The sequence below is a fragment of the Chryseobacterium sp. YIM B08800 genome (genome assembly GCF_026163565.1).
GTDB lineage: Bacteria > Bacteroidota > Bacteroidia > Flavobacteriales > Weeksellaceae > Chryseobacterium.
Map to the genome: position 1 here is coordinate 1 of NZ_JAPDKN010000033.1, position 57,671 is coordinate 57,671.

At 33.5% G+C, this 57,671-nt stretch carries 49 protein-coding genes (1 of these 49 running past the window's edge); 25 read left to right on the forward strand and 24 right to left on the reverse strand.

Annotated features, from left to right (window positions below):
* The first annotated feature begins 110 nt into the window (after positions 1-110).
* The 3 genes from OEW74_RS13145 to OEW74_RS13155 all read left to right on the forward strand — a co-directional run bounded on the left by OEW74_RS13145 (position 111) and on the right by OEW74_RS13155 (position 3,573).
* On the forward strand, positions 111-1,652 hold the full coding sequence (locus OEW74_RS13145; protein WP_265428909.1) for a glycine--tRNA ligase: 1,542 nt from the start codon (positions 111-113) through the stop codon (positions 1,650-1,652).
* Positions 1,653-1,733: 81 nt separating this feature from the next.
* Positions 1,734-2,867, forward strand: a complete 1,134-nt coding sequence (locus OEW74_RS13150) for a serine hydrolase domain-containing protein (RefSeq protein WP_265428910.1) — start codon at positions 1,734-1,736, stop codon at positions 2,865-2,867.
* A 91-nt stretch (positions 2,868-2,958) separates the two neighbouring features.
* On the forward strand, positions 2,959-3,573 hold the full coding sequence (locus tag OEW74_RS13155) for a YdeI/OmpD-associated family protein (protein WP_265428911.1): 615 nt from the start codon (positions 2,959-2,961) through the stop codon (positions 3,571-3,573).
* 90 nt (positions 3,574-3,663) lie between these two features.
* On the opposite strand, the gene OEW74_RS13160 is transcribed toward OEW74_RS13155, so the two are convergent.
* A complete protein-coding gene (locus OEW74_RS13160; protein ID WP_265428912.1) occupies positions 3,664-4,989 on the reverse strand; it encodes a Y-family DNA polymerase in 1,326 nt (441 codons plus the stop codon).
* Positions 4,990-5,200: 211 nt separating this feature from the next.
* Here OEW74_RS13160 and OEW74_RS13165 point away from each other — a divergent pair, with 211 nt between their 5' ends.
* From OEW74_RS13165 to OEW74_RS13230, 14 genes are all read left to right on the forward strand, one after another.
* Positions 5,201-5,701 (forward strand): M15 family metallopeptidase, encoded by a 501-nt coding sequence (locus OEW74_RS13165; protein WP_265428913.1) that lies wholly within the window; start codon positions 5,201-5,203, stop codon positions 5,699-5,701.
* 83 nt (positions 5,702-5,784) lie between these two features.
* The gene (locus OEW74_RS13170) at positions 5,785-6,186 is read left to right on the forward strand and encodes a hypothetical protein (RefSeq protein WP_265428914.1); all 402 of its coding nucleotides are present in this window, start codon (positions 5,785-5,787) and stop codon (positions 6,184-6,186) included.
* Between the two features lie 5 nt (positions 6,187-6,191).
* On the forward strand, positions 6,192-7,316 hold the full coding sequence (locus OEW74_RS13175; protein ID WP_265428915.1) for a hypothetical protein: 1,125 nt from the start codon (positions 6,192-6,194) through the stop codon (positions 7,314-7,316).
* A 90-nt stretch (positions 7,317-7,406) separates the two neighbouring features.
* Complete coding sequence (locus OEW74_RS13180) at positions 7,407-8,120, forward strand: hypothetical protein (protein ID WP_265428916.1); 714 nt, start codon at positions 7,407-7,409, stop codon at positions 8,118-8,120.
* Between the two features lie 170 nt (positions 8,121-8,290).
* Entirely contained in the window at positions 8,291-9,328 is a 1,038-nt protein-coding gene (locus tag OEW74_RS13185; protein ID WP_265428917.1) for a patatin-like phospholipase family protein, read from the forward strand.
* A 230-nt stretch (positions 9,329-9,558) separates the two neighbouring features.
* A complete protein-coding gene (locus tag OEW74_RS13190) occupies positions 9,559-9,747 on the forward strand; it encodes a hypothetical protein (RefSeq protein ID WP_265428918.1) in 189 nt (62 codons plus the stop codon).
* A gap of 300 nt (positions 9,748-10,047) precedes the next feature.
* Complete coding sequence (locus OEW74_RS13195; RefSeq protein ID WP_265428919.1) at positions 10,048-13,449, forward strand: hypothetical protein; 3,402 nt, start codon at positions 10,048-10,050, stop codon at positions 13,447-13,449.
* Positions 13,450-13,658: 209 nt separating this feature from the next.
* A complete protein-coding gene (locus OEW74_RS13200) occupies positions 13,659-17,738 on the forward strand; it encodes a hypothetical protein (protein WP_265428920.1) in 4,080 nt (1,359 codons plus the stop codon).
* Positions 17,739-17,853: 115 nt separating this feature from the next.
* The gene (locus OEW74_RS13205; protein ID WP_265428921.1) at positions 17,854-19,935 is read left to right on the forward strand and encodes a hypothetical protein; all 2,082 of its coding nucleotides are present in this window, start codon (positions 17,854-17,856) and stop codon (positions 19,933-19,935) included.
* Positions 19,936-19,940: 5 nt separating this feature from the next.
* Positions 19,941-20,411: an SMI1/KNR4 family protein gene (locus tag OEW74_RS13210; RefSeq protein WP_210148609.1), complete on the forward strand. Its 471-nt coding sequence runs from the start codon at positions 19,941-19,943 to the stop codon at positions 20,409-20,411.
* Positions 20,412-20,784: 373 nt separating this feature from the next.
* The gene (locus OEW74_RS13215; RefSeq protein ID WP_265428922.1) at positions 20,785-21,705 is read left to right on the forward strand and encodes a helix-turn-helix transcriptional regulator; all 921 of its coding nucleotides are present in this window, start codon (positions 20,785-20,787) and stop codon (positions 21,703-21,705) included.
* Between the two features lie 115 nt (positions 21,706-21,820).
* Positions 21,821-22,366 carry an energy transducer TonB gene (locus OEW74_RS13220; RefSeq protein ID WP_265428923.1) on the forward strand — a complete coding sequence of 182 codons (546 nt, stop codon included), beginning with the start codon at positions 21,821-21,823 and terminating at the stop codon, positions 22,364-22,366.
* A 57-nt stretch (positions 22,367-22,423) separates the two neighbouring features.
* Positions 22,424-22,975, forward strand: a complete 552-nt coding sequence (locus OEW74_RS13225; protein WP_265428924.1) for a hypothetical protein — start codon at positions 22,424-22,426, stop codon at positions 22,973-22,975.
* 99 nt (positions 22,976-23,074) lie between these two features.
* The gene (locus OEW74_RS13230) at positions 23,075-23,506 is read left to right on the forward strand and encodes a nucleoside deaminase (protein ID WP_265428925.1); all 432 of its coding nucleotides are present in this window, start codon (positions 23,075-23,077) and stop codon (positions 23,504-23,506) included.
* Between the two features lie 64 nt (positions 23,507-23,570).
* On the opposite strand, the gene OEW74_RS13235 is transcribed toward OEW74_RS13230, so the two are convergent.
* Entirely contained in the window at positions 23,571-24,329 is a 759-nt protein-coding gene (locus OEW74_RS13235; protein WP_265428926.1) for a type III pantothenate kinase, read from the reverse strand.
* Between the two features lie 162 nt (positions 24,330-24,491).
* On the opposite strand from OEW74_RS13235, the gene OEW74_RS13240 reads away from it, so the two are divergent.
* Positions 24,492-25,325, forward strand: coding sequence for a M23 family metallopeptidase (locus OEW74_RS13240; RefSeq protein WP_265428927.1), 834 nt, complete (start codon positions 24,492-24,494; stop codon positions 25,323-25,325).
* A 155-nt stretch (positions 25,326-25,480) separates the two neighbouring features.
* Here OEW74_RS13240 and prfA read toward each other — a convergent pair whose 3' ends face one another.
* A complete protein-coding gene (gene prfA, locus OEW74_RS13245) occupies positions 25,481-26,566 on the reverse strand; it encodes a peptide chain release factor 1 (protein ID WP_265428928.1) in 1,086 nt (361 codons plus the stop codon).
* 113 nt (positions 26,567-26,679) lie between these two features.
* Positions 26,680-27,444 carry a hypothetical protein gene (locus OEW74_RS13250; protein ID WP_265428929.1) on the reverse strand — a complete coding sequence of 255 codons (765 nt, stop codon included), beginning with the start codon at positions 27,442-27,444 and terminating at the stop codon, positions 26,680-26,682.
* Positions 27,445-27,508: 64 nt separating this feature from the next.
* Between OEW74_RS13250 and OEW74_RS13255 the strand changes: the two genes are divergently transcribed.
* Positions 27,509-28,504: a hypothetical protein gene (locus tag OEW74_RS13255; RefSeq protein ID WP_265428930.1), complete on the forward strand. Its 996-nt coding sequence runs from the start codon at positions 27,509-27,511 to the stop codon at positions 28,502-28,504.
* 67 nt (positions 28,505-28,571) lie between these two features.
* Here the strand turns inward: OEW74_RS13255 and OEW74_RS13260 are convergent, their stop codons facing one another.
* The 14 genes from OEW74_RS13260 to OEW74_RS13325 form a co-directional block, all read right to left on the reverse strand.
* Complete coding sequence (locus OEW74_RS13260) at positions 28,572-30,875, reverse strand: hypothetical protein (protein WP_265428931.1); 2,304 nt, start codon at positions 30,873-30,875, stop codon at positions 28,572-28,574.
* Position 30,876: 1 nt separating this feature from the next.
* Complete coding sequence (locus tag OEW74_RS13265; RefSeq protein WP_265428932.1) at positions 30,877-31,401, reverse strand: LptE family protein; 525 nt, start codon at positions 31,399-31,401, stop codon at positions 30,877-30,879.
* A gap of 13 nt (positions 31,402-31,414) precedes the next feature.
* On the reverse strand, positions 31,415-32,122 hold the full coding sequence (locus OEW74_RS13270) for a hypothetical protein (RefSeq protein WP_265428933.1): 708 nt from the start codon (positions 32,120-32,122) through the stop codon (positions 31,415-31,417).
* 15 nt (positions 32,123-32,137) lie between these two features.
* Positions 32,138-33,424: a sigma-54 interaction domain-containing protein gene (locus OEW74_RS13275; RefSeq protein ID WP_265428934.1), complete on the reverse strand. Its 1,287-nt coding sequence runs from the start codon at positions 33,422-33,424 to the stop codon at positions 32,138-32,140.
* A gap of 25 nt (positions 33,425-33,449) precedes the next feature.
* The gene (locus OEW74_RS13280; RefSeq protein WP_265428935.1) at positions 33,450-34,250 is read right to left on the reverse strand and encodes a tetratricopeptide repeat protein; all 801 of its coding nucleotides are present in this window, start codon (positions 34,248-34,250) and stop codon (positions 33,450-33,452) included.
* Positions 34,222-34,662, reverse strand: a complete 441-nt coding sequence (locus OEW74_RS13285) for a hypothetical protein (RefSeq protein WP_265428936.1) — start codon at positions 34,660-34,662, stop codon at positions 34,222-34,224. Before OEW74_RS13285 ends, OEW74_RS13280 begins: the two co-directional genes overlap by 29 nt.
* Before the next feature lie 79 nt (positions 34,663-34,741).
* Entirely contained in the window at positions 34,742-36,178 is a 1,437-nt protein-coding gene (gene miaB, locus OEW74_RS13290; RefSeq protein WP_265428937.1) for a tRNA (N6-isopentenyl adenosine(37)-C2)-methylthiotransferase MiaB, read from the reverse strand.
* 172 nt (positions 36,179-36,350) lie between these two features.
* Positions 36,351-37,073 carry a hypothetical protein gene (locus OEW74_RS13295; protein WP_265428938.1) on the reverse strand — a complete coding sequence of 241 codons (723 nt, stop codon included), beginning with the start codon at positions 37,071-37,073 and terminating at the stop codon, positions 36,351-36,353.
* Between the two features lie 72 nt (positions 37,074-37,145).
* Positions 37,146-37,907, reverse strand: coding sequence for a hypothetical protein (locus OEW74_RS13300; RefSeq protein WP_265428939.1), 762 nt, complete (start codon positions 37,905-37,907; stop codon positions 37,146-37,148).
* Between the two features lie 65 nt (positions 37,908-37,972).
* Positions 37,973-38,386 carry an energy transducer TonB gene (locus tag OEW74_RS13305; RefSeq protein WP_265428940.1) on the reverse strand — a complete coding sequence of 138 codons (414 nt, stop codon included), beginning with the start codon at positions 38,384-38,386 and terminating at the stop codon, positions 37,973-37,975.
* Positions 38,387-38,389: 3 nt separating this feature from the next.
* Positions 38,390-38,872, reverse strand: a complete 483-nt coding sequence (locus OEW74_RS13310; protein WP_265428941.1) for an energy transducer TonB — start codon at positions 38,870-38,872, stop codon at positions 38,390-38,392.
* Between the two features lie 177 nt (positions 38,873-39,049).
* Positions 39,050-40,249: a diaminopimelate decarboxylase gene (lysA, locus tag OEW74_RS13315; protein ID WP_265428942.1), complete on the reverse strand. Its 1,200-nt coding sequence runs from the start codon at positions 40,247-40,249 to the stop codon at positions 39,050-39,052.
* Between the two features lie 235 nt (positions 40,250-40,484).
* Positions 40,485-41,708 carry a PolC-type DNA polymerase III gene (locus OEW74_RS13320; RefSeq protein ID WP_265428943.1) on the reverse strand — a complete coding sequence of 408 codons (1,224 nt, stop codon included), beginning with the start codon at positions 41,706-41,708 and terminating at the stop codon, positions 40,485-40,487.
* A gap of 124 nt (positions 41,709-41,832) precedes the next feature.
* On the reverse strand, positions 41,833-43,359 hold the full coding sequence (locus tag OEW74_RS13325) for a helicase HerA-like domain-containing protein (protein ID WP_265428944.1): 1,527 nt from the start codon (positions 43,357-43,359) through the stop codon (positions 41,833-41,835).
* Between the two features lie 158 nt (positions 43,360-43,517).
* Here OEW74_RS13325 and OEW74_RS13330 point away from each other — a divergent pair, with 158 nt between their 5' ends.
* The 4 genes from OEW74_RS13330 (at position 43,518) to trxA (ending at position 46,774) form a co-directional block, all read left to right on the forward strand.
* On the forward strand, positions 43,518-44,573 hold the full coding sequence (locus OEW74_RS13330; protein ID WP_265428945.1) for a hypothetical protein: 1,056 nt from the start codon (positions 43,518-43,520) through the stop codon (positions 44,571-44,573).
* 110 nt (positions 44,574-44,683) lie between these two features.
* Complete coding sequence (locus OEW74_RS13335) at positions 44,684-46,093, forward strand: MBL fold metallo-hydrolase (RefSeq protein ID WP_265428946.1); 1,410 nt, start codon at positions 44,684-44,686, stop codon at positions 46,091-46,093.
* On the forward strand, positions 46,094-46,459 hold the full coding sequence (locus OEW74_RS13340) for a rhodanese-like domain-containing protein (RefSeq protein WP_265428947.1): 366 nt from the start codon (positions 46,094-46,096) through the stop codon (positions 46,457-46,459).
* A gap of 15 nt (positions 46,460-46,474) precedes the next feature.
* Positions 46,475-46,774, forward strand: coding sequence for a thioredoxin (trxA, locus tag OEW74_RS13345; RefSeq protein WP_066678943.1), 300 nt, complete (start codon positions 46,475-46,477; stop codon positions 46,772-46,774).
* Between the two features lie 100 nt (positions 46,775-46,874).
* Here the strand turns inward: trxA and OEW74_RS13350 are convergent, their stop codons facing one another.
* Both OEW74_RS13350 and OEW74_RS13355 read right to left on the reverse strand, forming a co-directional pair.
* The gene (locus OEW74_RS13350) at positions 46,875-48,923 is read right to left on the reverse strand and encodes a T9SS type A sorting domain-containing protein (protein WP_265428948.1); all 2,049 of its coding nucleotides are present in this window, start codon (positions 48,921-48,923) and stop codon (positions 46,875-46,877) included.
* A gap of 234 nt (positions 48,924-49,157) precedes the next feature.
* Positions 49,158-51,281 carry a T9SS type A sorting domain-containing protein gene (locus OEW74_RS13355; RefSeq protein ID WP_265428949.1) on the reverse strand — a complete coding sequence of 708 codons (2,124 nt, stop codon included), beginning with the start codon at positions 51,279-51,281 and terminating at the stop codon, positions 49,158-49,160.
* A 147-nt stretch (positions 51,282-51,428) separates the two neighbouring features.
* Between OEW74_RS13355 and OEW74_RS13360 the strand changes: the two genes are divergently transcribed.
* On the forward strand, positions 51,429-52,295 hold the full coding sequence (locus tag OEW74_RS13360; RefSeq protein ID WP_265428950.1) for an AraC family transcriptional regulator: 867 nt from the start codon (positions 51,429-51,431) through the stop codon (positions 52,293-52,295).
* Between the two features lie 100 nt (positions 52,296-52,395).
* On the opposite strand, the gene OEW74_RS13365 is transcribed toward OEW74_RS13360, so the two are convergent.
* Both OEW74_RS13365 and OEW74_RS13370 read right to left on the reverse strand, forming a co-directional pair.
* Positions 52,396-52,686, reverse strand: coding sequence for a hypothetical protein (locus OEW74_RS13365; protein WP_265428951.1), 291 nt, complete (start codon positions 52,684-52,686; stop codon positions 52,396-52,398).
* A 180-nt stretch (positions 52,687-52,866) separates the two neighbouring features.
* Entirely contained in the window at positions 52,867-54,474 is a 1,608-nt protein-coding gene (locus OEW74_RS13370) for a fumarate hydratase (protein WP_265428952.1), read from the reverse strand.
* Between the two features lie 208 nt (positions 54,475-54,682).
* Here OEW74_RS13370 and fumC point away from each other — a divergent pair, with 208 nt between their 5' ends.
* Positions 54,683-56,077, forward strand: coding sequence for a class II fumarate hydratase (fumC, locus tag OEW74_RS13375; protein WP_265428953.1), 1,395 nt, complete (start codon positions 54,683-54,685; stop codon positions 56,075-56,077).
* Between the two features lie 129 nt (positions 56,078-56,206).
* Here fumC and OEW74_RS13380 read toward each other — a convergent pair whose 3' ends face one another.
* Positions 56,207-57,235 (reverse strand): S41 family peptidase, encoded by a 1,029-nt coding sequence (locus OEW74_RS13380; RefSeq protein ID WP_265428954.1) that lies wholly within the window; start codon positions 57,233-57,235, stop codon positions 56,207-56,209.
* 19 nt (positions 57,236-57,254) lie between these two features.
* Positions 57,255-57,671 carry the end of an outer membrane beta-barrel protein gene (locus OEW74_RS13385; RefSeq protein WP_265428955.1) on the reverse strand. 621 nt of this gene lie beyond the right edge of the window, so the window shows 417 of its 1,038 coding nt (coding positions 622-1,038); the start codon falls outside the window, past its right edge; it ends in the stop codon at positions 57,255-57,257.

Genomic DNA, 57,671 nt, shown 5'->3' on the forward strand with positions numbered 1-57,671 from the left:
AGCGAAAGCAGGTTCCCGGCTCCTAATAATTTCAAAGTTAAAAACTTCCATCTTCCATCTCCCTACTTCCCGCTTTTTCACTATTTTTGCAACTCAGACGTAAAAAAATTATGGCAAAGCAAGAAGATGTTTTCAAGAAAGTGATTTCTCACGCTAAAGAATATGGTTTTATTTTCCCTTCAAGTGAGATCTATGACGGTTTATCCGCTGTTTATGATTATGGACAGAATGGTGCAGAACTGAAAAATAATATCAAACAATACTGGTGGAAAGCGATGGTACAGCTTAACGAAAATATTGTAGGTATTGATTCGGCAATTCTGATGCACCCGACTACTTGGAAAGCTTCCGGCCACGTTGACGCATTCAACGATCCTTTGATTGACAATAAAGATTCTAAAAAACGTTTCAGAGCAGATGTTTTGGTGGAAGATTATTGTGCAAAAATCGAGGATAAAGAAAATAAGGAAATCGAAAAAGCGGCAAAAAGATTCGGTGAGTCTTTCGATAAAGCTCAGTTTGAAGCCACCAATCCTAAAATTTTAGAATACAGAGCAAAAAGAGAGCAAATCCTTTCAAGATTAGCTAAATCTTTGGAAAATGAAGATCTTGCTGATGTGAAAGCTTTAATTGAAGAACTGGAAATCGCTGATCCGGATACCGGTTCAAAAAACTGGACAGAAGTAAGACAATTCAACCTGATGTTCGGAACTAAATTAGGTGCTTCTGCAGATTCTGCGATGGATCTTTATTTAAGACCGGAAACTGCTCAAGGTATTTTCGTGAATTTCCTGAATGTACAAAAAACTTCACGTCACAGACTTCCTTTTGGCATTGCTCAAATCGGTAAAGCATTTAGAAATGAGATTGTTGCAAGACAATTTATTTTCAGAATGCGTGAATTTGAACAGATGGAAATGCAGTTTTTCGTTGCTCCGGGAACAGAACTTGAATTCTACGAACAATGGAAGCAAAAACGTCTTAATTGGCACTTGGCTTTAGGATTAGGAAATGACAATTATAGATTCCACGATCATGAGAAACTGGCGCATTATGCAAATGCTGCGGCAGATATTGAGTTTAATTTTCCATTCGGTTTTAAAGAATTGGAAGGTATTCACTCAAGAACAGATTTCGACTTAAAAGCTCACGAAGAGCATTCAGGAAGAAAACTACAGTTCTTTGATCCTGAAAGAAACGAAAACTATGTTCCTTATGTTGTTGAAACTTCTGTAGGTTTAGACAGATTATTCCTTTCAATTTTCTCTCATTGCTTAAGAGACGAAGTTTTGGAAGACGGTTCAGAAAGAACGGTTTTATCTTTACCTCCGGCTTTAGCACCAATTAAAGCTGCCATTCTTCCATTAATGAAGAAAGACGGTTTGGCTGAATATGCAGAAAAAATATTTGACGATTTAAAATACGATTTCAATTTATTCTACGAAGAAAAAGATGCAATCGGAAAACGTTACAGAAGACAGGATGCGATTGGAACACCTTACTGTATCACCATCGATCATGATTCTCTAACAGATCACACCGTGACCATAAGAGACAGAGATACGATGCAGCAGGAAAGAGTTCCGGTTTCTGAAATGAGACGAATTATCGACGAGAAAACGAACTTCAGAAATTTACTTTCTAAGATATAATTAATAAGCCCTGATTTTTTTCAGGGCTTTTTTGATGCTTGGTTTTAAAATTATTCTAAATTTGTTTAAGACCAAATTCTTATGATTATTCTTTTTTATATTACTCTTTTTCTGGTAACCGTGGTGGTTTTATTCTATATTTTCGGATATGCTTATCTCTTCAGCGGAATTTCAAAAACCTATCTTCGTGGAAAATCGAGTGCAAATATTGATGACGGAAAGCTTTTTACAAGTAACATCATTCACACAGCCAAACCCGTTCTTTGGGATGAACATCCTGATTACAACAAAAAAGATTTACCTAAAAACATCGTCGATGATTTAATTCGGTCAAATACAGCTTCATTTCTTGTCATAAAAGACGGAAAATTATTGCACGAACAATACTGGAACGGGTATAATGAACTTTCGAAAACCAATTCGTTTTCTATGGCAAAAGCGGTTACCGTTATGCTTTTCGGAAAAGCTTTAGAAGAAGGAAAAATTAAAAATATTGACAATAATTTCTCTGAGTTTTATGATGAATTCAAAAGTAAACCTTTCGGTAGAGATTTAACTTTAAAGCATCTTGCTCAAATGGAATCCGGTTTAAACTGGGATGAAAATTATAAAAATCCTTTTCTTCCAAACGCTCGAGCGTATTACGGAAAAAGCCTGATAAAGGCTACATTCTCGAGACCATTTAAAGAAAAACCTGGTGAAAGATTTGAGTATCAAAGCGGTTCTACTCAGCTTTTAGGATTTGCGGTGAAAAAAGCAGTCAATCAGACTTTAGCAAGTTATTTATCTGAAAAATTCTGGATTCCGCTGGGAATGGAACAAAATGCAGATTGGAGCGTTGACGAAAGCGGAATGGAAAAAACATATTGCTGTATTCATTCCAACTCAAGAGATTTCGCGAAATTGGGTCAGTTATTTTTAGATGACGGAAAAGTAGGAAATGAGCAGATTTTAAATTTAGATTTTATTGAACAAATGAGAACACCTACCAAAAAATCTGATGAAATCTATGGAATGGGACTCTGGATTAACCATGACAATCCTATCAAACATTATTATTTTCTCGGTCTTCAAGGTCAATATATTATTATGATTCCTGAACATAAAATGGTGATTGTAAGAACCGGAAGTTACAATAATCTTCCTAAAACCGACAGAGGAAGACCGGATCAGGTGAAATTTTTGGTGAATGAAACGGTGAAGTTGTTTGCGTAAAGGTTGAGGCTAAGTTTGAGGTTGAAATAACACTGCGACAAGTTCAGTATGACATAGTTAATACTAAAAATCTACTTTTAAATTGAAATTTATGATAAAATATAATCCTTTGGTGGATGAATATATTGAGAAATCTCCGGATTTTTCAAAACCTATTTTAAACCATATTCGGGAAGTGGTTCATGAATGTTATCCCGAAATAGAGGAAGCGATTAAATGGAAATTTCCTACATTTATGTATAAAGGGAAAATTCTTTGTTCAATGGTTTCATTTAAGCAATATTGCAGCATGGGATTTTGGTTACATGATGAAATGAAAACCCTGAAAAATCTTGAAACTGACGTTGAAAAAACCAATATGTTTAGTCTTGGAAAGATTACCAAATTAGAAGATCTTCCTTCAAAACCTCAGCTTAAAAAAATTATTCTTGAGGCAATGGAGCTTACCGATATGGGTGTAAAATTGAAAAAAGCAGCCCCCACAAAAACAGAAACTGCGGTTCCTGATGAGTTTCAGAATATTTTAAATCAAAACAAAAAAGCTTTGGAGATTTTTCAAAAATCCTCACCTTCTTTCAGGAAAGAATACATCAACTGGATTACCGAAGCCAAAACAGAAACTACTCGAAATAAAAGGATGGAACAAGCTATAGAATGGATCTCCGAAGGAAAAGGCAGAAACTGGAAATATGAGAAGAAGAAATAGTTGGTTTGGAAGCTAGGTGATGGAAGCTGGAGGTTTAAAAGTTTGAAAATATTTTTTGATTTTAAACTAAAATCTTAGTGGAATCTGAAATTAGCTTCGGGAAGCGTTATTGTTTTTAAGAAAAGCTTCGTATTCAGGTGACATTTGAGCACGACCAAAAGTATTTTGTCCGCTCATGCTTCCCAAACGCACTTTATCTTTACCGTATTTTTTATTCATTGCATCCATCGCTTTCATTACAGGCAAATGCTGATTCTGGCTGTCTTCTTCAAATAAATTAATTAACCGTTGATCTTCCGGGACAAAATCGTTGACGATAACGCCTGCTTTTTTATAATGAAAGCCTTCTTCAAAAATAGATTCAAACAAATCATTCACCACTCTGCCAATAAGAATCGATGAATTGGTAGGGTTTGGCAGAATCTGAGTTTTAGCATTTCTATATTCCGGTAAATCTTTTCTGAAACGATTGGTTTGCACAAAAACTGTAACCATTTTGCAGCAGGTGTTTTGCTTTCTCAGTCTTTCCGAACAATACATTCCAAAGGTTTCTACACGTTCGCGTACGTCCTCTTTTTTGGTAAGCATTTCCATAAAACTTCTCGTCACCGCAATCGATTTTTTAGGAGACGGAGAATCTAATTCCAATTGACGGATTCCTTTCAGCTCATTAATCATTCTTACGCCATGAATTCCCATAATTTTGCGAACCCACATTTCCGGTTTTTGGAGTAAATCCCACGCTTTATAAACTCCGTTGTCATTCATTTTTGCTCTAAGCTTTCTACCTATTCCCCAAACATCACCGATGTTGAGCCATTTTAAAGCTTTTTCAATTTTTTCGGGAGTATCTAAAATATAAACTCCTTCATTAAATTTTTCGGGAAAGTCTTTTACAATTCTGTTGGCAACTTTACACAAGGTTTTTGTAGGCGCAATACCGATGCTTACAGGAATATTTTCTTTATCCTGAATTTCTTTTTTTATTTTAACACAATAATCATGAGTATCGATATATTTAAAACTTGTAAGGTCTAAAAATAATTCATCAATAGAATATACTTCATAATCAGCTTTATCAACATAAGAAGATGAAATCTCAATAACTCTCTGGCTTTTAAAATTATACAATTCAAATTTTGCAGAAAAACTCTTTACATCATGTTGCTTAAAAAGTTCTTTATACTTAAACGCAGGAGCCGCCATAGGAATCCCCAAATCTTTTGCTTCCTTGCTTCGAGACACAACGCATCCATCGTTGTTGGAAAGCACCACAACGGGTTTGTTTTCAAGCGAAGGATCTAAAGTTCTTTCGCAGGAAACAAAAAAATTATTGCAATCGACTAAAGCGTACATGATATGAAAAAAACAACTGTTTGAAAGTACAAATCTATAACTTTTAAAACAGAATTTCATATTTCAATAAAAATTTAACACCATATCTATCTAATTCAAAATCAAACAATTAAATACATTAAAACACGTCACGTTTTGTCGCAATAATGTATTAATCAGTGTTTGCAGAAAGTTTATTTTTTTTCATTTCAAATGATAATTTTTTTATCATCAATGCGTCAAGTTTTGACGTATTGCACCCCTACATTTGTTTTCTAAAGAAACTAAAAATATGGATAAAATAACCTTACAGAGAATAGAAAAATTACATCCTTTTGTGAGGGAGGAAGTAAAACAAATCATCAAAGAATGTGATGAAGCATTAACCGGAAAAGTCAAAATAAGAATTACTCAGGGACTTCGAAGTTTTGAGGAGCAAGAAAAACTCTATGCTATCGGAAGAATTACAAACGGAAAAAAAGTAACGAACGCCAAAGCCGGACAAAGCATTCACAATTACGGATTAGCCGTTGATATCTGTTTAATTATTGACAAAAAAATAGCGAGTTGGGACACCGCAAAAGACTGGGACAATGATCAGGTTGCCGACTGGTACGAATGTGTAAAAATTTTCGCAAAACACGGTTGGGATTGGGGCGGAAACTGGAAAACTTTTAAAGACCTTCCCCACTTTGAAAAGAAGAATTTCCCGACTAAAAAAGGTTTGATAAAAACGAGTTGGAGAGCACTTGCAAAGCTGAAAAGGGACGATAATGGATATGTGGTTTTTTAAAAAATTATACGTCGAGTTTTGGCGTGTTAGTATATTTTCTTTACAAGAAAAGTAATATTTAAACACAAATAAAATTTACACAAATGAATAATATTTACAATGGGTTTACTTTTGTGAAAGCACTATCACTTAATGATCCTACAGGAACAAGTACAATCGGAAAAAATTTATTAGAAAACGAAACGGAAGAAAAGCCTTTTCTGCATGCGGTCGTAGAATTCAGAACTATATATAAAACATACGACGGAAGTTTTGGGTTTGATTGGTATCGAAAAAAAGATAATGGACAATCTTATGGCGGAATGTATAAATCTTTTATTGAAAGCGGATATAAAGACGGGAAAACAAACTTAAAGCCTGATGAAGCAATAAACCGATTTTTAGATATGTATGAAGAAATTCCTATTAATTTAATATCCAGAAAGAAAGAGAAGAAAAAAGTTATCAGGTTCCGTATCTCTCTATGTTTTCAAAAGAAACAGTAGAAGGCATGAAATTTCCAAAAGATGTTGTACAACCCCAGTTTAGTGTTACACTTTCTGCTATAGTGGAAATTGCAAGGAACTCTATTTTAAAGTTTGAATATGATACCACTCTTTTCGACATCACCCCGCAAATACTTGCCGATAAATCTGCAGATAGAGGAATACATCACTCTAAAACAAAAGAAATTACCATTATCTGCAAAAAAGATCTAAACAGCAATAAGGAAATTAAAATCTACGCCTATCCGCAGGATAGAAAGTACAAAAAATCTCTTGCAGGAAAAATTACAGTATTGCAAAACGACGAAAAAGTAAGAAAAAATGTGAATTTTGCTTTGGTAAATATAAGAACCAATATTAAAAACTTGCCATCCCCAAATACTAATACAGGTGAGATAGAACCTGCAGAAATTGATGCTTTAAGAAAGGCAATGTACCAGTGCCTGATACTTCCAAATATTGTAGAGGTTCCATTATTAGATTTATCGGATAATGATAACTTTAAAATTATAAAAAATAATTTCGGGAATAATCAATACGGAAAGTACATTTTTCATAAAACCATTACGACTGTTAAATGGACAGATGGTGGGATATTTCACAGCCATTACTATACCGACTGTCAGGATTACGTTAAAAAACTTTATATATCAGAAAACCAAAAGTTTTTAAAAGACACTTTCTATAAAAATTCTAAAGAAACAGTTGATGAGCAATATCTTAGTGATAATATTTTTACGGTATTTGCTTTTCAGGAAGATTCTTTCCTAACCTATCGTTCCTCTACTTTTTTGGATAATCATGCTGTAGAAGGAGAGGTAAAAGATATAGGAGAAAATACGGCAATGCTCTTCAACAGCCTAAACAGCACCAAAAGAGCAGATGACACTTCCCTGGCTCATGAAGTTTTGCACGGATTAGGAATCTATCATACTCATGTAGACGAAAACCCTATTCCTTCACCAAAAATCCTATGTACTTTCAAGGAAAAATCGACAGATAATTACATGTCTTATAGAGCAGTAGATCCAGACGGAACAGTAAAAGGAGAAGAAAGAGAGACTCTCTGGAGATGGCAATGGAAAATTGCGAATGAGAATATTCCGGGGATAGAAAGTGATCCACAATAGAAGTATTTACCGCTCCTCAATAAATTTTCTGATGCTGACATATAATAATGTATAACTTTTAATTATTTTTGAAAGTATAAAGTATAGAATATGAAAACAATAACACCATTTATTTCCTTAATTATTTATAGCTTTTTATTATTTTCCTGTGCTACGAAAAAATTAGGACAACCTGAAAGTAAAAATGCAAAAATAATAGCAGAAGAAAAACCAGCATTAGATAGTTCTCGTTTTGATATTAAAAAGTTTGAGGCAAATGCATACAAACAAAAATTATTTAAAGAAAATTTTAAAAAACCAGGGTTTGATGCTCAGTACAAAGAAGAATTAATGGATGGCAGAATCATTCGACAATTAACTGTTTTTCTTGAATCAGAAAAAGCAAACTCACAAGAATACTCAGAACAAATCTCAAAAAAATGGAACCCCTTTGTAATCCATAAAGGATATAATTTTAAAGGACAGCTAATAGCATGGTCACAAACATTCAGATTAGAGCCCATAAATAAAAGCTATGAATATGATGAGAGTGGAAAAATTATTAAAATAACCAACTACGAAGAAAAATTTAAGCATAGTTTTGCCGACATTAGAGAGTTTCTGTTAAAAAACAAAGGAATAGACATTTATGATACCAGACAGGCCATTGCAAGAAGAGTAAACCATAGATATGAAGATCCTACACAAGTTTATTATGACATCTATGTTTTAGATAAAAAAGATGAGACAAATGATTATCGCATTGTAATTTTTGATGATACACTACAAATAAAAGAATATAGAAATGAAAATAAGTCGAAATAATAATCTTTAAATTAACTTTAATCATACCAACAAATAGCTTAAAAAAAGGCTATTATTTATATAAAAGAACTTTATATATTTCTCTATAAAATTTACTAATTTTCATTTAACACGTCAAGTTCTGTCGCCTCCATATCCTATCTTTATTCTACCAAAATAACAGTAGAAAAATGAAAAAAACAACCCTACTTTCTTTAGATGGAGGCGGAATAAGAGGCATCATCACCTGTATTATTTTACGCTACATCGAAGAGCAGCTGCAGATTCATGACAAACCAAGCGCAAAACTTGGAGATTATTTTGATCTGGTGGCAGGAAGCAGCACGGGAGCATTAATCGCAGCGATTATTTTGTGCCCCGACGAACAGAGAAAAGCAAAATATTCTATTCAGAAAGGTTTGGAATTGTATTCTGAAAAAGGCGGTGATATCTTTCAGGTCTCTTTTTGGGAAAAACTGATCAACCCATTTGGGCTACTGAATGAAAAAATTTCTCAGGAAGCTCTTGAAAAAAACCTCAACGAATTTTTTGGAAATTTAGAATTAAAGGAACTGATAAAACCCTGCTTAATAACAAGCTATGACATAGAAAACAGAAGAGCAAAACTATTCAATTCCTGGAAAGCCAATTTAATCACCGATAATTTTTATGTGAAAGATGTTTGCAGAGCTACTTCGGCAGCTCCGACTTACTTTACTCCGGTTCAGATAAAATCGATGTACGGACAGATTTTCAGCTTAATTGATGGCGGAATGTTTGCTAATAATCCGGCGCTTTGTGCTTATGCAGAAGCGAGAAAAGTTCCTTTTGCTGAAGTTTTGAAAAATCATCAAAAAGCCAATTATCCGACTGTGAATGATATGATTATTATTTCAATCGGAACCGGAATTGAATCGAAAAAATATTCGTTCAAAAAAATGGAAAAAGCCGGAAAGCTGGGTTGGGTAACTCCAATTATTGATATTCTGATGTCTGCCAATGCAGAAACGGTGGATTATCAGCTTTGCCAGATGTTTAATACTTTAGGATTGAGAAATCAGAAAAACTATTACCGACTAAATCCTTCGTTGAAAAACGCTTCTCCTGCAATGGATAATGTAAGAAGATCTAATATTGAAAATTTAATTCAGGCAGGATTGAGCTATATTGATGACAACCGAGAAATTTTAAATCAAATTGTGCAGAAATTAATTAAAAATAAAATATAAGCTTTTAAGATTATAATTGATTGATATAAGCCTATTATATTATAATTAAAAATAAAATTTTATACTTTAAAACACGTCAAGTTTTGTCGCTCCCCGCTCCTATCTTTACAGTATAAACAAAGACACAAAAATAATCTTAAAAACTTTCAAAACCATTTGAATTCGACATTACAACATGCTGAACAGTTCAAAACATGTTCAAAATCAACTCAAATCAAAAACACACAAACATGGAAAAATTAAATTACAATTCAGACTTCATTTTTAATGAAGATCTCTACACCATCACTTGGAGCGATATCGAAAACACAGAAATCGACTACGAAAATTACCTCGATGATATTGAAAATTTCTTCAGAGAAGATTTTGAAAATGATATTCTTGAGGAAGAATTTGATAGTAAAAAAGATGAAATTTAATTTCAAATACGTCAAGTTCTGTCGTTGTGACATCTTAAATTTAATGTACTAACCAAGCGCAATTCAACATATAAATTTTCACGAAAAATCTTGGATTTTAACATTCACAAAATGTTGAACAGCAAGAGATATGCTTAAAAACATCAACAAAAAAACACAAAATGAATCTTCTTATCAAAAATAAAGGTGGAAATCTGTTGCCGGAAACCACCTTAAAAAATAAGGCTAAAACCTGAAGGTCATCTAATAAAAAGAGACTTCAAAATTTTAATCTTAAAAACCTTAACAAAAATAATAAAAATGGAAAAAAATGAAGAATTAGACTCTGATTTTAACCCAGAAGACATTCCTATATCTGAAGAATTTTGGAACTATATGGAGAATTACTGGCACAATAATCGAGAATTCCCCGAAAGTACAGAGGCTTCTCTGAATAAAAAAGCTGATTTAATTGATGGAAAAGTGCCTTCATCACAGCTCCCTAGTTACGTAGATGATGTACTTGAGTTTAACACTTTTGAAAACTTACCCAACCCTGGTGAAAAAGGAAAAATATATGTAGTAACGAATAACAATACTCAATTCAGATGGAGTGGCTCGGAATATATTCGGCTTAATTCTGATGAGAATGTTGTAACGATTACCTCCAATCAAGATATAATAGGTAGAAAATCTTTTATTACAGCAGGTGGTAATGGATACAATAATAATTCCTTAAGATTACTTTCAAATGATGGTTCGAATCCAGGATTAACCTTTTATAAAGGAGGAGTAGATATTGCTACGATGTATTTTGATGGTAAAGGTAATTTTAAATTTAGAAGTGCTGACGATACAGTTTCAAGATATGTTTTTGCGCAGGGATTTAAAAAAGATGGCTCAAGTGGTAGCAGAATACTTTTAGGAGATGGTACCGATAGACCTGTCACTGATTTTACAACGGTAACAAGTGCGGATGCTAAATATATTCCTTATTTTGGTGCTACAGCGAATATAAATCTTAATGCAAAACCTATTGCAAATGCTGGAAGTATTGATGCAACTGTATTTAGGAATGTAAATTCTTCGGTACTTGTAAAAAGTTTTTCTTTGCATAATTCTACTTCGGTTACAAGTTTAGGTATTAAACTTACCAATGCAGGAACATCAATAATGATGGGCTCTTTTACGGTCACTATATTTGGATATGTGGGACAAACTATATCTTTTAGAGTTTCAATGTATAAGTATAATAATACATGGTTTAATCCCACTGTAACATGGCTACATGGAGATAGTTCTAAATTATCTAATATAGAGTTTTATAAAGAAAATGATTCTAATTTACATTTAAAAGTAAATTTTGTAACTAATTTTGGAGCTTATAATAAAACGGTCATAACTGATGTTTTAGCAAATGGCCAATCAGAAGCTTTACATAATCCTGATACTTATACAATATCTGTAAACCCTGATAATTCAGCTCATACCTTAGTACAGACAACATCAAATAATGGATTTGTAAGAGATAATGGTATTACTAATCTGTTAAATAATATATATTTACCTCTAACAGGTGGTACATTAACGGGAGCATTGACTATAAGACCAGCAAGTGGAGGCAGTACTTTTGAGCAAGATGTAGTAACATTTCATGATTTAGGTACAGCAGATGGCAATATTATACCCTTAGCTTTTAAATATGGAACTTCTACAAATCCTACAGCATTTATAAAAGCAGTTGGAAAAGGTTTAAATGGTGTTAATGGAGCTACTTTTCAATTTTTTGATAATACCACAAAACATACTGAAATTAGTTCAAGTGGTATTACTGTAGCAGGAAATATCAATTCAAATTCAGGCGAATTAGTTTTACAAAAGAATGGGGTTAATAGATTTTATACTTCAGGAGGAAGTATTCATATTAGTCCAAGCACTACTGGCTCAATATTAGGTCAGGTTATTTTTAATTCTAAAAACACTCAGTTTGATTCAAATTATAATTTATTATTTGGAACACAAACTTCAACAGGTTCATCATTATTTCAGTCTTCAGTAGCAACTGGTGCGTCAGGTTATGGTTTATGGATGGGGCAGAATTTACAATTTAATGGGACAGATTTCATTCAGCCAAGAGGAAGTTTAGGTTCTTATGCCTTCTCGGTAAATTATCATAAAGGATTTTCGTTTAATTATGCGGCACCTAGTGGAACTAATGATTCAGCAGTAACTTTAACAGAGGTTTTAAAAATAAATGCCACTGGAACTATTACTACATTAAATCATGGTGATTCTTCTCAATGGAATAGTGTAGCACAAGCTTATATTAATAATCTATTTTTTAAAAATAATAGTATTGTAAGTAGAGAAATATCATCCACAGCTGTAACTACTTTAGATTCTTATTTACCAAATGGAGGGTTTATTACTAATTATGGGGTACCTACATGGGGAGGAACTGATGCACCTACAGGAGCTTCTTACGGAGGTTATCTTAAATTTGCAAATATTGGTAATAATAATAGTCTTGATTTTTACTATAATAATGGACACAATTCAACAACTGCCCATAGACTTTGGTTTAGAACTAAAAATGGTTCAAATGGTATAACAAACTGGTTTGAATTTGCTACAAGAGAATGGACTACTACACAGTTGGCAAATTATGTAACACAATCTTCATTAACTGGATATGCTAGATTAGCAGATGACCAAACTTTTACTGGAATTAATACATTCAGTCAAAGTCCGTTAATACCTTGGGGAACTTTGGCATATCATCCAATTACTTTAGGACAATTGGAAGATTACGTTGACAATGCTTCAAGTAGCATATTAAATCAAGTTTCTTTAAACTATATACCAAACACTCATGTAGTAAATGGAATAACTTCTACCAATATCAACAACTGGAATAGTGCCTTTAATTTTACAAGCAATTTCTCTACAAATTATAATGACTTAGTTGCTATTGAAGCTTTAACTGGCACAGATGGATATTTAAGAAAAGATGGAAACGGACAGTGGTCACTAACAGCTTCACCAATAGGTGATGCAACATCAATTACAGGAGGTAAAGTAAAATTATTTAGCGATACTGTACAAACAGTTGCATCAAATGCAGTTTCAGCTACAGCAGGAAGAACTTATGGTATTCAGTTGAATTCATCTGGACAGATGGTTGTTAATATACCGTGGTTAGACACTAATACAACTTATACAGGAAGTAACGGTATTACACTTACAGGAACAAATTTTACTCCTACATACGGAACATCTGCAAATACAGTTGCTCAAGGTAACGATTCAAGAATTAATAACGGGCAAACTGCATTTGGTTGGGGGAATCATGCAGCAGCCGGCTATACAAGCCAATCTTGGGTACAATCTCAGAATTATGCAACTAACAATTTCATTGAAGAAAAAATTGATAAACTTATAGGAGAAATTGTAGATCCTACCCCATCATTTTCTATAAAAAATGAATTTACAACAGTTATCATTACCAAAAACTTCTCCAAAGAGCCTTTAGAATTAGAAGGAGAGTTAGTTCCGGGTCGATATATAAGCATCATTAATTTAACTGATAGCAAAGTAGAATTAACCAGAGATCACAATACGATTGACACAATTTATGAAAACGAGACTTCAGAATATTATATTACCAAAGAAAGAAGATTAGTTAAAAAAGGAAGTTACAAAAGTGCCAAAACATTAATTTAAAAGGTATTTTCTATTATTCTACGTCAAGTTTTGTCGCCTTCCGACACTATATTGTAAACACAATAAAACCTCTCCACCTCTTATGATTAAGAACCTTAGTGGATATTTCATAGCCTTACACCACTTAAAAAAATAAGGCTGTTTCGGAAAGAATTCTACTAAAAAGAGCTTTCCAAAATTTTAATCTTAAAAACCAAAACAATTTTAAAATGTCAACAAACTTAAACACAAATAACTCTTCGCAAACGCTATTCAGATTTGCGGCAATGAGAAATCCGGAATTATCAGACCCGAAAAATAAAGAAAGAAGATTTATCTTCAGAAGCAAACAGGCAAAAGCATCAAGTAAAATCGATCCTTTAGTAAATTCCACAACAAGCTTACAGGCTGTTTTTAAAAACCCTGGAGCAATTAGTGGATTTACGGTACATTCTGAAGATTCTTTAAAAACTCTTTATCCTAAATTTTACGATTTTGCAGTTTGGGTCGCAAGAAATAAATCTACGGCAACAAAAGGAGATTTTGACAAACAGATTGCCCTTTGCAAAACATTCGGAGCTTTAACTGTAGATTATGTTCTTTGGGATAACCTTACGTATCAGGTAGTCACTCAAAAAGATTTTTATGCAAAAGAACTGGTTATGCAACTTCTTCATTTGGCGCATATACTTGAAAACTACGATCAGTCTGAAGAAGCTTTTGAAGATATGAAAAAAGCAAAAGTAGTTTTACCAAAAGAACTATTTAAAGTATCTTCTACAGATTCTAACGGAACATCAGCATCTTCTACAACGCAGAAAGTTATGTTCGATGATAAAGCAATGAAATTTGCAGAAGCTACGGTTATCCTTAAAGAAAATGAAAACCTTACAAACTCTTTATTAAAATTAGAAAAAGCGTACAAAAAAAACTATGACAAAACTTACAAGGACGCTTATACCCAATATGAAAAAGAGGTAAAACCTATTATTGACTCCGTTCGAAAAGATTCGGCTGAAGCAGATAGAAAAAGATCAATTCTGGAAAACAGAATCAACTATCTTACCCAACTAAGCGTTGCCAATCCTGAAAAATTCTACGAAAACAGTGAACTCGATATGGAACTTCATCGTATCAAAGATGAAATCATGCAGATTAAAACTCCAGATGTAGAAATGCCGGAATTTGATTTCAAATTTGAAACGCCGGAAATTGATGCAGCACAATTAGGCAGAACTTTAAAATCACAAGATCAAAACGCATTAAATAGATTATTTGGAACATCTACAATTATAGATGCTTTAGCTGAAATAACGTCATTTGAAGAATTGAATCAGCACATCACTCAAAATAATCAGGTTTTACAGCAAACAGTATTGAATAATACAGTTCTTAATCAACAGGTTTCTGCCACAGTGGGAGGTGTTGTAATCCCCGTAAATAATAATTTTGCTACTACAGGATATATCCCTTTCAGCGTAAAAACTTACGGACGAAGCTCAACAGAATGGAGCATAATTTTAGCTTTAAATAGCAATATTGAAATCGCTTCAGCAAAATATAAGACGTTTGTGAAAGATATAGAAATTTCATCAACAAGCTTATCTTCTCTGGGTGGAGGATCTTATCTATTGTTTGATGTGCCTAGAATCCCCACTTCTAAAACTTACCAAGTTGAAGAATTTGTTGTAGAAGGAGAATTGACATCAAAAGATGGAATTACTTATCGTTTCAATGTTAAATTAGTTATTGATCCGGATAATTTAGACAGAATTACTAAACAATACGCCTTCAGAGGAGCCGATGGATGTATGCCTGTTGATCCGCCAAAACCGGAAACACCGGAAAATCCAGAAAACCCTCCATATAATCCTTCTGAAACATCTTCTTTCATTCCTTCAGGATTTGGAATGAAAAATATTGGTGTCGCAGATTATTTAAAAGTAGAACAAAGTACATATTGCTATGTAGAAGGAGACGTTGCGCACATCGAAAACATCATGGCTCGTGAATATAAAGAACGTTCTACCAGAAGATTAAAACGAAGTGAATCTCAAACCACAAAGTCTACAGAATCTGAAAAAGAAAAGCTTACAGATACAACGACTACCGAAAGACATGAAATGCAGAGTGAGATTTCTAAAATCTTGCAGGAGTCTAGAGATTCTGCAATACAAGCTGGAGCTTATGCAAATTGGGGAGCTGGAAAATCAACAAATTTCGGAATTACAGCCAATGCAAACTTTGCCACACACAACTCCAAAGAAGAAAGCAACCGACAAGCGGTTACAGAAGCTAAAGACATTACAGCAAGAGCTTTAGACAGAATTGTAACCAAAGTAAAAGAAGAGCGTATTGATAAAGTTTTAGAAGAATACGAAGAAAACAATAAGCACGGCTTCGACAACACCAAAGGAAGCAGTCACGTAGTAGGAGTTTACAGATGGGTCGATAAAGTCGTAAAAAACCAAATCTACAATTACGGTAAACGTATGATGTTTGAGTTTATGATCCCTGAACCTGCTAAGCTTCATACTTTAGGGTTAAAAATGATTGATGAATCTGAAAAATTGGTAAAACCTGTTGATCCGAGAACTTCATCAACCAATAAAATGGAAAATTTTATGTCATTAGATGGTCCTATTGGTGAAACAGTTTTAAAGTTTTGGTCGAGTAAATATAATGTTGAAATTGATCAAAAACCAGAAAATGAAATTAGAGTAACTAAAGCACTAAGCGTATCTAACTCAGAAGCTCCAAGTGAAATGAGTGCAAAATCAGACTCTATAGATATTCCAGAAGGATATTTAGCAAGTGGTGGCTGGGTAAATGCTGTTCATTTTTTCCACCCCTCTAAATATGAATGGACTCACATTGTAGTTACAGTTGGAGATGTAACTAAGGGAATAGCATCAGCACAATCTCATTTATACATAAATGAAGGCTTTACTTTTCAGAAAAAATATACTCAAAAAGTAGCCTTTGCATTTGAAAGTGCCGATACCGCAGGTGTTACAGTTAATGTATCATTAGATTGTTTTCTTTCTAATGAAGTTAAAAACTCTTGGCTACAATCCACCTTCAACAAAATCATCGAAGCTTACGAAGTAGAATTAGAAAAATACAATCAAGCTTTAGCAGAAGCAAAAGCTTTAGGAGTACAAATCAAAGGTTCAAATCCTGGTTTCTACAGAAAGATTGAGAATACAATTTTAAGAAGAAACTGTATTTCTTATATGATTAATCAAGATCCTACAGCTGCTCTCACTTTTGGTAAAAACAAATATTATAAAACCGATAATGCTGATGAAAGCTTTACTAATACAGAGATTAGGTTAGATCCTAGTTTAGATCAGTATGCCGCTTTTGTGAAGTTTATGGAACAGGCTTTCGAATGGGATATCATGAGCTACTATTTCTATCCTTACTATTGGGGTAACAGAGAAAAATGGGAAAATATGTACCAGTTTGATGATAACGATCCTACCTTCAGAGCATTTATGCAGTCGGGAATGGCGAGAGTAATTGTTACTGTAAGACCAGGCTTTGAAGAAGCTGTAAGACATTTCCTTGCAACCGGACAAATCTGGAACGGTGGTGAAGTTCCTGTAATCGACGACCCATTATTCTTATCAATTGTAGACGAAATGCGTTCTGCATTAGGTAAAAAACAAGGCGAACCGTGGAGAGAAAAAATCCCTACTTCACTAACAATTCTTCAGGCAGATTCTATCGGTTTGAGAGTAGAAAAAGCTTTGCCTTGCAATTGTGAACCGGGAGTAAAATTTGACGATCAGTTAGGTGAAATGTGCGGAAGTAATTTTGAACTGAACAATAATCAGATTGGTCAGTCTGCAGATAAATGGATGGAAATCAGTTATAATGAAATGGATGATATTTCTTTTACAACGATTCAAGATTTTAAAGATGCAGGTGTATATCCTAAAACATACAACTGCCTCGGAAATACATTTGAAATAGATGACATTCCTGAATCTGAATCTTCAATAAAGCTTTACAAGCGCATCGCTGAAGAACTTTCACAAATTGAAGGTGTAGAAGCCTATCCTACCGGAGAAAACGGAATCACCTTTAAAGTAAATGCAAGACTGATCAAAAACTTTGATTTTGCTGACGTAAATGCAGAACCTGAAAAGAAATTTGCTTTTACTACCGATGCAGACACTTATCTGAAAGTTACTTTGCCAAAATTAGATTTCGGGCTTCCAAGAATTCTGGATAAAGCTGAACAACCGCTTTCTGCAGAAGAATATGAAAACCAAGCTCCTTTTTCTAAGTTTTTAGTGTAAGCTTTTTTAAACTATAAAACACATGTGTTTGGCAGCACGCTTCTGTGCTGCCTTATATTCTCATGGGTTTGAAAAAGAAATTTAATAAAATGTTTAATAACTAAAAACGCAGGAAATGGAAAAATTTGATGACTTATTTGGAGATTTATCCGAATACAAAATACTTACTTTTGAAGAGATAACCCAAGGTTTTGAAGGAAACAAAAATCCTTTACAAAATATCTCAATTAATTCTTTTGAAGACAGATCTAATGAGTATTCTTTAAAATCGCCATTTAGAGAAAATAGTTTATTTTATAAAAAATTAATCAATAAAATAATATATACGTTTGACTCAGTTCCTTTGTGGAGATATAGAGTAGAAAACTCAACAAAAGGGACAGAACTCATTTCAAATTATACAAGATATGATGAAACTATTGATTCATCAAAAGGCAAATATGACGAGGAAACTGACTTTATTATCTACATAGAAGAACAAAATTCTGTTAATGGTTATATAATCGATATAAATACTGTCTGTCTGATAAAAATGAGTCAGGCAATGATAAATGAATACAATGAAACTATTAAAAGAAATGCAGACTCTACAATTTTAGAAGACTGGAGCAATATTATAATACAAGAGCAGAAAGAAAAAAATAATATAACTTTTACAAAAGAAAAATTATTAGAAGCATTTAAACTGGAAATTGCCTACAGACCGTTAAAAAAATTCTCAGTGGGAGACAAAAAATATACTTCTGGCGAACTAACAGATGCTTTTCTAGACGGAATATCAAGTGCTTTCAGAACATTAAAATTCGAAGAAGAAAGTTGGGATTATTCGCTTAAATCAGAAAATTATTTATTTAAAAATCCTGAAAAAGCAATTGTTTTTATACAAAATAGAATTTCAACATCTGTTGGTTTACTGCAAAAATTAGAAGGTTATTTTTATGCACTAGAACATATATTTTCTTTTGATAAAATGCTTCTAAAAACGCTTAGAATACTTACCAGTCTTCAAAAAAACAATTTATTATTAATAAAATCTTTATTAGAAGTAACGAAAGAATTTTCGCGAAATTATTTCGCTTTTATTTGTGGGATTTGGGATGGTATTATAGAGTTTATTACGGGTTTTATAGACATTATTTTACTAATGTTTAAATTCTATTTTCATGCAGAAGAATTGAACGAAGAAGATGAAATAACTTACTTAAAGTTAAAAGAAACTATTGAAGAATTTACTGAGAATTATATAAAAGATCCTGACTTTATAAGCAAAGCAATTGGTGAAGGAATTGTTAATTATGCTGAAGTAAGATACTCTGAAAATCAAAATGGGTATAAAATTTCACATAGTATGGGTGAAGACCTTATTATAGTAATGGATATTATTTTCTCAATTGTAGAAGTAGTAAAATCTTTTGCAGATGCTGGTAAAATTCTACCTAAGTTGGAAAGATGGATTGATAACGCTTTAGAAAGAAATCCTACTCTGGAGCGCAAACTTGAAGACATTCGTAAACCTAAAGAACCACTAGAAGAGCCTATTAGAGAAAAGCAAATAGAAGAAGTAGTTGTAGAGCCTAAAAAGAAACTTACAGGACTTCAAAAGAAGCGATTAAAAAATATTGAAATTGAATACAACAGGAGACGATTAGCAATGAATAAGCGACGTTTAAAGCAAAATTGGAAAACTTTTTTTGAAGTTTCAGAACTGTCTAATCATCGTTTACAATTCTTGGCAAACCTTCGTAAAGGTGCATTAGAATATTCTAATATAGCTACTTTAAAAGTAAAAGTAGTTTTGAAAAATGGAGAAGAGCATTTTTTTGAATATCTTGCACATTCTGGACCAGGAAACAAAATAAAAAACAGCACACCAGCACCCGCTCAATCTGGCAACAAGAAAATGTTTTGGGATGTAGAAGAAAATAGGTTCAGATGGTTTGACAGTGAGAATAAAATGCTCGTACAGATGGACGAAGATTTAGTAAGATTGGATATGAATGGAGCAAAAGTGGAAATAACTCTTGAGAGTACCTATGAGCCTTGCATTATTTGTAAACGCGAGTTAGATTTACGTAGAAATTGGTATAAAGCAAAAGTAAAAGTACAACATCCTTATATTTTAGATAAAAGTAATAAAATCAAAGGAGTTAAGGGGCATGATCAGTTAGAAATGATATTAAAAAATGTTAAAAAATAATCGTTATGGATATACAATATTTAAAAGTTATGAAAAATAATCCATTAGTTGGTGAAGAAGAAAATGAAGGGATTACAAAACAACAAATTACAGAAATGGAAGCATTCGCAAATCATAAGTTTCCTGATGCTTATCGTGAGTTTTTATATTTGGGAGGTCATAATAATAATGTGACACAATTTTCAGACTCTTCTAGTTATCTTTTCTATCAGAAGCTGAGAAAATCTGTAAATCTTGTATTACAAGAAGACGATTTTAAAATAGAAAAGGACTTTTGGGTAGTTGCAGCTTTAGATGGTGGTCAACAGTTTGATTTTTTCTTTTATGATGAAGGTGAGAATCCACCGATATATTATTATTGTTCATATTTGGGAGAGTTTGATGATAATATATCCGGTGAAGGCCCTGGAATTAAGAAAATTAGCGATTCTTTTACAAAATATGTAGAAAAGAGAATTAAAGCTCATAAGTCTTAAATTAATAACCTAGCAGTCCCCCCGCTGCCGCATTCTATGATAAAAACCAAATAAACTTTGTTAAAACTATGATACAAATTTGTAGGTATTTACAAAAGCTTCGTTTCTGGCAATGACGGCGAATGCTCGACTTATAATTTTACACTTTACATTATTTATAATCAGGAGGGAATGTTTTTCTTCCTGTTTTTTTCTCTCATAGTAAGTGCATAAAATGTTGCCTCCACTTCCAAAAGATTCTATCGTGTAGCTTTTTTAATTACAACCACTCATCATCAAAAAAACAAGTTCAAAAAAACTTTTCAAGAAAAAATAAAACACGACACCATTTGTCGTATTTACCGCATATATTTGTCTTAGAAAACTATACGAAATGAAAAAAGATTTTTACCTTACGAGATATGCTTTGATTATTAAGAAATTAGAGAGCGCACCGGCTACGTATTCGCAGATGGAAGACTATCTTTTGAATTCCTTCGAATTTCAGGATGCGGGAATTAAGAGCTACTCAATGCGTACTTTGCAAAGGGATATTCGTGAGATTTCAGATCTTTTTAATCTTTCTATTCACAATAAAAAGAAAGGTGACAATCGGTATTATATTGAAAGTCGCCCAATGATGGAAGTCGATGAATACAACCAAAAATTACTCGAATCTTTTCAGGTAAGTAATGCATTAAACAATCATCCCGATTTTGCCAATTTTATCTTTTTTGAAAGCAGAAAACCTACCGGAGTTGAGCATTTTTATGATCTTTTCTTTGCCATTAGAAACAAAAGAATTGTATTGTTTGAACATTACAATTATAAAAACAAACTGATGACTTCCCGAAAAGTTCATCCTTTAGCGTTGAAAGAATCTAAAGACCGATGGTATCTGATTGCGATTGACACCAAAGATAAAGCGTTGAAATCTTTCGGTTTAGACAGGATCAATTATCTGGATGTTTCTCCACAAAAATTCAGGGAAAAATATAAATACAACTTTAGAGAACATTTCAAAAATGCTTTTGGAGTGATGAATCTTACCGAGCAAAACCCTCAAAAAATTGTATTGAAATGCAGCCGACACCAAGGAGAATACATCAGAAGTTTCCCTTTACACCAATCTCAGAAAGAAACGAAAGAAACTCCTGAAGACATTTATTTTGAGTTTTTCCTCCATCCTACTTACGATTTTATGCAGGAAATTTTATCGTACGGAAAAGAAGTAAGAGTTCTTGAACCTATAAATTTAGTTGAAGACATCAAAAAACATTTACAGGAATCGCTAAACAGTTATCTGAAAGAGTAGAATTTTGCATCTTTTTGATTACATTTACATAAATAATCATGTATTGAAAGCTTTATATCTTCTCTTTATACTCATCTCAACATTTTGTTTTTCCCAACAAACCGAGGAATTCAAAATGGTGAAAAATTATTATAATCAGCACAGAACAATGCTGAATACCGAGTTTAAGAAAAAGTTTGATGCCGAAAAAAATCCTTTGCATAAAGTTGCTGTAAAAAATGACTTTCTTTTTTTTATGAAAAAAATGGACAGCATTGAAAATGTAGCCCTCATCGCAGCTTTGCTTAAAGTAAAAAACCTTGAAGATTTAAAAAAAATTAATTCCAAAACAGCTCTGTTATCTCAACAGGATTTTCCAAAGTTGATTGAAAGAACAGCAGATTATCCCGGCGGAATAAATGCTTTACGAAAAGAAGTTGCACAGCTTTTTTATGGAGATGGTGTTTTTTCTGAAACTGGAAATTTAAAAACCAACGTAGCATTTATTGTTGAAAAAGACGGAACAATCAGCAATGTAAAAGCCGAGGGTGATAATTTCACTTTTAACCGACAGGCAGAAATTGCATTGTACTCTGTTTCTGAAAAATTTTCCCCGGCCTACACCAACGGAAATCCTGTAAGGTACCGCTTCAGACTGCCTTTAGTACTCAATTTTGACTAAAATATAATTTTATCACCAAATGTTGTTTTATTATTTATCTTTGGCAAAAAAAGCTATATGAATAAAATTCTACTGGGATTATCTTTAATTCTCGGAACCTTTGCAGCACAGGCTCAGAAAAACACAGAAAAGCAAAGAAAAAATGACATCCTCGCCGATCCTATTTTATTGATCGCAGTACCTTTAGCCAACGTTTCTTACGAAAGATTAATTTCCGAAAACAAAGGTATTGGTATTAATGCAATGATCAATTTAGACCGTAACGATGACAGGTTTACACAGTTTTCAGCATTTTACAGAATGTATTTTGGTAAAAAATATGCTTCGGGATTTTTCCTTGAAGGTTTTATACCAGTTACTACTGAAACGAATGACATTTATTCTTATAATTATGATGATGTTAACGGATATTTCTATACTTCTTCTGTAAGAAAAAATAATTTTACAACGGTAGGTATTGGTTTTGGAGTCGGAGGAAAATGGGTCATGAAAAATAATCTTGTTATTGAAGCAAGTGGGGGTATTGCAAGAAGATTTGGCGACAGAGATAAACATTATTTTGAGGAAGTTACAGGGAAAATAATGGGCGGAATCGGTTATCGATTTTAAATTTCCAAAAAAAAACAAAAAATTTAAAGTCTCTTTTGCGGTTAAAAAAAACCACGTACCAATATTGAAAAGCTTAGTTTTGTACTAAGCTTTTATTTTATGTTTACAGACGAATATTTTATGAGAATGGCTTTTCAGGAAGCCCAGATTGCATTAGAAAAAGATGAGGTTCCTATTGGATGTGTCATTGTTGCCAACAATCGTGTGATTGCAAGAGCTCATAATCTTACCGAAACATTAAACGATGTAACAGCACATGCCGAAATGCAAGCAATCACTTCAGCAGCCAATTATTTGGGCGGAAAATATTTGATCAACTGTACTTTGTATGTGACTTTAGAACCTTGTGTAATGTGTTCCGGAGCACTTTCCTGGTCACAGATTTCAAAAGTGGTAATTGGTGCAAGAGACGAACAGCGTGGTTTTATCAATAAAAATTTAAGCCTTCATCCCAAGACAGAAATTGTTTCAGGAGTTATGGAAAACGAATGCTCTACGATTGTAAAAGAGTTTTTTAAATCTAAGAGATAGGTTAAGGTTGAGGCTAAGATTGAGGTTGATAAATTCTTGCTCTAAACCTTAGCCTCAAGCTCATTTATAAATCTTTTCCAAGGAAATAAAGTCCTTTCAAGGTGTGAAGTCGGTCTGCGATATGAATTTTCTCTGTTAGAGGCTTGTAAACATGAGAAACTCCACCAGTTGCGATGACAAAGCACTCATCATTCACTTCGTTGTTTATTCTGTCGATAAAACCTTCTACCATTCCGAGAAAACCGTAAACCATTCCGCTTTGCATACAGGTAATCGTATCTAAACCTAAAACAGATTTTGGCTTTACCAGTTCAATTTCGGGAAGCTGAGCGGTCTGACTGATGAGAGAATTTAAAGAAGTTACAATTCCGGGAGCGATAATTACCCCTAAAGTTTCACCATCTTCAGCAACACAGCTTGCAGTAAGCGCCGTACCGAAATCTAAAACTATTTTTTTTCTTCCGGGATACATATTGTGGGCTGCAACCAGATTCGCATAAATATCGGTTCCCATCTGTTTAGATTTTGCAACAACTTCAGAAGGTGTTGTTCTATCAACCATTACAGGAGCAATCCCGTGAATTTTTCTGATCGCAGAAGTTATTTCTCTCGTTAATTGCGGTACTACCGAACCTATAATTACTTTCTTAATATCTTTAGGATCAATTTTATAGGTTTGGTATAAAATCAACATCTGACCATGCAATTCGTCTGCGGTACGGTAAGGCTTTGTATTGATTATCCATGAAATATCACAGTTGTCATCATCAAAAAGACCAAATCTGATATTGCTGTTCCCAACATTGATTACGATAGAATTCATTGACATATTTTTCAGTCGGAAACTCATCAAAATCTATTAACGAAAGATGAATGCCCTTATTAATTTTTCAGAAGTAAAAATAATACTTTTCATTAAAATAAGCTTTTAAAATCAATGAAAATGGTCTATACTTGTAATGGATTTATTTCAAAACAAGCACGTATGAAAAATATTTTTGCATTTATTCTTATTATTCAGGCTGTAGCTGTAATGGCTCAGAAAAACATAAAAATGTATCCGGAAAGAAACGGCGACTCTATTACCTACTATGCAGACAATCTCGAAATTTATCCTGTCTCTTTGGTTTTTAGAGGTCAACCTGAAGTAAATAATATGAAAAAGCCTGAGCTTTTTAAAACGACACAAGTAATTCCTGCAAAAACCACAAAAATGAGAATAGCCTATTTTGTGGTGAATGACAACCAAAAAGCTTGGGGTGTAAAAAAAATGCCTGGTTATTATAGCTATATTGGAGACATCACCATAAAAAATTACGACAAAAACTACGTCTACGATTTACCATTTGCCAAAGGAAAAGCTTTTTGGATACATCAAGGATATAATGGAACGTTTTCTCATCAGAACGAAAATTCTTTAGATTTCATCATGCCGGAAGGAACTGAAATTTTATCATCAAGAGAAGGTTTGGTTATTGATGTTGTACAAAAAAATAATCAGGGTTGCCCAACCAGAAACTGTGCTCCTTATGGAAATTACGTTTCTATTTTGCATTCGGATGGAACGATTGCACAGTATTATCATTTACAGCAAAACGGAGCAAAAGTAAATATTGGTGATACCGTAACGAAAGGTCAAGTAATTGGACTAAGCGGAAATACGGGTTGGAGCAGCGGTCCGCATTTACATTTTGTCACCTATTTACCAAGTGCAACAGGTGATAAGAACAGGGTTACCGTAAAAACACTTTTTAAAACCGGATACGGGGATAAAACTGAGTATTTGGAAGAGAAAAAATCGTATTCGAGAGCGTATTAGATTTCGTTTTTACTTAAACAAGTCTGGTTAGATTTAAAATGTTGATAGGATTTCATCCTATCCTTTAATAGGTCGTCCCTTTGGGACTTTTTAGAGATTTCCAAACAAAAAAAGCTTCCGATGACTCAGAAGCTTTGTATTTGTTAAGAAGAAATTTAATAATTATCTTCTTCTCCTTTCATTTTTTCGGCGTTTTCAGCCATGATTACAGAGTCTATCATTTCAGCAATGTCCCCATTCATGTACGCATCAAGATTGTACATTGATTTGTTGATTCTGTGATCGGTAACTCTTCCTTGCGGATAATTGTAAGTTTTAATTTTTGCAGAACGGTCACCTGTAGAAACCATAGATTTACGTTGTGCTGCAATGTCACCCTGTACTTTTTGCAACTCAATGTCGTAAAGTTTTGTTCTCAACATTTCCATTGCCAATTCACGGTTAGCCAACTGCGAACGAGCCTGCTGACAAACAACCACCATTCCTGAAGGTTTGTGCGTTAACTGTACTTTTGTTTCAACCTTGTTTACGTTCTGACCTCCTGCTCCACCTGAACGCGAAGTCTGCATTTCGATATCTGCAGGATTTAGTTCAAAATCTACTTCTTCAGCTTCCGGTAAAACCGCAATAGTGATTGCCGAAGTGTGAACTCTTCCCTGAGATTCGGTTTCAGGAACACGTTGTACACGGTGAACTCCAGATTCGAACTTCATAATTCCGTAAACACCCTCGCCTTCCACTTTCATAATCAATTCTTTGTAGCCTTTCGCAGCTTCATTTGAATCGGTTACTTCGTGTCTCCAGCCTTTCGTCTTAAAATACATGGTGTACATTCTGTAGACATCTTCCACGAAAATTGCAGCTTCATCTCCACCGGTTCCGGCACGAAGCTCAACAATAACGTTTTTATCGTCTGCAGGATCTTTAGGAATCAAAAGAACCTTAAGCTCTTCTTCAAATCCCGGGATTTTCTCTAAAGCTTCGTTTTTTTCGATTTTTGCCAATTCTACAAAATCTTTATCTGAACCATCTGCAATGATTTCATCAGATTCTTCGATGGTATCTAAAGCTCCTTTATATAGATCGTAAACTCTTACAATTTTCCCCAAATCACTATATTCTTTGTTTAAAGAAGAATATCTTTTCTGGTCTGAAATGACATCAGGTTGAATAATAAGATCGGCAACCTCATTATATCTCTGCTTTATCGCTTCTAATTTTGGAATTAATGATTTAGACATATTAAAAATTTAGTTTGCAAAGATACGGAATTGACAACGAAGAACAAAAGCCCATTTTCATGAGCTTTGATTTATATTTTATTTTGGATTAAAAAAAGAATTTTCGCAGTAGATTACTTATCAAATTCCATTTGTTTATTGCTTTTTTTGATGTCTTCTTTTAAATCTTCTTTACTTTCCATCACATCTTTTATGTTTCTGATAACAAAATACTGTGGGCTCATTACCGCATATAATTTGAATAAAGTTGCGGGAATAACTTTTGTTTTATAGGTAAGATTTCCAGATACAGTAACGCTTTCTGAAGATCTTGTTTGTACCGTTTCCGGGAAATCCTGATTAAGACCAAAATCCCAGTCTTTTTCGATAAACTTAACTTGTTTATAATACTTCATAAAATTTCCTCTATCTCCTAATCTTTTATTCATATCAAGCGCTTTTTTAAGTTTTGCGTCTGAAATATTTTCTAAAGAATCTGTTTTAGAATAATAAATCATACTGTCTATCACTACAAAATGATGCCCTGCTGTGAAATCTAAATTGGCATTATAATTTGAAGAAAACTCGGTATCTGAACCATAAGGTTGGCTCATTACCACAAAATCTTCATTATTAAGATTTAAAATTCCTCCTTTACTTGATATTACCTGTTTAAATTCTTTTCCGTTATTAAGTTTAAAAGTATGACCTCCTTCTGTGATAGTAATTGAGGTACTTGTAGAATCTTCAGAAAGTTTAAACTTAAATTTATCATCAACCAGCAATGTTCCTTTCTGTGTTGCGGGGTCATAGCTTACATCAACCGCAACCGAAGCTTTATGACAGGAAATCATCGTTATTGCTAAAATTAGTAACTGAATAGTAGTTTTGAATTTCATAAGGTTATTTTTTTTATAAACATAGCTAAAAATTTTTATATTGCGACACTAATAATATTGAACCATGAGTATTGTTTTCGGACACAACAACTTTGTCATTAAGAGGTTATCGCCAAAAGAACTGGGATTGGAAAATAATCCTGAGATGAAAAATGCGGAGATACAGCTTATTCAGAAATATGTGCATCTTTATTTTATTCCGGTTTTCCCAATTGGGCAAGAGTGGATTTTAAGAAAAGACGGAAAATCTTATCATCTGATTAATAATTTGCAACATCAGCTTCTTTATAAATACCCATCAAGAGTTCATATTGGAGCTTTTGCTCTTCCGATTATTCTGATTTTGGGAGTTTTGGGTTACACTGGTTATGAAAAAATTTCACAATATCAATCAGAAAGAAGATATGCTGCAGAAATAGAAAACAAAGCTGTATTATTAACCAAACAGCTTGATTCTATAGACAATAAAAACAGTGTGATTATGTCTTTTGAAAACGATAATTATAGTGAAGACAATTATGCCGTTTTAAAAAGAGAAGGTGACAAATTTTTATTACAAAAAGTGAATGAAGAAACTGAGATGAATATTCCTCATTCTATCAGCTATTATCTTGCTTCTAAAGATGAAGAAAATACCAATGACAGCATTTGGGTAACCAAACAGGAAATTAAAAACAGTATTGCATCAAAAAGCCCGTTTTCAAAAAAAATGATTAATGCTTTGGGAAAAAAATTAATGCTATCTGATGTTTATATTATTAAAGATGCCTATTTTAAAGAAGATACACCGGAAGAAGCAAAAAGCTCATTATACAGCGAGTATATAAATTACGGTAAAAATTCGGTAATTGACAGCCTTGTCCCGTCCAACAAATCTGAAGACTGGAAACTTTCAAAAACAAAAGCAGTTAACTTCAAGGATAGATTTGCCATAAAAACAGGAAGCAGAAATTCTGCAATTCTTTATTATCATACTGTCCCAGATAATAGTAAACATAGCGTAAAAATTACGAATCATACTATTGAAAATAAGGAAGACCAATATTCTTACAATTATTAAAAGATCAAAGCTCATGCAAACACATGAGCTTTGATTTTTATTTTTCAATCCGAATAGAGAATAAATTTTAGTTTTTTCCTCTGTTATCCTTTACTTCCTGAATTCTGTTTTCGAAATATTCTTTTCGTTCAGGATGTTTATTGGCTAAAGTATGGAATGCATTGATTGCCTTAGTGTACAATTTCTGCTCAATATACAAATTAGCCAGAGTCTCGGTCATCAAGTGAGAAATATCGTCTGTTTTTTCTTTTACAACGAAATTTACCTCATCTTTTAACTGACTGATTTTAGGATTGTTTTCTATAAAAGATTCAATCGCTTTGTTTTTAATCTCTGTTTTTACTTTTTCAATTTCTTCCGTTCTGTCAATTTTCAGCCAACTTTGCCAAGTATTGATAAAACCAGGAACATTACTGTCTAAAAGAGTTTGCTTTTCTTCTTGTAAAGGTAATTCTTCAACTTTTTCTTGTGGAAAATCCTGTTGTTTTTCTTCCTCTTTTTTGATTGCCAAACTAGAAATATCTGCTCCAAAGAAAGAAACATTCATTACACGAACTTCTTCTTTTTCAGCAGAATCAGCAATTTCGGGTTCTGGATTTTCAACTTCATTTACAACTTCCTCAGAAATGTTTTCTGCAACAGTTTCTAATTTTTCTTCTTCTAAAATAATCTCTTCCAAAACTTCTTTTACTTCTTCAGGCTTTTCTTCCTGTACAGTTTCTATTTCTATTTTTTTGCTGAATGAATCGGGGGTATGAGATTCAATACTCATCGGTTTCCAGCCCGAATTTTCTTCTTTTACCTCTTCTAAAACAGGAGTTTCATTTTTTTCTTCTGAAACTTCTTCATGAGCAGCTTCTGTCTTTTCCTCAGCTTCAATTTCATTTGAAACAACAAAATCCTGGGTTTCAGCAAAACTTATTTCTCTTCCGCTTTCCTCTTCCGGCTCGTTTGCTTTTGCTTCAGATTCTTTTTTCTGAGCAGCTTTCATCTTTTTCTCAACTTCTTCAATCAGACGTCGCATTTCGTCTTCATGCTTATTGATAGTAGATTTTGGAGTCTCTGCGGGATTTATTTGCTCTGAAATGGGAGCTTCAATTTTAACTTCCGGTAAGAAAGCGTCTGTTCCGTGAAAACTTAATTCCGATTCATCATTGATTTTTTCTGAAACATCTTTAGAATCAATTTCATCTTCATTGATAATCACTTTCGGATTTAAAGCTTCAACAACCTCTTCATTTTCATTATGTTTCTCTAAATTCTCACTATCAATAGATTCTTCTGTCTGAACTTCAGCTTCAGGTTCGAAAGATTCTACTTCAAGGAAGCTTACTTCAGATTCATCATTGATTTTTTCTGCAACTTTTTCAGAATCAATTGAATCTTCACTGATAATCACTTCCGATTTTGCAGCTTCTAAAACATTCTCTGTATCAATACTTCCCTCTACATTCCCACTATCAATAGATTCTTCTGCCTGAACTTCTGCTTCAGGTTCAAAAGATTCTACTTCAAGGAAGCTCACTTCAGATTCATCATTGACTTTTTCTACAATTTTTTCAGAATCAATTGCGTCTTCACTGATAACTACTTCAGATTTTGCAGCTTCTAATACATTTTCTGTATCAATATTTTCTGTTGAATTTTCATTTTCAACAGATTCTTCTTTAGAAGTTTCTGTTTCAGGTTTTGCAAATTCTGCTTCAATAATGTTAACTTCAGTTTCTGAATTATTTTCAGAATTAATTACATTTTCATGAATATTTTCATTAGAAACTTCTACCGGAGGATTATCTTCTGTAGTTTTTTCTGCTTCAACAGTACGTTTAATCGGGAAAGAAGATTTTTGGGTAACAATTACTCCAGATTCCAATGTAGATTCCAAATCGATGGTATCTGCATTTTTTTCTTCAAGATAATTTTCTTCACCTTCAAATAAAATTCTGTTACGCTCACCGTTAACAACCACATGCTTGATTTCAGCTTTTGGAGTTGCCAAATTTTCTGAAGCTGTTTTATAATCGTGTTTCGGGAACGTTTTTTTCTCTTTTACCCACCAAAAAGGTTCTTTGGTATTCTGAGGTTTATCAGCAGTAACCTGGGGTTCTTTTTCTAAAGTTTCAGTTTTTCTCTGTTGAATTTTTCCGTTAATCAACTGATACAGAATTTTCTTATCTGTAGTATACGCAGCGGTTACTGACAATTCTTTCTGATAATTTTCTTTGTCAAAAAGATGAACACCATACAAATGCAAAGCTCGTATGTTTTGAATATAAGGGAAAGAATTAATTTCTTCTTTCAAAAGATGCAGATCTTCTGACTGTATGTTTTTCGGATTTTTTAATAATTCTAAAACTCTAGTATTCATCATATTACCAGTTCGCTACAATGTCGTTAAATATTTTGTTGATAATTCTATCCGTAACAAGCTTTACCTGAGAAGTTTCTATCTGACTTTGAGAAAGATTACTGTTGAATACTGCTTCATCAGAGAAATTCTTATCAAAACTCAATTCTGGGTGCAGCTTGTTTTCGTAACGAACTTTCACCGTAATTGTCAATTTATTCTGAGATTCCTGAATCGTTCCACCTGCGCTTGTCTGCTGTGTTGTAGAGCTGATCGTGGTTGGAGAAATTGAATAATCTGTAATTTCACCTTCAATCAAAATATCCGGATTTTGTTTTGTTCCTTTCAGAGTGGTACGCTGCAAAAATCTGTTTTGAATATCTGTAGAAAACTGCTGCGCCAAAGTAGGGTTTACTAACGCCGCATTGTTGGGAAACTCATTGATCTGTACAGTCTTTTCATCCGTAAGAGATGATCCTGTAAAAGAATAGCAAGAGTTTAAAAATCCTACAGATATGATTAAAAGGAAAAGATTTTTCAACTGATTCATTTTTTAAATAATTTTAATATTTTTCTGTAATACCGATTTCGGTAATTTCGTCGTATTCAATTTGTTGAATGGCATCGTCAAATGCAAAATAATTTGCAGTGTACATAAATGGCAATGTTAGGAAAATCCCGATTCCGCAAGCTATGGCACCAATCTGAGATAAAATACAGATTACAAAAGAGAACAAGAAAATATTTAAAAGATTTCCTTTAGTCATTACTTTTGAAATATTCCAAGCCGTTTTAATGTCTGTAACTCCTTTAAAAGTAATTAAGGCAGGAATATAACATCCCTTCAAAGCAAAATATAGAATTACAACAAACATTATAAACATATATGGGAACATTAAAATAGGCCCCATTACGCTTGGCTCGTCACTACCATAAGATGCAGCACCTCCTATTACTAAAATAAAAATCATCGGAATGTAAAGAACAATCATCCCACCAAAAATAATTAATTGGAGAATTAAATATGGCATAAAATCTTTAAAATCAAAAATCTCACCTGCACTTGCTGGCTGATTTTTAGAAAGTTTTCTAAGATATTTATAGTAATTACCAACTGCCAAAAGACCGCAAAGCGGAATAATTGTCATTAAGAAAGTGACTAAAAAGCCTACGAAAACTCCTCCAAAGTCTTTCTTTAAAAGTTCAAGGCCTTTGTTAATGTACTCGCCAAATTTAAAATTGATTGGTTTCGGTGTTAAATTTACATTCATGATTTTAGGTGTTGTTTATTCTTCTAAGTTATATTGTTTTATTTTCCTGTATAAAGTTCTCTGAGAAATACCCAACTCATCTGCCGCTCTGTTTCTTCTTCCGTTGTGCTTTTCTAAAGCTTTCACGATCAAATCTTTTTCATTATTCTGAAGAGATAGAGATTCCGGTCTGTTTTCTTCCACTTCAATGTCTTCAAAATCTTCGTAAGTATCATCAGAATTTGAAATAATTGTAGGGTTTTGAACACTCTGATTACTGTTGTTATTTTCAAAATACAGCAATGAATTGGCATTTGCAGTTTGCTGAGGTTCAGGCGTATAAATTCTGCTTATCAAATTTTTCTCCTGATTACTCAAATCTGCAGTTCCCCGATTCTTAATGAGTTCCGAAGTTAAGGATTTTAAATCATTAATATCATTCCTCATATCGAAGAGAATTTTATACATAATTTCTCTCTCGTTGCCAAAATCGGTCTGTTTTTGTCCGCTTGGCTGGTTCACAACCATTGGCAAATGAGCATCCATCGGAATATATTCTGCCAGTTTTGCAACCGAAATATTTCTATCACGCTCTACAACGGTCATTTGCTCAACCAAATTTCTTAGTTGACGCACATTCCCCGGAAAAGTATAATTTTCGATGTAATGTACCGCACTTGGGTCTAATTCAAGTTCCGGCATTCTGTATTTTTCGGCAAAATCGATGGCAAATTTTCTGAAAAGCAAATGAATATCGCCTTTTCTTTCTCTCAAAGCAGGCATATCAATCTGCACCGTATTGAGACGATAAAACAAATCTTCACGGAATCTTCCGTCCTGAATTGCTTTCATCATATTCACATTCGTAGCAGCAACGATTCTTACATTGGTTTTCTGTACCTGTGAAGAACCTACCTTCATAAATTCGCCGCTTTCCAAAACTCTTAACAGACGAACCTGCGTCTGCAAAGGCAATTCACCAACTTCATCAAGGAAAATCGTTCCGCCATCTGCCACTTCAAAATATCCTTTTCTAGTTGCAGTTGCTCCTGTAAAAGCTCCTTTTTCGTGCCCGAAAAGTTCGGAATCGATGGTTCCTTCGGGAATTGCACCACAGTTAACGACAATATAAGGTTGATGTTTTCTTTTAGATTCTGAATGAATGATTTTTGGGATAAATTCTTTCCCAACACCACTTTCTCCGACTACCAAAACGGAAATATCGGTGGGTGCTACCTGAATAGATTTTTCTAATGCTCGGTTTAAAGCCGGAAAATTTCCGATAATTCCGAAGCGGTTTTTTATATTTTGAAGCTCGTTCATTTTTTTAGATTTTAAATTTAATTTTTTACAGCTCTTCAATCTGAGCTCTGTAAACTTTGTTATAGTGATGGGTGTAGCTGTCTTTCATTGCTTTGCCATCATCGTACATTGTTAATGCTAAATTTTTTAAATCTAAATAATCTTTATTTCTAATTTTTGAAATTTTACTTTTAAAATATATATTTTCTGCAAATTCGTAAACTTTACTTTGCTTTTCGAAATTTTCTAAGGCTTTATCATATTTCCCAAGTTCAAAATAGGTAACTCCCAATTGATAATGATCGTAAAAACCAACATTATGGTCTTTTTTGGCCAATTGGTTTTCAATAATTGAGATTGCTTTTTCTTTTTTTCCTAAAGCCGAATAACAGATCGCTTTTGCAATGTGTAGTTCGTAATCTCCATTAGCAGAATATCCCAAATAACCTGTAGGATAGATTTTTTCTAAAGCTTCAATATCTGCGATTGCTCCTTTATAATCTCTAAGAAACTGATATTTGCACCAGCCTCTGTAGCCTAGATTTTTTTTCGGATCTAGTTCTACAGCCTTATCAATAAGCTTTTTCCAAGTTACAAAATCTCCTCTTTTTAGATAAGGAACAGATTTTTCGCTATAGGCATAATCAAAACCCGGACAAAGCTCAATGGCTTTATCAAAACTTTGTTGTGAAAAATTAAAACCCTGATATTCTGCGGCTTTATTAGAAATTCCACAAGCTTTTTTACAGTTTTCGTCTTCAAATACGTTACAGTTTACCTGAGCCGTAACATTGGTATAAAGAATGACGAGTATAAAACTAAGGCAGTATTTCTGAAACTTTTCCATACTCAATTTTATACGTTATATATTGATAGTAATCAATCTTTTTATTATTGATCTCTTTCACAATCCATCCATTCAAGGATTTTGTAAAATCTAAAAGCTGTGCTTCTAAATTTTTATCAACAGTTACTTCTTTGTAATCAAAATTCATTGCCTGAATTCTGAACAGCCCTGCTTTTCCTTCACAATTAACTAAAAATCTAACCGTTATATATCCATTTGAATTTTCATTTCCCTGAATTTTCAACGATTTCAATTTTTCTTCTATTGCGAGTTTTTCACCTTTATATTGAAACCCTTTAGAGTCATTATAATATTGAAAGCTAGAAGAAGCATTTTTATCACATATTTTAAAATTTATATCATCTTTTTGAGGATCAAAATCAATATCTCCTACTGATTTGTATTTATCCATATTTTTTTCACCCTGACAAGACATCAGAACAAAGAAAAAAACGGCAAAAAGATTTATAATTTTTATCAATGTTTGAAATTTATTTAACGGTTTCCCCTAAAAGTGTGCCTTGCGTGTTGTCAAATACAAAAACGTTCACAATGTCACCCATTTTTTGACCTTCCTGCATATCAAAAACACAAACGGCATTTTGAGAATTTCTACCTTTCCATTGGTTTTTGTTCTTTTTAGAAATTCCTTCAATTAAAACTTCGTGAACTCTTCCAACATAACCTTTCATTCTTTTTCTTGAAAGCTCACCCTGCAAAGCAATTACTTCTGCAAGACGTCTTTGCTTCACATCTGCAGGAATATCATCTTCCATCTTCTTGTGAGCCGGAGTTCCCGGTCTTTCGGAATAAGAGAACATATAACCGTAATCGTATTCTACTTCACGCATTAAGCTCATCGTTAATTGATGATCTTCTTCGGTCTCGGTACAAAAACCGATAATCATATCTTGTGAAAACGAAATATCCGGAACAATTTCTTTTCCTTTTTTTATTAAATCTAAATATTCCTGACGTGTATGTTGACGATTCATCAATTGCAGAATTCTATCGCTCCCACTTTGTACCGGTAAATGAACATATTTACAAACATTATCGTGCTTAGCAATCACTTTGAAAACCTCTTCCGTCATTTCGTGAGGATTGGAAGTAGAGAATCTGATTCTCATTTTCGGAACCGCAACTGCAACCATATCCAGAAGCTGAGCAAAATTAACCGCCGTTAATTTTTGCATTTCTGATGCTTTTGCAAAATCTTTTTTCGGACCGCCTCCATACCAAAGATAAGAGTCTACATTCTGCCCAAGCAAAGTGATTTCTTTGTAGCCATTATCCCACAAGCTTTTACATTCTTCAATAATCGAATGCGGATCACGACTTCTTTCGCGACCTCTGGTAAAAGGAACTACACAAAAAGTACACATATTATCGCAACCTCTTGTAATAGTCACAAAAGCTGTAACTCCATTTCCGCCTAGACGAACAGGATTAATGTCTGCGTATGTTTCTTCTTTTGAAAGGATAACATTGATGGCATCTCTACCGTCCTCAGTTTCTTTTAAAAGATTGGGTAAATCTCTGTATGCATCAGGACCAACAACCAAATCGACAAGCTGTTCTTCCTCTAAAAATTTGGTTTTAAGCCTTTCAGCCATACAACCCAAAACACCAACCGTCATGTTTGGTCGTTCTTTTTTTAGGTTTTTAAACTGAGCAAGACGCATTCTTACCGTTTGCTCTGCTTTTTCACGAATAGAACAGGTATTAAGAAGAATTAAATCAGCTTCTTCCACTTTAAGCGTGGTATTGTAACCTTGCTCATTAAGAATTGATGCAACAATTTCAGAATCAGAGAAATTCATCTGACAACCATAGCTTTCTAAGAATAATTTCTTAGAATTTCCATCTTTTTCTGCAATTGCAAAAGCTTCTCCCTGTTTGGTTTCGTCTATATATTTTTCCTGCACGATAGTCTTTTTTAAGGCGTAAAGCTTAATATTTTAAGGTTCACAGCATACAACTTTGAATTCAAAACATTAAACTTTGAACTTATTGAATTTGCAAAGATACAAAATCTTATGACAGATTGTCAGACAAATGATTTAGGATTAAAAAGACTTTTTGAAAATGCCAATAAAATTAATTGGCATTAAATCTTATTGGCATTTTGAAAGCCTGTTTAATAGGTACCCCTTTATAGTAACCAGGCTTCCAATAAGATTTACTTGTGTTTGATGCACAATCTACAACCATCTTATTGAATTTTTCTAAATTAGACTGATTATCAATATAAAAAAAGCCAGCTTCTCCGCTTGTATCTACATCAAAATTAAGGGTGAAAGAATAATCTATATTAGATTTATACCCATTAGAATCAAAACATTTTGCAAAATTTTCTCTAAACTTCTTAATATCACTTTCTTTATCTTTGTACATATAAATAGGTTTTGAGAATTCCTCTTCACTAAATCCTTTATCAAATAAGAAATCATCTGTAAAAAGATTACAGAACATTGCTGGTGTTTTATTTCCGTTTATTTCTGCCGGTTTCCAATTTTTCACATGTTTCATTACTTCCAACACCTTATTCTTCATGCATTTATTGTTTTCAACAGCAATTGTATCAGTATCTGCAACATATTTCACTTTATTATCCGGATAAATAATAAACCTCATAAATAACGCTTCAGTTTTGTCGCAAGGTTTCATGTTATTCTTTACAATAGCTTCCCTAATATCATTATTGAAGCCCTGCCTTCCTCCTTCATAAAAATCCTGACCTTTTGGATGACTGTATAAAACCTGTGCATTTATACCACTAAAAAAGATTGATAGAGCGAGAATAAAAATTTTAAGTTTCATAATAAAAAATATTAAAAAAAGCCGTTGCAAAATACAACGACTATTTCAATTATTGATATGTTTTACTAAAAATTAATAGCCAAACTTACTTCTGAAAAGAAAATCATTATTATAATTTCTAAATATTTTTTTTGAAGGTTTTAATGCTACTAAATAGAACCAAGTTGTAGGCGCACTATTGAAAGTCGCAGGAGCCCAATCTCCGGAAAGGTTGGATAATTGAATACTTAATTTCTCTGAATAAAAACGGCTTATTCCATCAGAAGTAAGGTAGGTATTTATTATCTTTCCTTTTTCATTAATAACAAATGCAATAAGACTGTAGTCCGTGGTATTGCTTAAGACATCCTTTGTCAGTACGATACTTACTTTTTTGAGTAACTCATCATGTCCATTACTATATATTGGAGGAGTGAAAACATTTTCTTTAGGATTAAGCTTTGAGTGATAAAGAACAAATGGAGCTACTGGAAATTTTGCAATTGCCTTCATTTTAACAGAATCAACTATAGCAGGATTCCACTTTTTCAACTTTGGAAGTATTTTTATAGCAAAATCATAGGCACATTTATTCTTTTGGATATTTATGGAATCAAAATCTTTTACAAAATTGATTGTTGCATCAGGATAAACTAAAACTGATGGATAATAAATTTCATCATTATTAGCACATTTTTTTATTTTATTTTCACGAGTGACTTTAATCATATCCACAAGTAGCCCATAAGAACCACCTTCATAAAAATCTTGACCTCTAGGATATTGCGGTAAAACTTGTGAATTGAAATAAACTAAAAAAAAGATCAGTATAAAAGAAAGTATTTTAAAATTCATATCTAAAAAAAGCCATCATAAGATTATAACAGCTAAAATAAATATTTTTATTAATGTAAAAAGAATTAATCTCCATGATCAAAATGATCTGAGGTAAAGTTTATTTTAATTACTTTTTTCGAAACGATTGGTTTTCCGTCCTTCATTGCAGGTTTCCATTTTTTCTTTACTCTTTTAATGGCGAAATCCATATCATCGATAAACAATTCACTGTTTTTTACTTTAGGTAAAACCTTAAGATTATCGACCTTTCCTTCTGTATTGATATCGAAAAGAAAAGTAAACTGTCCGTTCACAGCATATTTCCTCAAATCGATATAGCCATAAATCATTTTTAAAAACTCTTTGGTAAAAGCCTCATCACCTCCCGGAAATTCAGCTTTTTCTGTTATCGTAAACTTTTCAGTTTCAACTTTAGATTCTTGGGCGAAGCTTTTAAATCCTATTAATAAAATAAGTACAAAAAAATATTTTTTCATAATTTACATATCTGCAGATAATGATGAGAAACTCATCTTCAGTTTCATTTCAGATTTTACGGGTTGCCCGTTACACATTGCAGGTTTCCAGTCTTTTTTAATTCTTCTTACAACATATTGCATATCATCAAAGAAAACATCACTATTCAAAACTTTAGGATCTCCGGTTACATCAATTACTCTTCCCGCCGCATCAATGGTTAATGTAAAAGTAAAATCACCTGTCAAAGTATAGAAATCTGAATTCAAATAAGTATACATATATTTTCTGAGAATATCCTTGTAAGCTGCAGCTCCTCCTCCAAAGCTCGCCGCCTGAAAATCGTTACACCCTTTCACTGCAATTTGCATAAAAGGTTCTTTGATATCTATTTTTAATAAATTTTTATTGTTTTCTACAATAAAAGAATCATCTCTGTCTTCAAGATCCTGAGCAAATGCAAAATTTGCAGCAAAAAGCCCTATAAATAATGCCAGTGTTTTCATAAATATATTTTTAGTAAAATAGCACGTAAAATTATGCCAAAAAAAGAAGAAGTTCCGCCAGAATATTAAGTTTTTTATTAGAATTTTCTTATCATAAAATGACTTCCTAAAAACATGTAAATCATACTTTTATTTCAAATAAAAAACTCCACAATTTCTTGTGGAGCTCTATTATTTTTAAATGATTTCAATCTGATTTCTCAAAAGGTCTTCAAATTCATCTCTTTTTCTGATCAAATGAGCCTTTCCGTCTAAGAAAAGAACTTCCGCAGGTTTTAATCTTGAATTAAAATTTGAACTCATTTCAAAACCATAAGCTCCTGCATTGTGGAATGCCAAGACATCGCCTTCTCTTACTTCGTTCAATTTTCTGTCCCAGGCAAAAGTATCGGTTTCACAAATATTTCCTACAACAGTATAAATTCTTTCTGCACCTTTCGGATTAGATAAATTTTCAATCTGATGGTAAGAATCGTAGAACATCGGACGAATCAAGTGATTGAATCCAGAATTTACTCCCACAAAAACCGTTGCCGTTGTTTGTTTAATCACATTAGCTTTTACCAATAAATAACCGCTTTTTCCAACTAAAAATTTCCCCGGCTCAAACCACAGTTCGAATTTCTTACCAGTAGATTTCGAAAATTCTGCGATTACTTTTTCAACTTTTTTACCTAAAGTTTTCACATCGGTTTCTTCTTCGCTGTCTTGGTAAGGAATTTTGAAACCACTTCCCATATCCAGATATTTCAGATTCGGGAAATGCTCAGACAACTCAAGCATAATATCAAGAGCCTGAAGGAAAACATCCGGATCTTTGATTTCGCTTCCGGTGTGCATGTGAAGACCTTCTACATTCAAATTGGTAGATTTCATCACTCTTTCGATATGACGAACCTGATGAATAGAAATTCCGAATTTAGAATCGATATGACCTGTAGAAATTTTGTAGTTTCCTCCTGCAAAAATGTGAGGATTGATTCTTACCAAAATTGGATAGGTGTTTCCGTATTTGTTACCGAATTGCTCAAGAATAGAGATGTTATCGATATTGATATGAACTCCGTGTGTCATTGCTTCCTCTATTTCAGCCAAATCAACACAGTTTGGAGTGAACAAGATTTTCTCTTTCGGAAATCCTGCTTTTAGACCTAATTTAACTTCATTAATTGAAACACAATCCAAAGAAGCACCTAAGTTCTTTACATATTTTAAAATATTAATGTTGGTCAATGCCTTTGCAGCATAGAAGAACTTTGTGTGTTTTAAAAAAGAAGATGTAAGTTTTTCGTATTGGATTTTAATCGATTCTGCATCGTAAACATACACCGGGGTGCCAAATTCGCTGGCAATCTTTAATAATTCTTTTGAATTCATAATTTCAATTTTACATAAAAAAAGGCAGATTCTTCGAAAAGAGTCTGCCGCAATAATTATTTTTTATGCAAGGCAACTCCTTAAATATTCCAAACCTTAGAGAACCTTACAGCTCCCTTTTTACCAGTTTTATTTTGTTTAAAATTTTGCATTGCTTTTTTTATTCTTTTGCAAAAATACTATTTATTTTGAGAACATTAATTGATAAACATACATTTACCTGTAAAATTCTTTCTTATTTTGGTAATGGCAAGGTTTCAAAATCGCCACGAAGTATTGCCAATTGCAAATCATTGATGAGGTCATTTGCCGGCAAAGGCAAGTCTATTTTGAGTTTTGCAATTTTACTCATGGTTTGAATCTGTGTAAACAATTCGTAAAAACCATAAGACGTAATTTTTCCGTTTTCGATAATAAGAAAAAGTTTTTCACCCAGTTTTCTGCCGCTTCCCAACCAAATTTCGTTTCTTTTCCTGAAATCGATCTTCTTTTTGAAAACATTAATATCTTTAAATTCTTCAATTTTACTGATAAACTGCACCGCTTTTGAACCTTGCGTGAAAGCTTTAAATTTAAGAATCGGCTTTTCGGTTTTATTTAAAGTATTTTTTTCGACTAAATATTTATCATTTCTAAAATAAAGTCCGAAAGGCAATGTTTCCCTCTTTTTTACTCCTTTTGAATTTAAAATCAGCTTGGCAATAATATCAGTTCCTGTCAGTTCAAAATTAATTTGCTCAACCTCAGTCTGAATATTTTCCCATTTTTTTGACTTAGAATTAAAAAGCTTTTTAGAAAACTTATTAATATCCTGAACGTAATCTGAAAAAATAATTTTCCCTGCCTCATTTTGGAAATAAACAAATCCTTTTTCGCTTGGCAAATCCTGAGTTAACTGCTTGATTTTATTAATGTAAGTCTTAGCATTCGTTTCCTCGTGCTGCTCCTGAATAATCTCGTTACTCGTATCTTTTGAAAGCAATAATCTAAACAACTCTAAAGTCGCTCTTGCATCACCTTCTGCACGATGCGCATTCACCAAAGGAATTCCTAATGATTTAACCAATTTTCCCAAAGAATAGCTAACCTCATCCGGAATCAGTTTTTTCGCTAAAGGAATTGTATCTAAAGTATTGATTTTAAAATCATAACCAAGCCTTTGAAACGATTGACGGAGCATTCTGTAATCGAAATCGATATTGTGACCTACCAAAGTTGTACCTTCTGTGATTTCCACTACTCTTTTTGCCAATTCGTGAAATTTGGGAGCAGTTTTTACCATTTTAGGGCTTATATTTGTCAATTTCTGAACAAAAGGCGTAATCTCGCTTTCCGGATTAACGAGCGAAATAAACTGGTCTACAATTTTGTGACCGTCATATTTGAAAATGGCGATATCTATAATGCATTCTTTTCTAAAACCTGCACCATTGCTTTCTATATCTATAATTGAATACATTATAATCTTCTTAATCTTCTTTAATCAAAAATCAAACCTTTTGAAATTTTGATTTTACTAAAAGGCAATTCTGCTAAAATAATGAAATTACTTTAAGAAATCCAAAAACCAAGCCCTCAAAACACTATCTTTTTCTTCCGCCCAAGCCAAACATTCCCAGAATCGCTTTTGCGCCTTCACGCAATAAAGTATTAGTAAAAGTTCTTCCCTGTCTGCTATTTAAAACCTGTTCAAACATTCCCGGCTCTTCTTTTACTGGTTTTGTTTTCTGAGTTGGCGCCGAATTTTCAACAGCCTGTTCCATTCTTCTTACTAAAATTTCGTAGGCAGACTCGCTGTCGATTGGCTTTTCATATTTTGAAACCAAGGCTGACCTTGATGTTAATTCTGAAACTTCTGCATCATTCAACACATCCATTCTTGATTCAGGAGAAATCAGATATGTGTGAACAAGCGGTGTTGGAATTCCTTTTTCATCCAAAGCGGTGATAAAAGCTTCCCCAATTCCTAAATTTTGTATCAACTCAGAAGCATTGTAAAACTCTGTTGTAGGATAATTTTCTACAGCTTTAGAAATTTCTTTTTTATCTTTTGCGGTAAAACCTCTCAATGCGTGCTGAATTTTTAAACCCAATTGCGAAAGCACATTTTCAGGAACATCCCCCGGAATCTGAGTTATAAAGTAAATTCCAACACCTTTAGAACGAATCAATTTTACCATCGTTTCTATTTGTGAAACCAATGCTTTTGAAGATTCATCAAAAATCAAATGCGCTTCATCGATAAACAAAACCAATTTTGGTTTTCCGCTGTCGCCTTCTTCTGGGAAAGTCATGTAAATTTCAGCAAAAAGCGAAAGCATAAATGTTGAAAACAACTGTGGTTTGTTTTGAATATCGGCAACTCTTAAAATATTGACAACGCCTTTTCCGTCGCGTGTTTCCAATAAATCATGAACATCAAAACTCAGTTCACCAAAAAAATCTGCAGCACCTTGCTGTTCTAAAGCTACAATCGACCTGAGAATTGCGCCTAAAGAAGCTGAAGCAATAGAACCATAATTGGCAGACAATTCGGCTTTACCTTGCGGATTATCGGTTACATATTGCAGAACTTTCTTTAAATCGTTTAAATCAATTAAGGGCAAACCTTTGTCATCACAATATTTAAAAACAATCGACATGATGCTTTGCTGAGTATCATTCAATTCTAAAATCTTGCTTAACAAAACAGGACCAAATTCGGTAACCGTTGCACGCAATTTCACACCTTTTCCACCGGAAATACTCATTAATTCTACAGGAAAAGCCTGCGGATTATACGGAAGCTGCGTTTTTGCATATCGTTCTTCAATGATAGAATTCATTTGTCCCGACTCTGCAATTCCAGAAAAATCACCCTTGATATCTAAAACCAAAGATGGAATTCCGGCGTGAGAAAGCTGTTCGGCGAAAACCTGAAGTGTTTTTGTTTTTCCGGTTCCCGTTGCTCCAGCAATCAAACCATGACGATTGATGGTTTTTAAAGGAATCGTAACATTGACTTCAGTAACTACTTCGCCATCCAACATTCCTTTTCCTAAAATAATATTTTCTCCTTTGGGAGTATATCTTGTAGAAAGTTCTTCGATAAATTTTGTTTTGTCTGCCATTTGATATTTTTAACACCTAAAGATAAAGTTTTTTGTAAAAAGTTTTAATAATCTCTTTTACTTTATCACATTCATTATTATGGTTTTTCATAAAATAAATTTAATTTCGCAATAAGACAGGCTTAATAACGCCTTCGTAAAAAGTAAATACATGAATCATGTTTAAAAAAAATCTATTTTTTGTCCTTTGTTTTGTTTCATCATTTTTTCTTTCTCAACAAAATCAAAAACCGGTTGACCTTAAAGTAAAAGAAGACTTCACTCATCAATGGACTAAAACGGTTTTTCCAAAACTTTGGGCAGGGTTTGAGAGAGAAGTTGTACGAACGTTTGACTCTAAAAACCAAAACATGGCAATCAGCTATGTACAAAAACATTCAAAGAAAAGCAAAACGGTTCTTACGGTTTATATTTATCCGAAAAGCGAAATCAATAATCAAACACTTAGAGATGAGTTTCTGAGCTATTTGGTAGCCATTAATAAAAACTCTCAGTCTTATGTTGAGATGAAACCTTTATTCGGAAAACTTTCGAATGATAAGCTTAATGTGCATTATATTTATTCATTATTCAAAAACTCAATTGTTGAAGCTGATTTTTTTAAAGGCATTAGACCTGTCGAAAAAAACTCTTTGCTTTCTATTTATGAAAGCGGTGGATGGACATTTAAAATAAGAATTTCAAGCGATGAAATGACCAACGAGCAATTGACTGGACTAAAGCAGAAAACAGAAAACTATTTTAATGTTTTGGATATTGCTGCAATAAAAACATTACCAGTAAACGATGCTCCTGATGTTTTACTTTCTCCCGTTGTTAAAAGAGATTCTATGATGGCTAAAGCAACTATTGCTGCCGCAGAAGCTAAAATAGAATGGATGAAAAATAATTCGGATATAAAAGATATCTTGACAGGTTTTAATGATATGAAAATTGAATCTGAAGTTTATGCTACAGAAAAGATGTTAGAATTTTACAAAACGAACAAAAATAATTGGGAAATAACTCCTGAGACACAAAAATATTTTGATGACATGATTGTAATTTCAGATAATAAACAAATTAAAAATTATATTTATGATAAATATATGGGAGTAATAGATTATCCTGAAGGTGAAACTCATAAGAAATCATACTTTCAATTTAAAACAGACCACAAAATTTCTAAAGAACTTGATGAAATTTACTTCAAACTATTTTATAATTTAGACTAAATAAATCTTTATAGATTTATTCTATCATAACAGATATTTTATTTTAACTCGTATTAAAAAATAAAACCCGATTTTTGTAAATCAAAGAACAAAAAATTCTCAAACAAAAAATGAAAATTGAGCAAATATATACAGGCTGTTTAGCACAAGGTGCATATTATATCGTATCAGAAAATGAAGCAGCAATCATCGATCCGCTGAGAGAAGTAAAACCATATCTTGACCGTCTTGAAAAAGACAATGTCACATTAAAATATATTTTTGAAACTCATTTTCATGCAGATTTTGTTTCAGGACATTTAGATTTAAGTAAAAACACTAATGCCCCTATTGTTTACGGGCCCACTGCACAACCTGAATTTGAGGCCATTATCGCAGAAGACAATCAGATTTTTGAAATCGGAAATATCAAAATAAAAGTACTTCACACCCCTGGTCACACGATGGAAAGCACCACTTACCTTCTAATTGACGAAAACGGTGTAGAAACTGCCATTTTTACAGGAGACACTTTATTTTTAGGTGATGTAGGACGACCTGATCTTGCTCAAAAAGCAGGAAGTGTTACCCAAGAAGATCTTGCGGGAATTTTATATGAAAGTTTACACAGTAAAATTCTTCCTTTAGATGACAGTATTACGGTTTATCCGGCTCATGGAGCGGGTTCGGCTTGCGGAAAAAACATGCAGAAAGAGACCGTAGATATTTTAGGAAATCAAAAAAGAACAAATTACGCATTAAATCAGCCTGATAAAGAATCATTTATAAGAGAAGTTTTAGACGGATTAACTGCTCCACCTAAATATTTCGGGATGAATGTTGCCATGAATAAAGGTGGTTACGATAGTTTAGATACTGTGATGAACAGAGGTTTAAACCCTATTTTAGTAGAAGATTTTGAAAGTTTTGCTGAAGAAACAGGAGCTTTAATCTTAGATACAAGAGGACCTGCAGATTTTCATAAAGGATATATTCCAAATGCAATCAATATCGGTTTAAAAGGTGATTTTGCACCGTGGGTAGGAAGTCTCATTGTAGACGTAAAACATCCTCTATTGCTGGTTTCTGACGAAGGAACTGAAGAGGAAGTAATTACAAGATTAAGCAGAGTTGGTTTTGACAATGTTTTAGGTTATTTAAAAGGTGGTTTTGAAGCTTGGAAAAATTCAACAAAGGAAATCGACGAAGTAAAAAGAATTTCCCCTGCCGAATTTGCAGAAGCATTTAATGAAAATTCAAAAATTATTGATGTAAGAAAAATCGGAGAATATTCGGCTGAACATATCGACAACGCTTACAGCAGACCTTTAGATACGATCAGCGACTGGGTTTCTACCATTGATGATTCTGAACATTTCTTTTTGCATTGTGCAGGAGGTTACAGAAGCATGATTGCGGCAAGCATCCTTAACTCACATGGAATCAGAAACTTCACTGAAATAGAAGGTGGTTTTAACGGCATCAAAAAAACAGAAAAACTTCCTGTTTCAGATTTTGTATGTCAATCTAAAACATTGTAGATGAAAGTAAAAGTAGGTGCACTAATCCTGATTTCAGTATTTGCGTTAAATAGTTGTAAAACAAAAGCGGTATCAGACAATACCATTAAAACCAATATCAAGGAGGTTGTAAAAAGCTCCGATGTTGTTTTGGTTGATGTAAGAATTCCGGAACAATATTCTGAAGCAACAGCGAAAGACGCCGTGAATATTCCTTTGGCTGAACTTCAAAATAATATTGAAAATCTGAAAGGAAAAAAAGTTGTTGTTTTCTGCAACAAAGGTATACAGGCGGATGAGGCTGTGGAAATTCTGAAGAAAAACGGAGTTGAGGTTTATGACGGAACCACCTGGAAAAATGTGAAAGCCATTCAGGAAGAAAAATAATAAAAACGAAATACGATGTCTCAAAAATTCCAAGAAATAATAGATTCTGAAAGACCGGTTTTAATCGATTTTTTTGCTACTTGGTGTCAACCATGCAAAGTGCAGTCGTCGGTTCTGAATACAGTGAAAGAAAATGTTGGCGAAAAAGCCAGAATTATAAAAATTGATGTCGATCAGTATCCTTCAATTGCTTCTCAGTATGGAGTTCGTGGAGTTCCTACCTTAGCAGTTTTCAAAAAAGGAGAATTGTTATATAAAGAAAGCGGCGTGCATGACGTAAACCGATTGACGCAACTTTTGGAACAGTATATGTAACTGATTAAAAAAAAATTAGCCTAAATGTTGGCTTATAAAAAAGGCTTAGATTGTGAAATCTAAGCCTTCTCTTTTGAAACGATGTAAATCCTAAAAAGTATTAATTTTTAATCACTTTCTTAGAAATTTTTTGTCCGTTTTTCAATTGTAATTCAACAATATAAACTCCTTTTTGAAGCAGCTGCATATTGATTGTATTATTTGAAAACTGTACATTCATTTTTTGTCCTACAACATTGGTAACGTTTACTTTTTCAATATCAGAATCTGTTTTAATATTTAAAATTCCGTTTGTAGGATTAGGGTAAATTCCAATAACATTTCTTTTGATATCTGAAGTTCCTAAACCAGTGGTAACATTTTTAATACATCTTACAGATTGACCTTGAGCTCTTGGTCCGCCAGAGTTTGGATTGGCTATAGCTGTAGAATTATATAAATATTTTCCTCCTGAAACGGCAACATCTCCACTCCAATAATATCCTCTTTCACCCACATAAGTAAATCCTCCTGAGCTCTGGCTTCTATAACCTGCCGCAGGTAATTTTAATTTGCTTGTAAATGCATTTGCCGCACTAGACATTCCTTCTGCACTTACAGCCGCAACCCAATCAGCCTGAGAAGGTAATTTCCAGTCTGCACCGATTGCTTTACAAGGATCAACACTTACTTCTGAAGTTATTGCGGAAACATTTGCCCCATTCCAAAGATCACTTGAAGCATTTGTTGACCACCACGCAGGATTATTTCCTAAAATAAATGACGTGATACCAGAAAGACCAGTAGGATTATTGATTGCCGGAACCGTTGTTGTAGCAGAATTTCTGTTTTGGTGACCATCATCCCATCTTCCCCACTGGAAAAGATCTCCGAAAGATTCTGAATCTGCCATAGAAGTTGCCACTTGTCTACTTCCTAAGTTTTGCTGAAGCCAAACTTTACCATCTGATCCTCTTACTGTTGTGTAAGTTACTTGCTGACCTTTGTAAGTGAAAGTTACACAACTTGTATCTCCTGGGTTCATTCCGGGATCTGCGTTATTACATGTAGGTGTTGTAGTAGGCAACTGAACTCTCTTTACTCTTACTCCATTTTGAGAATAAGTAAGAACCAAAGTATTGTTTGCTGCGTCATATTGTAAATCATTATATAAAGCAGTACCATCTGATACAAAATCTCCACCAAAAGCTGTCCAAGTATTGTTTGCCGCATCAAATTCGTAAACTGTGTTTTTTCCTCCATTTACAGACCATCCACTTGCTACAGTGTATAGTTTACCGGAAGGCGTAACCGCAATAGAAACATTATACAAGTCATTTGAAATTCCAAAATCGGCATTTCCAACCTGTACCCAGTTTGTTCCGTCAAATTTCTTCACATTCAGTCTTCTGTTATTTGCAGCTGTAGATGAATAAACAACATACAAAGTATTGTCTGAGCCAATTGCAATATCCGAAGTTGCGTTTGCACCTTCTGTAAATGCACTACCCACTGAAGCTCCACCAACTAAAGACCATGCATCTGTTGCAGAAGCGGTTAAACTATTTTCAAAAACTCTTACTCCGGAGGCAATATGACAAACATAAACCTTTCCGTTTGTTCCGATAACCATTTCTGCATGAGTAGGGTTTGCCCCTGCAATATTTGTAGGACCTACCTGTTCCCAAGCTCCGTTAACCAATCTTTTTACAGTTCCTGAACCTACAGATGCATACACATAAGGAATACCATTTGGAGCCACTGCTGATGCCTGATAATTTGTTGTATCTGTAAATGGAAGAGAAAGTAAACTCCATGATGTTCCGTCAAATTTTCTTACTTCCATTCCTGAGTTGGGATAACCCCATTGATTGGTATAATACAAATTACCCGAAGTATCTAATGAAAGCGAATTATAGGTCGCTGTAGCAGTTGTAATTCCTGCATTTCCTCCAACGTATGACCAAGAAGTTCCGTTAAATTTTTGAACCGAGCCTTTTGTAACTGAAACATCATAGTAAGAAACATAATAATTTCCCTGTGCATCAATTGCCAGATTATTATAACTGCTTCCACCTGTGGAAATACTTCCTGCAGAACCTACATCAACCCATTGTTGAGCATTCAGTAAACCTACTGCGATAGAAAGGATACCAAAACCGGCTCCCATTCTTTTTATTTTTGATTGTAAATTTTTAAACACAAATAAGTTATTTTTATTTATTCTAAATTATTTTAAATTTTCAGCAAAATTAATCCCGAAAACAAAAAAAGAGTTATCATTTCCCATTTTTTAGTTATCCTATCAAACATGATGATTGTCATTCATCTGAATTTAAAAGCATTAGACGGCAATCTCAAAAAAGAAACAGCCGTCTAAAACGAGTCAAATATTAAATGAATGTTAGTTTTTAATTACTTTCTTAGAAATTTTTTGTCCGTTTTTCAATACCAATTCTACAATATAGACTCCGCTTGGTAATCCTTGCATATTAATTTGATTATTCGAATACTGAATTTTTAATCTTTGCCCGACAACATTGGTTACGTTTACGGCATTAACTTCAGAATCTGTTTTAATATTTAAAATTCCATTGGTTGGGCTAGGATAAACTCCGATGGTTACTTTTTTAATTTCTGAAGTTCCCAATCCTGCTGTAACATCTTTTATGCATCTTACAGACATTCCCGCATCTCTGCTTGCGCTGTTAGACAAAGTTGAAAATCCACTGATATATAAGTGCTGACCAGAACCTGTATAAGGTGACGCTGACGAAGACCAAAGATAAAGTCGAGTTCCTGGAGAGAAAATACCGCTATAATCCTTCATTCCTGCGGGAATCAGTTTTAAATGACTTGAAAGTGCCGAATTATACTCTGAAATATTTTCTGCCACCATCGCTGCATCAATTTCTCCAACGGTTGGAAGTCTCCAATTTAAACCGATTGCTTTGCAAGGATCTGCTCCGTTTGTTGAGGTTGCAGATGAAGCATTTTCAGCTGTCCAAGTATCGGAAGTCGTTCCTCCGGACCAGAAATTTGATGACGAATTATATGCTGCAGAATGGAAATTTGTATTTCCTCCGTTTAAACCTGAAGGATTATTCGGTGAAGGAGCTGTAGCCGATAAAGATGAATTTCTCAATTGATGGCCATCATCCCATCTTCCCCATTGGAACAAGTCTCCGTAAGCATCAGAATCTGTAAGTGATTCTGCTACTTTCGTGCTTCCTAGATTTTGCTGTAGCCAGATTTTACCATCCGTTCCTCTTACTGTTGTGTATGTAACCGATTGTCCTCTGTAATTAAATGTTACACAACCAACATCTCCTGGGTTATTTCCTGGGTCTGCATTATTGCATGATGGCTGAACCTGTAATGCAAATTTTTTCACAACAGTTCCTTCAGTAATTCCTTGAGAAAAATAATCATCTAAAGAATAAGCCAAAACCAAACTATTAGTGTTGGTATCAAATTCTAAATCATTATAGTGTGTAGAGCCATCAGACACATAATTTCCTCCAAATGCGCTCCATGTATTAGTCGTTGTATTGATTTCATATACCGTATTTTTACCTTCATTTTCATACCAGCTACTTGCAGCAACAAACGGCTTTCCTTGTGGAGTAACAGCTATTGAAAAATCTAGATTACTTTCAGCTACACCAAAATTTTCGTCTCCTAATTGCAACCAGCTAGTACCATCAAATTTCTTTACATTAATTTTTCTAAGTAAACTGTTTGGGTCATTTGGATTATTTAATGTTTTACCATACACTACATACAAACTATTATCAGCACCCATCGTAAAATCTAAGGTAGCATATACACTTTCGGTAAAAGCATTTCCTAAAGAAACTCCTCCCACCAACGTCCAAGATGTCGTAGATGACGCTGTTAATGTATTTTCATAGACACTTACCACCCCATTAGAGATTTGACAAACATAGACTTTTCCATTAGTTCCAATTTTAATTTTGCTATGGTAAACGGTTCCAGAAACTACATTAGCCCCTATTTGTTGCCATACACCATTTACAAAACATCTTACAGTACCCTGAACATACGTATACAAAATATTATCTGATGAAACCACTGAAGACGGATATCCTGCAAAACCACTCGTAGGAATAGAAATCAAAGAAGACCATGCAGCTGCGGAAAATTTATTGACATCCATATTGTTCCCCTTACTTAAGTGATAAACACTACCATCGGATGCCACTGATAAAGAATTATGATTAGCGTAATCATCGGTAACCCCAGCCGAACCTCCTAGATAAGACCATGAAGCCCCGTTAAGTTTTTGTACCGAACCTTTATCCACTGAAAGATCGTAATAAGAAATATAATAATTTCCTGAGTTATCTATTACAAGGTCATTAAAACCACTTCCGGATGCAGAAATTATTGCTGAATTACCAACATTTTGCCATTGTTGAGCTTTTACAAAATTACTTCCTGCAATCGATAGCACAAAAACACTTAAGCTGAGTTTTGCTACTGAAGAATATAAATTTCTAAACATAATATATATTGTTTTTATTTATTCTAAATTTAATTTACTTTTGCAAAAGTAACTTGCATCTTAAATCCCTAGTTATCATTTTCAAATTTTCACTTATCGGATGCAGGCTCTTACATGAGTAATATGGAAACAAAAACGCTTCGCACAATGAAACAGACGAAAAGAGGCTTACTATTTAAATCTGAGGACATTAAAGTGATTTTTAATGAAGATGAAACAACAGAAAATTATCTAAGATCTCATTTTATTGAAGGAGAATCTAGTTTTAATCTTTTGTTTTTACTGAGTCCCAATATCAATTTGAGAGCATCAGATTGTGGTACTTATTTTAAATTTCAAAAAAACCAATATATCCTGCATTATTCTTCATTAGAAAATCGTGCAGAATTGTGGACAGAGGATCAGGAAGTTTTAAAGTACTTGCAGATACAGATCAATTATCAATATGTTTTTAATCTGATCGATCCGCATTCTAACTCTGAAAGTGCCGAAATTCTGAAAAATATGAAGAATAATAATTTTATTTTTCTTCATAAGCAGACTCCACCCAATATGACGGTAGAAATGCACATGATATTGAAGGAAATTTCCGGGTATTCTAGAATAGGAGTTATGCAAAAGCTCTTTATTGAAGCAAAGATCATCAAACTATTAATTCTGATATTCGAGCAGTTCAATGAAAAAGATATTAAAGAAGACCTGTCTAAAACGCCAGAAACGATCAAAAAATTTTTAGATGAAAACTATCATAAGAATCTTAAAATAGAAGAGATCTCTAAAATTATAGGTATTAATCCAAATAAGTTAAGAAAAGAATTTAAAGAACATTATCAAACCACAATTGTAGATTATATTTCAGAACTTAGAATGTTGAAAGCTAAAAAAATGATCATCAACAAAGAAATAATGATCAAAGAAATAGCTATAGAATGCGGCTATGAATACGTACAGAATTTCACCCGAGCCTTCAAGAAAAAATTCGGAGTATCACCAGAAAAACTGAGACTGGGATAAAAAGAGCAAAACCACTAAAATAAATTTAGTGGTTTAATATATGTTGTTTTGCTTTGATATTACTTCCTCGGAATTCATGTGAGAAAGCAATGACAATCAATTAATGATGTCCGTGATCGTGTCCATGGCTTTCGTGGATGAAAGGACCATGACCTTTAGGCTGACTGAAAACTACTTCAACACCTTCTTGTTCAGTAAGCAATTTACTTCTAATTTGCTCAGGATCAAAAGGTTTTACTTTACCGAAGTATTCTTTCAAACCTTCAGTTAACCATAGAGGAATGATAAAACCGAAAAACATTAAGATACACCAGAATCCTACAAGGAACATACATACGAAATAAATTGTCCAAAGGAATTGGTAAAACGGCCAAAATGCTGATAACATCATGTTTCTTAAATTTTAAGCAAAAGTAGGGCTTTTTTCTTTTTCATCAAAAGATATAGAACCTAAATTTTGCAATTTATTTTTATTTTAAACTAATTAATCTAGATATTAGAAGTTAGATGTTTGATATTAGACTACAATTGCAGCGCTAAAATTCTTGCCTATAACTTCAAACTAAAAATTTTAATGGGCAAGGTTTGCAAAGAAATCGTTTCCTTTATCATCTGTAATAATGAATGCAGGGAAATCTTTCACTTCAATTTTTCTTACTGCTTCCATACCTAATTCAGGAAAATCTACCACCTCAACCGACAAGATATTATCTTTTGCCAAAATTGCAGCAGGTCCACCGATTGAACCGATGTAGAAACCTCCGTATTTGTTGCAAGCATTCGTTACATCTGCTGTCCTGTTCCCTTTTGCCAACATCACCATACTTCCGCCATGGCTTTGGAACTCGTCTACATAAACATCCATTCTTCCCGCTGTTGTTGGTCCGAAACTTCCTGAAGCCATTCCTTCCGGAGTTTTCGCAGGTCCTGCATAATAAATCGGGTGATTTTTAAAATATTCAGGCATTGGTTTTCCGGAATCTAATAATTCTTTGATTTTTGCGTGAGCAATATCTCTTGCAACGATTAAAGTTCCGTTTAGTTTCAGTCTTGTTTTGATCGGATATTTTGAAAGTTCAGCCAGAATTTCAGGCATTGGTTGATTTAAATTAATTTCAACCGCTTCTTCCAAATGTGGTGGAGTTGCAGGTAAAAATCTTTTCGGGTCTTGCTCCAATTGCTCTAAGAAAATACCGTCTTTGGTAATTTTTCCTTTAATATTTCTGTCTGCCGAACACGAAACTCCCATTCCAACCGGGCAAGAAGCCGCGTGACGAGGAAGTCTGATTACGCGAACATCGTGTGTTAAATATTTTCCGCCAAACTGAGCTCCAATTGCACTTTCCTGGCAAATCTTCTGAACTTTTGCTTCCCATTCCAAATCTCTGAAAGCCTGACCTGCTTCATTTCCTTCAGTTGGAAGATTGTCATAATATTTTGCTGATGCTTTTTTCACAGCAGCCAAATTGGCTTCTGCAGAAGTTCCTCCGATTACCAAAGCTAAGTGATAAGGCGGACAAGCAGCAGTTCCCAGATCTGAAATTCTTTCTTTTACAAAAGCTTCTAAAGATTTTTCGTTCAGTAAAGACTTTGTCTTTTGATAAAGGAAAGTTTTATTCGCAGAACCTCCTCCTTTTGTTAAGAATAAAAACTCGTAGTAATCTCCTTTTTTAGCATAAATATCGATTTGTGCCGGAAGATTTGAACCAGAATTCTTTTCATCAAACATCGTTAAAGGAATCACCTGAGAATATCTTAAGTTTCTTTTTTGGTAGGTATTGTAAATTCCTTTACTTAAATATTCACCGTCATCAACTCCTGTGTAAACATTTTCGCCTTTTTTACCCATTACAATCGCCGTTCCTGTATCCTGACAAGAAGGTAAAGCTCCTTCCACAGCAACCGCAGCATTTTGCAATAAATTATAAGCAACAAATCTGTCGTTATCAGTCGCTTCAGGATCATCGATAATTCTTCTCAAACTTTCTAAATGCGAAGAACGAAGCATGAAAGAAACGTCAGCCATAGCCTCTTCAGCCAGCAATTCTAATCCTTTCGGATCAATCGTTAAAATTTCTCTTTCACCATGATTTTCAACCTTCACGTAGTCTGAGGTCAATTTTTTGTAAACCGTATCATCTTTTAAAATTGGATACGGATCTTGATATTTAAAATCCATTTACTTTCTATTTCTATGCAAAAATACGGCTTACGAAAAAAAACATGAGCAAAATCAGAGACTTATACTCGTATTTATAACGATTATAAATTGCGAGAGTTTTTATTATTGAGTAATTTTATCATTTGAGGCTAAGATTGAGATTAAGGTTGAAATTCGCCTTAAACTTAACCTCAGCCTTAACCTTTAATAAAAAATTTCAATCACAATGAATTACAGAATAGAAAAAGACACCATGGGTGAAGTGCAGGTTCCTGCAGACAAATTTTGGGGCGCACAAACGGAACGCTCAAGAAACAATTTTAAAATCGGACCAGAAGGCTCTATGCCTCACGAAATTATCGAGGCTTTTGCTTATTTAAAAAAAGCAGCTGCATTTACAAACACAGATTTAGGAGTTCTTTCAACTTCAAAAAGAGATATGATTGCTAAAGTTTGCGATGAAATCTTAGAAGGTAAACTGAATGATCAATTTCCTTTGGTGATTTGGCAAACCGGCTCAGGAACACAATCGAATATGAATGTGAATGAAGTGGTTTCCAACAGAGCACATGTAAATAATGGTGGAACTTTAGGTGACAAATCAGAAGTTCATCCGAATGACGATGTTAATAAATCTCAGTCTTCCAACGATACTTATCCAACTGCGATGCATATTGCAGCTTACAAAAAAGTAGTTGAGGTAACCCTTCCTGCAGTTGAGAAACTAAAAAATACGTTGAACGAAAAAGCAGTTTCTTTTAAAGACATTGTAAAAATCGGAAGAACGCATTTAATGGATGCAACTCCACTCACTTTAGGACAAGAATTCTCAGGATATGTTGCTCAGTTAAACTACGGAATCAAAGCGTTGAAAAATACCTTACCTCATCTTTCTGAGCTTGCTTTGGGAGGGACTGCGGTAGGAACAGGATTAAATACTCCAAAAGGTTACGATGTAAAAGTGGCTGAATATATTGCAAAATTCACCAATCTTCCTTTTGTAACGGCAGAAAATAAGTTTGAAGCTTTGGCTGCTCATGATGCTATTGTAGAATCTCACGGAGCTTTAAAACAATTGGCGGTTTCATTATATAAAATTGCTCAGGATGTGAGATTATTAGCTTCAGGACCTCGCTCAGGAATTGGTGAAGTTCATATTCCTGAAAACGAACCGGGATCATCCATCATGCCGGGAAAAGTAAATCCTACTCAAAACGAAGCTTTAACAATGGTTTGTGCACAAGTTTTAGGAAACGATACAACGATTTCTTTTGCAGGAACTCAGGGAAATTATGAGCTGAATGTTTTTAAACCAGTGATGGCTTATAATTTCTTACAGTCTGCCCAATTGATCGCTGATGCATGTATTTCATTTAATGACCATTGTGCAGTTGGAATTGAACCAAATCATGAAAGAATTAAAGAATTAGTTGATAAATCTTTGATGTTGGTAACGGCTTTGAACACACACATTGGCTATGAAAACGCAGCAAAAATTGCAAAAACAGCTCACAAAAACGGAACAACTTTAAAAGAAGAAGCAATAAATCTAGGCTTTGTAACTTCTGAACAGTTCGACGAATGGGTAAAACCTGAAGACATGGTGGGAAGTCTGAAATAAGGCTCACAGCAAAAAACAAAAACACTCCGTAGAAAATCCTGCGGAGTGTTTTTGTTTGTTAATGTGAATGTTATTTTTTATTACTCAATTCTTATGCCAAATTGAAATATTCGTTAGTTTGTCATGAAATTATTTTTTAGTGAAAAATTGTATGGCTTCCTGAATGTTTTTGTCTTGGAGCAAATCATCAAAATTATCTTCTTTCGAAATGATAATATCCGGAGGTATTTGCTTGTAATAATTTCCATTTCTATCGCAATCATACCCTGTACTCATTGGCATTATTGTATCAAAAGGGAGTGTTATAATCATATTAGATGTTGTTTTACCCATTGTTTTCTCGCCTATAAAAACAGTATTGGGTCTTCCTTTAAAAGCCAAGGCGGTCACTTCACCTGAACTGGCAGTTAATCCTCCAATAATTACAGCAACTTTAGATTTGTCTATCAATTCTCCTCTGGGTTTTATATAAGCTGATTTCTTTTCTCCCTGATCATAAACTCCTTTATTCAATTTAGTCGAGTTAATCAACTTTTTATCTATACCAAGAGTTCCCCAAACCATATTATCTCCCAACAAATCATATAAAGCTAACAACATTGGTGTAGAATTTCCACCTGTATTAAAACGAAGATCTACAATCCAACCTTCCAGTTTATTATTCGTTTTTAATTCAGCTATTTTGTCATATAAAGGCTGAGCAATTTTATGAACATTTTCATAACTAAAATCATTAAATGAAATACTTGGCATTAAAATATAACCATATTTTTTATCTAAAATTTTCGCTTCGAATTGCGGTTTGGAAGCAAACTTTGTCATCCATTGCTTACTAAAGTTGTCCCACGAAATCTCTACTGAAGGACCGTAACTTTTCCCTTGGTAGGTTACTTTAGAATGATCTGCCCCAATTTTCTCAAATAAAACCTTCACTTCTTTTAAAGAGCTTTTAAAATCTTTTGCTGTTTCAAGGTTTTTAAATGTTTCGGTCTTTAATTTTTTCCAATCGTAATCTTCTTTATAGATATACGCAACTTCTAATGCTTTAAAAATTTTATCATAAAATACTTTTATACTGTCTTGTGATGTTTTAAATTTTTGCGCATTTACATTCAGCATAAAACACAGCAAGCAAATTAATCCTAAAGCTTTTTTCATTATTTATTGCTAATTTAAATTACCATCCCAAAGCGACCCCAAAAACCAAAGCTTTGTCGTTTGGAAAATAAGAGTCTTTGAAGAAATTGCTGAAATCTTTTTTCACAAAAAGAGAAATATTATCATAAGAAAGCGTAACCTGCGCTCCGTAAACAAAAGGATTTACCTGATAATTTGATTTATCTCTGAAACCTTGACTGTCACCTTTCACAATATTATTCGATGCCATTTTAATTCCGCCATAAACATTCGCTCCTACTCTGAAACCGTCTGAATAAGGTCTGTACTGAACATCCATTCCTGCACTTTTCAACTTAGAAAAATTATATTGAAAACCAAGCGGAACCATAATATACCCCGTTCTTAGTTTAGCTTTATCAAGACTTCCTTCATATTTTGTAAGAAAAACATCTCCGTTTTGTTTCGAAAAGATCAT

Excerpts from the sequence above, each read along its gene's own strand:
- OEW74_RS13265 (WP_265428932.1), bottom strand. The coding sequence starts at position 31,401 with ATGAATCAGTTGAAAAATCTTTTCCTTTTAATCATATCTGTAGGATTT.
- OEW74_RS13210 (WP_210148609.1), top strand. The coding sequence starts at position 19,941 with ATGGATATACAATATTTAAAAGTTATGAAAAATAATCCATTAGTTGGT.
- OEW74_RS13170 (WP_265428914.1), top strand. The coding sequence starts at position 5,785 with ATGAATAATATTTACAATGGGTTTACTTTTGTGAAAGCACTATCACTT.
- OEW74_RS13175 (WP_265428915.1), top strand. The coding sequence starts at position 6,192 with ATGAAATTTCCAAAAGATGTTGTACAACCCCAGTTTAGTGTTACACTT.
- OEW74_RS13280 (WP_265428935.1), bottom strand. The coding sequence starts at position 34,250 with ATGGAAAAGTTTCAGAAATACTGCCTTAGTTTTATACTCGTCATTCTT.
- OEW74_RS13165 (WP_265428913.1), top strand. The coding sequence starts at position 5,201 with ATGGATAAAATAACCTTACAGAGAATAGAAAAATTACATCCTTTTGTG.
- trxA (WP_066678943.1), top strand. The coding sequence starts at position 46,475 with ATGTCTCAAAAATTCCAAGAAATAATAGATTCTGAAAGACCGGTTTTA.
- OEW74_RS13145 (WP_265428909.1), top strand. The coding sequence starts at position 111 with ATGGCAAAGCAAGAAGATGTTTTCAAGAAAGTGATTTCTCACGCTAAA.
- OEW74_RS13325 (WP_265428944.1), bottom strand. The coding sequence starts at position 43,359 with ATGGCAGACAAAACAAAATTTATCGAAGAACTTTCTACAAGATATACT.
- OEW74_RS13200 (WP_265428920.1), top strand. The coding sequence starts at position 13,659 with ATGTCAACAAACTTAAACACAAATAACTCTTCGCAAACGCTATTCAGA.
- OEW74_RS13275 (WP_265428934.1), bottom strand. The coding sequence starts at position 33,424 with ATGAACGAGCTTCAAAATATAAAAAACCGCTTCGGAATTATCGGAAAT.
- OEW74_RS13225 (WP_265428924.1), top strand. The coding sequence starts at position 22,424 with ATGAATAAAATTCTACTGGGATTATCTTTAATTCTCGGAACCTTTGCA.
- OEW74_RS13340 (WP_265428947.1), top strand. The coding sequence starts at position 46,094 with ATGAAAGTAAAAGTAGGTGCACTAATCCTGATTTCAGTATTTGCGTTA.
- OEW74_RS13300 (WP_265428939.1), bottom strand. The coding sequence starts at position 37,907 with ATGAATTTTAAAATACTTTCTTTTATACTGATCTTTTTTTTAGTTTAT.
- OEW74_RS13320 (WP_265428943.1), bottom strand. The coding sequence starts at position 41,708 with ATGTATTCAATTATAGATATAGAAAGCAATGGTGCAGGTTTTAGAAAA.
- OEW74_RS13180 (WP_265428916.1), top strand. The coding sequence starts at position 7,407 with ATGAAAACAATAACACCATTTATTTCCTTAATTATTTATAGCTTTTTA.
- OEW74_RS13215 (WP_265428922.1), top strand. The coding sequence starts at position 20,785 with ATGAAAAAAGATTTTTACCTTACGAGATATGCTTTGATTATTAAGAAA.
- OEW74_RS13365 (WP_265428951.1), bottom strand. The coding sequence starts at position 52,686 with ATGATGTTATCAGCATTTTGGCCGTTTTACCAATTCCTTTGGACAATT.
- OEW74_RS13360 (WP_265428950.1), top strand. The coding sequence starts at position 51,429 with ATGAAACAGACGAAAAGAGGCTTACTATTTAAATCTGAGGACATTAAA.
- OEW74_RS13195 (WP_265428919.1), top strand. The coding sequence starts at position 10,048 with ATGGAAAAAAATGAAGAATTAGACTCTGATTTTAACCCAGAAGACATT.
- OEW74_RS13240 (WP_265428927.1), top strand. The coding sequence starts at position 24,492 with ATGAAAAATATTTTTGCATTTATTCTTATTATTCAGGCTGTAGCTGTA.
- OEW74_RS13190 (WP_265428918.1), top strand. The coding sequence starts at position 9,559 with ATGGAAAAATTAAATTACAATTCAGACTTCATTTTTAATGAAGATCTC.
- OEW74_RS13150 (WP_265428910.1), top strand. The coding sequence starts at position 1,734 with ATGATTATTCTTTTTTATATTACTCTTTTTCTGGTAACCGTGGTGGTT.
- fumC (WP_265428953.1), top strand. The coding sequence starts at position 54,683 with ATGAATTACAGAATAGAAAAAGACACCATGGGTGAAGTGCAGGTTCCT.
- OEW74_RS13285 (WP_265428936.1), bottom strand. The coding sequence starts at position 34,662 with ATGGATAAATACAAATCAGTAGGAGATATTGATTTTGATCCTCAAAAA.
- OEW74_RS13155 (WP_265428911.1), top strand. The coding sequence starts at position 2,959 with ATGATAAAATATAATCCTTTGGTGGATGAATATATTGAGAAATCTCCG.
- OEW74_RS13235 (WP_265428926.1), bottom strand. The coding sequence starts at position 24,329 with ATGAATTCTATCGTAATCAATGTTGGGAACAGCAATATCAGATTTGGT.
- OEW74_RS13205 (WP_265428921.1), top strand. The coding sequence starts at position 17,854 with ATGGAAAAATTTGATGACTTATTTGGAGATTTATCCGAATACAAAATA.
- OEW74_RS13230 (WP_265428925.1), top strand. The coding sequence starts at position 23,075 with ATGTTTACAGACGAATATTTTATGAGAATGGCTTTTCAGGAAGCCCAG.
- OEW74_RS13380 (WP_265428954.1), bottom strand. The coding sequence starts at position 57,235 with ATGAAAAAAGCTTTAGGATTAATTTGCTTGCTGTGTTTTATGCTGAAT.
- OEW74_RS13160 (WP_265428912.1), bottom strand. The coding sequence starts at position 4,989 with ATGAAATTCTGTTTTAAAAGTTATAGATTTGTACTTTCAAACAGTTGT.
- OEW74_RS13250 (WP_265428929.1), bottom strand. The coding sequence starts at position 27,444 with ATGAAATTCAAAACTACTATTCAGTTACTAATTTTAGCAATAACGATG.
- OEW74_RS13185 (WP_265428917.1), top strand. The coding sequence starts at position 8,291 with ATGAAAAAAACAACCCTACTTTCTTTAGATGGAGGCGGAATAAGAGGC.
- OEW74_RS13220 (WP_265428923.1), top strand. The coding sequence starts at position 21,821 with ATGGTGAAAAATTATTATAATCAGCACAGAACAATGCTGAATACCGAG.
- OEW74_RS13370 (WP_265428952.1), bottom strand. The coding sequence starts at position 54,474 with ATGGATTTTAAATATCAAGATCCGTATCCAATTTTAAAAGATGATACG.
- OEW74_RS13260 (WP_265428931.1), bottom strand. The coding sequence starts at position 30,875 with ATGATGAATACTAGAGTTTTAGAATTATTAAAAAATCCGAAAAACATA.
- OEW74_RS13330 (WP_265428945.1), top strand. The coding sequence starts at position 43,518 with ATGTTTAAAAAAAATCTATTTTTTGTCCTTTGTTTTGTTTCATCATTT.
- OEW74_RS13295 (WP_265428938.1), bottom strand. The coding sequence starts at position 37,073 with ATGAAACTTAAAATTTTTATTCTCGCTCTATCAATCTTTTTTAGTGGT.
- OEW74_RS13335 (WP_265428946.1), top strand. The coding sequence starts at position 44,684 with ATGAAAATTGAGCAAATATATACAGGCTGTTTAGCACAAGGTGCATAT.
- OEW74_RS13350 (WP_265428948.1), bottom strand. The coding sequence starts at position 48,923 with ATGGGAGCCGGTTTTGGTATCCTTTCTATCGCAGTAGGTTTACTGAAT.
- lysA (WP_265428942.1), bottom strand. The coding sequence starts at position 40,249 with ATGAATTCAAAAGAATTATTAAAGATTGCCAGCGAATTTGGCACCCCG.
- prfA (WP_265428928.1), bottom strand. The coding sequence starts at position 26,566 with ATGTCTAAATCATTAATTCCAAAATTAGAAGCGATAAAGCAGAGATAT.
- OEW74_RS13310 (WP_265428941.1), bottom strand. The coding sequence starts at position 38,872 with ATGAAAACACTGGCATTATTTATAGGGCTTTTTGCTGCAAATTTTGCA.
- OEW74_RS13305 (WP_265428940.1), bottom strand. The coding sequence starts at position 38,386 with ATGAAAAAATATTTTTTTGTACTTATTTTATTAATAGGATTTAAAAGC.
- OEW74_RS13355 (WP_265428949.1), bottom strand. The coding sequence starts at position 51,281 with ATGTTTAGAAATTTATATTCTTCAGTAGCAAAACTCAGCTTAAGTGTT.
- OEW74_RS13270 (WP_265428933.1), bottom strand. The coding sequence starts at position 32,122 with ATGAATGTAAATTTAACACCGAAACCAATCAATTTTAAATTTGGCGAG.
- OEW74_RS13255 (WP_265428930.1), top strand. The coding sequence starts at position 27,509 with ATGAGTATTGTTTTCGGACACAACAACTTTGTCATTAAGAGGTTATCG.